Genomic DNA, 57,116 nt, shown 5'->3' on the forward strand with positions numbered 1-57,116 from the left:
CGTGCCCATGTCAATCGACTGGCTCTGCAAGCACCACACCGACCTCGGCAAGGAGCAGCTCTATGCCATTTTGCAGCTACGCACTGAAGTACTCGTGGTGGAGCAGCGCCACGCCTACCAGGAAGTCGATGGTCAGGACCTGACTGGCGATACCTTGCACCTCATGGCCTGGCAGGAAGACAAGCTGGTGGCCTACCTGCGCCTGCTGGATCCGCAGTCACAAGGTGGGGATGTGGTGATCGGACGAGTGGTGACATCACCGCAGGCGCGAGGTTTGCAGCTCGACGAAAGCTTGCTGCTCAAGGGGCTGGAAGCGGCGGAGCATTGTTGGCCGGGGGTGCCGGTTTATCTGTCGGCTCCGGCGCATTTACAGGCGTTTTATGCCCGCCATGGGTTTGCGGTGGTGGGCGAGGAGTCTTTGGAGGACGGCATCGCGTCCATTGGAATGCGCAAGGGATGAGCCCACCCTGTGCGGGCTTTGCACATCAGGGGTAACCCAGCACTTCGCGGATCTGCCGCAAGTGACGGATGATCCACTGCTTGTCGATCGCTCCCCAATCATGAATGCGATAATGCCCGGCGTGGTTGCGTGCGCCTTCCTGCTGTTCGAACTCGCAGACGATGTCCAGGTCGGCCAGCGCGGCGATAGTGTCCTGGGCTGTGCGACGGGGCATGCCGGTGGCTTCCATCAGGGCGGGCACGCTGGTCGCGGTCTGGCTATCGATCAGCCAGGCCACGTACAGACGGCGGTAGAAGCTGCTCTTGGTCTTGCTCACTTCCATGCTGCATGTTCCTTAGAGGTTGCCCGGCAGCTCCCGGTAGGTCAGGTAGACGCGCAGGTCGAATTCCAGTTGGTGATAGTCCGGCTCCATGTGCTGGCAGAGCTGGTAGAACGCTTTGTTGTGATCTCGCTCGCGCAGGTGCGCCAACTCGTGCACAACAATCATGCGCAAGAACTGTGGCGCGGCCTCCTTGAACAGCGAGGCAATGCGGATTTCCTTCTTCGCCTTGAGCTTGCCACCCTGCACCCGCGACACCGCCGTGTTCAAGCCCAGGGCCCGATGCGTCAGATCGAGGCGGCTGTCGAACAATACCTTGTCCAGGTTTGGCGCACTTCGCAGGTACTGTTGGCGCAGATCCTGGGCATAGCCATACAGCGCCTTGTCGTTTTGCACGTCATGGCGGTCAGGGTAACGGCGCTGCAGGTATTCACCCAGGCGGTCGCTGTCGATCATCTGCCGCACCTGCGCCTGCAGGTGCGGGGGGTAGGCTTGCAAGTAACGTAGTACGGTCATGGCGCTGTATTCGGCGTAACGAATGCCGATTCTAGCCAATCACGGCCCTGGCCAGGAGAAAATTGCCGGGAAGCCGCTAGCGTCAGCAGCGGTCATCGGATAAGCCACCAGGAAACCCTGAACGTATTCGCAACCATTGGCCTTGAGCCAGGCGGCCTGCGCCGGGGTCTCCACCCCCTCGGCGATCACCGTGATACGGTAGTCGGCGCACAGGCCGATCACGCTGCGAACCAACGCAGCATCTACCGCCGAATCGGGCAGACGTGCCACCAGATGACGGTCAAGCTTGAGGGTGTCGATAGGCAGGTCGCGCAGCATGCGCAACGAACAGTCACCCGCACCAAAGTCATCCAGGGCCACCCTCACACCCAGGTCACGCAAGCGGTGTATCTGTTTGACGGCCGCGTCGATGTTATACATCAGCGACGTTTCCGCCACTTCCACCTCCAACTGCGTCGGGACAAGCTGGTAAAGCTGGATGACCCGTTGCAGTTCTTCGACCAGGCCAGGCATGACGAACTGCGCGCGGCTCAGGCTGATGCCGAGTACAAGGTCCGGCGGAAACCTGTCGTACCAGGCCTGCCGCTGCGCGGCCCCCTGGCGGTAGATCCAGCTGGCCAGGCGATTGATCAGCCGCGCTTCTTCCAGCAACGGGATGAACAGCCCCGGCGGTACATCGCCAACGCTGGGGTGCTGCCAGCGCAGCAAGGCCTCGAAACCACGCAGGCGGCCATCGTGGAAGGCGACCTGTGGCTGGTACACCAAGGTAAAGTCCTGCTGCTCGATGGCCATGCGCACGCTATCCTCGAGCATCAATCGCGAGCGCGCCCGTCCGTTGAGTTCCTGGTCGTAGAAGCGGTATTGCTGACGCCCCGCTTGCTTGGCTGCGTACATCGCTGCATCGGCCGAACGCAGCAGGCCTTCAACATTGGCGCCGCAGTCCGGGTAGGTGGCAATGCCGATGCTGACCCCAAGGCATACATCGAGCCCGTCGACCTCATGGCTGATGGAAACACGCTCAAGCAACCGTTCTGCGTAACGCCCGGCCTGCTCCGGGTAGGGCAAGCTGTCGAACAGTGCAGTGAACTCATCCCCGCCCATACGCGCCAGCAAGGCCTCACTGCCCAGGCAGTCCTTGAGCTGCTCGGCCACCCAGCGCAACACCCGGTCGCCCGCGTCGTGGCCGAGCGAGTCGTTGATGCGTTTGAAGCCATCCAGGTCCATGTACATCAACGCCTGCGCCTTGTCCGAGCGCTCGTTGCGCAACAGAACACCTTCAGCAGCCTGGTAAAAACCACGACGGTTGAGCAGGCCGGTGAGCGGGTCGGTAATAGCCTGGTATTCCAGCTGCTGGTGCAAGTTACGCACCACCGACATGTCCAGCACGGTCACCACCATGGCCTGTTGGTCGGCCGGCAACGGCGCACAGGACAGCGCCACCGGCACAAGCTCCCCCCCTTGGGTCCGCAGTTGGGCATCATGTACGCGGAAGATCTGCCGCCCCTGGTAGGCCTTGTAGAAGTCCGACTCGCGCCACAGGCTGGTACTGGTCAGTTGCACAACGTCGAGCAATGGAGTGCCCTGCAGTTGTTGCACCGGTGCCGCCAGCAAACGGGAAATGGCCGGATTGGCAAAACTGATGATGCCATGGGCATCAACCACCAGAATGCCTTCGGCAGCATTCTCCAGGATGGACGCATTGAATGCCCTGGCCGCCTCCAGTTCGCGACTGAGCTGCTGCAACATGCGCCGGTTGCGCTGCTGGTCGAGCAGCGCCTGGACCTTGGGCTTGAGTATTTGCGGGTCGAACGGTTTGAACATGTAGTCCACGGCGCCGCTGGCGTAGCCTTTGAGCACGGCCGCGTCGGACTGTTCGTTGGCGGTGAGGAAAATGATCGGGGTCAGTCGGGTACGCTGATTGCCGCGCATCAGCCGGGCGACTTCAAAGCCGTCCATTTCCGGCATCTGTACATCCATCAACACCAGATCGACTTCGTACTCAAGCAACGCGCTCAACGCTTCTATCCCAGAGCTCGCCGTCAATACTTGCCAATCCTGCCGGGCCAGCAAGGCCCGCATGCTGATGAGGTTCTCGGGGTAGTCGTCTACCACCAGAAGAACTGAGCTGCCATCCAGTGGCTGCTGTTGAGGGTAAGCGCCATCCATGCTGCTTCTCTGTTATGTGACCGACTTCAAAATACGGTTGGATCCATTAGTACTCTAGTCCTGAGGCTGCAACACGCAATGCAATCAGAACGCTATCAGTGGTTAAACTGTACGGTAGCCGACTAACGGTAGGTCTGCGGAAATTATGTACAGGTTTCCATCGCCCATAAAAAAACCCGCATCGCTGCGGGTTTTTCAGGGTTACCTGTCGATCAGTTGACCTTGGCGGCCAGCTCACCTTTCAGGTAGCGCTGGTACATACCGTCCAAAGAGATCGGCTTGATCTTCGAAGCATTGCCCGCGGTGCCGAAGGCTTCATAACGTGCGATGCACACGTCGCGCATGGCCTTGATGGTTTCACCGAAGAACTTGCGTGGGTCGAACTCGCTCGGGTTCTGCGCCATCAGACGGCGCATGGCACCGGTAGAGGCCAGACGCAGGTCGGTATCGATGTTGACCTTGCGCACGCCGTGCTTGATGCCCTCAACGATTTCTTCGACCGGTACACCGTAGGTTTCTTTGATGTCGCCGCCGTACTGGTTGATGATCGCCAGCCACTCTTGCGGTACCGAGGACGAACCGTGCATCACCAGGTGGGTGTTGGGGATGCGCTTGTGGATTTCCTTGATGCGATCGATGGCCAGCACGTCACCGGTTGGTGGCTTGGTGAACTTGTAGGCACCGTGGCTGGTACCGATGGCGATCGCCAGGGCGTCGACCTGGGTCTTCTTGACGAAGTCGGCAGCTTCTTCCGGGTCGGTCAGCATCTGGCTGTGATCCAGCACGCCTTCGGCGCCGATCCCGTCTTCTTCACCGGCCATGCCGGTTTCCAGCGAACCCAGGCAGCCCAGCTCGCCTTCAACCGAAACGCCGCAGGCGTGAGCCATGGCAACGGTCTGCTGGGTAACGCGGACGTTGTACTCGTAGTCGGTCGGGGTCTTGCCGTCTTCACCCAGCGAGCCGTCCATCATCACCGAGCTGAAGCCCAGCTGGATCGAGCGCTGGCAGACATCAGGGCTGGTACCGTGGTCCTGGTGCATGCACACCGGGATGTGCGGGAACTCTTCGATGGCAGCCAGGATCAGGTGGCGCAGGAATGGCGCACCCGCGTATTTGCGGGCACCGGCCGAAGCCTGAACGATCACCGGGGAGTCGGTCTTGTCGGCCGCTTCCATGATGGCGCGCATCTGCTCGAGGTTGTTGACGTTGAAAGCTGGTACGCCGTAGCCGAACTCGGCGGCGTGGTCCAGCATCTGGCGCATGCTAATGAGTGCCATTGTGTATCTCTCTCCCGACAAGCGTCGTTTGTTTCGTGCAAGCCTGCCGCAGGGGCGGTTGCTGTTCAAGTAGTGTGGGCCACCCTCGCGGCCCGGCCAGTCACGGTGCCTTGCAGCCCCGCCCAATCAGATCGTTGGTTGCCACCCAGTACACCAGGCCTTCTTCGCCCTTGGTGTGGAAGGCCAGCATGCCATCGCTGTACAGCGCACCCGAGGCACCCGGTTCAGCCTTGAGCCGGTACACCTGGTCGCCGCCGCCAAGGCGCACGTCAACCTGGTCACGTTGCGCATCGGCGAAGCGCCAAAGCACCTCAGCCTGGGTGTCGCAGACCCAACGGGTCCAGTTGTCTGCCGGGGCCGGTTGCGCCGGCTGCAGCAGTGAGCATCCTGCCAGTGTCGCCAGGGCCGTCACGGCCAAAAGCGCTTTCATTCAGTCTCCTCGATTTGGGGCTGCTGTGCAGCCCTTCCTCAAGACCACAAATCAGCGTTCAGGTTGCCTATTACCCGATCAAGGGCAACCCGGCGCCTTGCGCTGGTGGTCTTCGTCGTACTTTTCCAGGCCTTCCGGGCCCACGCGCTTGCCGATGACCGGCACAGTCTCGGCCTGCCAGTCGGACTGATAGCAACCGCCCTTGTGCGACTGCGCCGGGTCGGCATCCGAGGCCGGGCTGCCCGCGCAAGCGCTCAGCAGACCGGCCAGCATCATCACAGGCAATTGTTTGACCACCAGGCCACTCCCTTTGCCAAGCGCCGACGTCATCAGGCCTTGGCCCGCTCTTCCAGGATTGCCACAGCTGGCAGGACCTTGCCCTCGACGAACTCGAGGAAGGCGCCACCACCGGTAGAAATGTAGGAGATTTCCTTGCTGACGCCATATTTGTCGATGGCTGCCAGGGTGTCACCGCCACCGGCGATGGAGAATGCGGCGCTGTCGGCGATGGCCTTGGCCAGTACCTTGGTGCCGTTGCCGAACTGATCGAATTCGAATACGCCCACCGGGCCGTTCCACAGAATGGTTTTCGACGATTTCAGCAGCTCGGCGAAATTGGCCGCGGTTTGCGGGCCGATGTCCAGGATCATGTCGTCGGCAGCAACGTCGGCGATGGCCTTGACGGTGGCTTCGGCGGTCTCGGCAAACTCCTTGGCAACCACCACATCAACTGGCAGCGGCACGCTGACCTTGGCGGCAATGGCCTTGGCGGTGTCGACCAGGTCAGGCTCGTACAGCGACTTGCCCACCGGGTGGCCAGCAGCGGCCAGGAAGGTGTTGGCAATACCGCCACCGACGATCAGCTGGTCGCAAACACTGCTCAGGCTGTTCAGCACGTCCAGTTTGGTGGAAACCTTGGAGCCGGCAACGATGGCCGCCATTGGTTTGGCGGGGGCCTTCAGGGCCTTGCCCAGGGCGTCCAGTTCGGCAGCCAGCAGCGGGCCTGCAGCAGCGACTTTGGCAAACTTGGCTACACCGTGAGTGGAACCCTCGGCGCGGTGGGCGGTGCCGAAGGCGTCCATGACGAACACGTCACACAGGGCAGCGTACTTCTGCGCCAGCTCGTCGGCGTTCTTTTTCTCGCCCTTGTTGAAGCGCACGTTCTCGAACAGCACCAGTTCACCGGCCTGTACCGCGACACCGTCCAGATAGTCGGCAACCAGCGGCACGTCACGGCCCAAGGCCTTGCTCAGGTAATCGGCGACCGGCTTGAGGCTGTTCTCGGCAGAGAATTCGCCTTCGGTCGGGCGGCCCAGGTGCGAGCAGACCATTACCGCTGCGCCCTTCTCCAGGGCCAGCTTGATGGTCGGCAGCGCTGCCAGGATACGCGCATCGCTGGCTACCACACCGTCCTTCACAGGCACGTTGAGGTCTTCGCGGATCAGTACGCGTTTACCTTGCAGGTCGAGGTCGGTCATCTTCAACACGGTCATGAATGCAGTCCTTCAGGGCTGTTTGTTGCGGGTTGGGTGAACGACGTGCAGAAAGTGTTCGGCAACGTCGAGCATACGGTTGGCAAAACCCCATTCGTTGTCGAACCAGGCCAGCAGGTTTACCAGGCGGGGGCCGGAAACACGCGTCTGGCTGGCATCGACGATCGCCGAATGTGGGTCATGGTTGAAATCACAGCTGGCGTGCGGCAGCTCGGTGTAAGCCAGCAAGCCTTTAAGCGGACCTTCCAGCGCAGCCTCGCGCAGCACTCGGTTGACTTCGGCCGCACTGGTGTCGCGGGCAGTCTGCAGGGTGATGTCCAGGCACGAGACGTTGACGGTCGGTACACGTACCGCTTTGGCCTGGATTCGCCCGGCAAGTTCCGGAAGCAGGCGCTCGATGCCACGCGCCAGGCCAGTGGACACAGGAATCACCGACTGGAAGGCCGAACGCGTGCGGCGCAGGTCTTCGTGGTGATAGGCATCGATCACCGGCTGGTCGTTCATCGCCGAGTGGATGGTGGTGATCTGCACATATTCGATGCCGAACGCCTGGTCCAGCACACGCAGCAGCGGCACGCCGCAGTTGGTGGTGCACGAGGCGTTGGACACCAGGCGCTCGTTGCCGGTAAGGCAGGCCTGGTTGATGCCGTAGACCACCGTGGCGTCAACGTCGGCCTCGCTGGCCATGGGCTGCGAGAACAGCACCCTTGGCGCACCGGCGTCGAGGAAACGCTGGCCATCGGCACGGGTGTTATAGGCACCGGAGCACTCCAGCACCAGGTCGATGCCCAGCGCAGCCCAGTCGATGCCTTCGGGGGTGGCACTGCGCATTACCTTCACGCAATCGCCATTGATGTGCAGACAGTCGCCGTCGACCTTGACCTCGCCGGGAAAACGCCCGTGGGTGGAGTCGAAGCGTGTCAGGTATTCCAGGCTGGCCTGATCGGCCAGATCGTTCAGCGCGACGATCTCGAAACCGGCCTTTGCCCCCCGCTCGAACAGCGCGCGCAGGACACAGCGGCCGATACGGCCATAACCGTTGAGTGCAACTTTGTAGGGACGCGGGTGGGGCATTGGTTGGCTCGCTAACGCATGATGGCTTTGGGGCCGCGTTGCGGCCCATCGCGACGCAAGGCCGCTCCCACAGGGACCGCGCCATCCGGAGGACAGCACCGTTTCTGTGGGAGCGGCCTTGCGTCGCGATGGAGGGCAAAGCCCTCCCCTTGCACGACCTGGAGGGCGTCACTGCCCTCCATTTGTTACATCAGTCTTCCAGCAGCTCTTCGGCAGTACCGAGGATGTTCTCCAGGGTGAAGCCGAACGCTTCGAACAATGCCGAAGCCGGCGCCGACTCACCGTAGGTGGTCATGCCGATGATACGACCTTCCAGGCCGACGTACTTGTACCAGAAGTCAGCGTGGGCAGCTTCGATGGCGATGCGCGCACCGACTTCCAGCGGCAGCACGGACTGCTTGTAGGCAGCGTCCTGGGCATCGAACACGCTGGTGCACGGCATGGAAACCACGCGCACCTTGCGGCCTTGCTCGGTCAGCTTGTCGAAGGCCTGAACAGCCAGGCCCACTTCGGAACCGGTGGCGATCAGAATCAGTTCAGGCTCGCCGGCGCAGTCCTTGAGCACATAGCCACCGCGGCTGATGTCGGCGATCTGCTGGGCATTGCGGTCCTGGTGCTGCAGGTTCTGGCGCGAGAAGATCAGCGCCGATGGGCCGTCCTTGCGCTCCAGGGCGTTTTTCCAGGACACGGCGGATTCCACCGCGTCGGCCGGGCGCCAGGTGTCCAGGTTCGGGGTGCTGCGCAGGCTGGTCAGCTGCTCGATCGGCTGGTGCGTCGGGCCGTCTTCGCCCAGACCGATGGAGTCGTGGGTGTACACGTGGATCACGCGCTGCTTCATCAGGGCCGACATGCGCACGGCGTTGCGGGCGTATTCCATGAACATCAGGAAGGTCGCGCCGTAAGGCACCAGGCCACCGTGCAGGGCAACGCCGTTCATGATGGCGGTCATGCCGAACTCGCGCACGCCGTAGAACACGTAGTTGCCGCTGGCGTCATTGGCTTCGACGCCCTTGCAACCTTTCCACAGGGTCAGGTTGGAGCCGGCCAGGTCAGCCGAACCGCCGAGGAACTCGGGCAGCAGCGGGCCGAAGGCGTTCAGGGCGTTCTGGCTGGCCTTGCGGCTGGCGATGGTTTCGCCTTTGGCAGCCACTTCGTTGATGTAGGCCTGGGCCTTTTCGCTGAAGTCGGCCGGCAGCTCGCCGCTGGCACGGCGCTTGAACTCGGCAGCCAGCTCCGGGTAGGCCTTGGCGTAGGCGTCGAAGCGCTGGTTCCACTCGGCTTCAACCTTGGCACCGGCGGCCTTGGCATCCCACTCGGCGTAGATGTCGGCCGGGATTTCGAACGGGCCGTGGTTCCAGTTCAGGGCCTGGCGGGTCAGGGCGATTTCGTCGTTGCCCAGCGGGGCGCCGTGGCAGTCTTCCTTGCCCTGCTTGTTCGGCGAACCGAAACCGATGGTGGTCTTGCAGCAGATCAGGGTCGGGCGATCGCTCTTGCGGGCGGTCTCGATGGCCATCTTGATTTCTTCGGCATCGTGGCCGTCGACGTTGCGGATCACCTGCCAGTTGTAGGCCTCGAAGCGCGCGGGGGTGTTGTCGGTGAACCAGCCGTGCACTTCGCCATCGATGGAGATGCCGTTGTCGTCATAGAAGGCGATCAGCTTGTTCAGGCCCAGGGTGCCGGCCAGCGAGGCGACTTCATGGGAGATACCTTCCATCATGCAGCCGTCGCCGAGGAACACGTAGGTGTTGTGGTCGACGATGGTGTGGCCGTCACGGTTGAACTGGGCAGCCAGTACTTTTTCTGCCAGGGCGAAGCCCACGGCGTTGGCGATACCCTGGCCGAGCGGGCCGGTAGTGGTTTCAACGCCTGGGGTGTAGCCGTACTCCGGGTGGCCCGGGGTGCGGCTGTGCAGCTGGCGGAAGCCTTTGATGTCATCGATGGTGACGTCGTAGCCGGTCAGGTGCAGCAGCGAGTAGATCAGCATCGAACCGTGGCCGTTGGACAGCACGAAGCGGTCACGGTCGGCGAACTTCGGGTTGCTCGGGTTGTGCTTCAGGTAGTCGCGCCAAAGCACTTCGGCGATATCCGCCATGCCCATGGGGGCACCTGGGTGGCCGCTGTTGGCCTTTTGCACGGCATCCATGCTGAGGGCACGAATGGCGTTGGCACGTTCACGACGGCTGGGCATCGCTGATCTCCTAGGGGGCTTGAATAGGTGGTGTCACGAAAAAGGCGGCCATTTTCGCCCACTGGGGGCGCTTGGGGCAAACATTTAAGCGCCAAGCGCCAGCTTTAAGCCGCAACTGAAGAAGCAGAGCGCGACTCGGGGCGCCCCAAAGCGTGTCACTGAGGCTTTCGGCTTACAGCTCATCGCCAATATCAAAACTTTTTGATATTGGCCTTGCTAGGGCATCGATGCCTGTCTAGACTGCCGCCCCATGAACCTCCGTGCGCAATCGATCCCCGAGCAACGCGAAACATTGGCCGCCCTGTGCAAAGCCAGTGGCGATGCGTTGCGCCTGAACGTATTGCGCGCACTGGCCAACGACTCGTTCGGCGTGCTGGAGCTGGCGCAGATCTTCGACATCGGCCAGTCGGGCATGAGCCATCATCTCAAGGTGCTGGCTCAGGCCGACCTCGTGGCAACCCGCCGCGAAGGCAACGCCATCTTCTACCGCCGTGCCCTGCCCGATGGCCTGCGCCTGGGGGGGCGGCTGCACGCGGCGCTACTCGAAGAAGTCGACGACCTGGCCCTGCCGCCCGATGTGCAGGCGCGCATAGCCCATGTACAGCAGCGCCGGGCGGCCACCAGTCAGGACTTCTTCCTGCGCGTGGAAGAGAAGTTCCGTGCCCAGCAGGACCTGATCGCCGGCCTTCCGCAGTACCGCGACAGCCTGCTGGCGCTACTCGACAAACTGCATTTCGACCCGGCCGCCAGCGCGCTGGAAGTCGGGCCCGGCGACGGTGGCTTCCTGCCCGACCTGGCCCGGCGCTTCGCCCAGGTCACCGCCCTGGACAACAGCCCTACCATGCTCGAGCTTGCGCGCCAGGTGTGCCAGCGCGAAGGGCTCGACAACGTGAACCTGCAGTTGGCCGATGCACTGGGTGCAACGGATCTGGCCGCCGACTGCGTTGTGCTGAACATGGTGCTGCACCATTTCAGCGACCCGGCCTTGGCCTTGCGCCAGCTGGCCAAACGGGTGAAGGCAGGCGGCAGCCTGCTGGTCACCGAACTGTGCAGCCATGACCAGGGGTGGGCGCGCGAAGCCTGCGGCGACCTCTGGCTGGGCTTCGAACAGGACGACCTGGCGCGCTGGGCCAACGCTGCCGGGCTGGCCCATGCGGACAGCCTGTACGTGGGCTTGCGTAACGGTTTCCAGATCCAGGTCCGCCATTTTCAGCGGACGGCTGGCGACATACACCATCGGTAAATTTCAGGAACCTTCGAGATGAGCGAATACTCCCTTTTCACCTCCGAGTCCGTGTCCGAAGGGCATCCGGACAAGATCGCCGACCAGATTTCGGACGCTGTCCTTGATGCCATCATCGCCCAGGACAAATACGCCCGCGTAGCCTGCGAAACCCTGGTCAAGACCGGTGTCGCCATCATCGCCGGCGAAGTCACCACGTCGGCCTGGGTCGACCTGGAAGACCTGGTGCGCAAAGTCATCATCGACATCGGCTACAACAGCTCCGACGTCGGCTTCGACGGCGCCACCTGCGCCGTGATGAACATCATCGGCAAACAGTCGGTAGACATCGCCCAGGGCGTGGACCGCTCCAAGCCGGAAGACCAGGGCGCCGGTGACCAGGGCCTGATGTTCGGCTACGCCAGCAACGAAACCGAAGTCCTGATGCCTGCACCGATCTGCTTCTCGCACCGTCTGGTAGAACGCCAGGCCGAGGCGCGCAAGTCCGGCCTGCTGCCATGGCTGCGCCCGGACGCCAAGTCGCAGGTCACCTGCCGCTACGAGAACGGCAAAGTGGTCGGTATCGACGCCGTGGTGCTGTCGACCCAGCACAACCCGGAGGTTTCGCAGAAAGACCTGCAAGAAGCCGTGATGGAGCTGATCGTCAAGCACACCCTGCCGGCCGAACTGCTGCACAAGGGCACCCAGTACCACATCAACCCGACCGGCAACTTCATCATCGGTGGCCCGGTGGGTGACTGTGGCCTGACCGGCCGCAAGATCATCGTCGACTCCTACGGCGGCATGGCCCGCCACGGTGGTGGCGCGTTCTCCGGCAAGGACCCGTCCAAGGTCGACCGCTCTGCCGCCTACGCCGGCCGCTACGTGGCCAAGAACATCGTCGCCGCCGGCCTGGCCGAGCGTTGCGAGATCCAGGTGTCGTACGCCATCGGCGTGGCCCAGCCGACCTCCATCTCGATCAACACCTTCGGCACCGGCAAGGTCTCCGACGACAAGATCATCCAGCTGGTGCGTGAGTGCTTCGACCTGCGTCCATACGCCATCACCACCATGCTCGACCTGCTGCACCCGATGTATCAGGAAACCGCTGCCTACGGCCACTTCGGCCGCACCCCGCAGCAGAAGACTGTCGGCGACGACACCTTCACCACCTTCACCTGGGAGCGCACCGACCGCGCCCAGTCGCTGCGTGACGCTGCCGGCCTGTAAGCCTCCTACAGCGCCAGACGAAAGCCCCTGCCGAGCGATCGGCAGGGGCTTTTTTATATTGCGCGCAGCAATCTGACCCCAAATGCTGGATTAAATCCTGAATGGGGTCGAGCGCTGCTTTTCAACGCTGAGCGAGAAATACGACAAGCGACAGGCACATGCAAGTATCAAAGATCAGGGAGACGTGTTGGCGAGACGAGCCTTATAAGTGTGCGTAGCGGCACCTGATAAAAATGCTAGTTGTGGTGAATTTTTTCGGTGCGTAGAGTAAAAAAGCTTCTGCAGTTCTTCTACTTCTGGAGGTTGCCATGAACAAACACGAGCTGATTTTGCCTAATGAATGGCTGGTACATGCTGTCGAAATTAACCTTTTAGCTTACGACTCCTCCCGGGAGGGCCATCAAGATCTTCTGTTCCTTTTCGCAACCGACAAAGATGGCACAGCACATGAATTCACCGTGACGGCGCCAGCGATGCGGTACGTGGCAATGGAGGCATACAATGCTCTTAAAACCGGCTCGGTAGATGAAGTCGTGTTACGCATTACGGATATCGATAACCATCTGTACGCGCTATATATTTGATAGTTAAAGTTTTGCAGATCGCGCCCTAGAATGTGGCGTAACAGAACCAGCCAAATGTACCCTGCGGACGAAAGACGATGGTCATCGTGGTCCTTGGCTAATATTGAGTTTGCGGCCTTAAACTTAACGGAGAAAACCACGATGACCAAGCCCACTATCGCATTGAATGAGTGGGTTTTATAAAGCGGCAGACGCTGGCCTTTCTCACGCATTGACGTGGTCGTCGAAAACAACTTCCACCACTTCACCTGTATCACTCAGTCACGCCCAAATAAAAAATGGGCGTATGTTTTGAAAATTGGGTGGCTGCCAGGAGTTCGCCACAGCAGTCCCAGCGCCTGTGAGATCGAGCGCCACCTCAATCCTCAAGACAGCCCCTCGGACATATCACCTGACAACCTCGCACTTCACCCACCGCACTACCTGCCTACGCTGAGGACTCACCCCGCCAAGCAAGGATGCTGGCCATGCCGCTGATGCTGTTACTAACTCTGATGCTGTTGCTAAACGCCCCCCAGGCCTGGGCCACCTCATGCCCCGACTGGACCCCGCAACAGGCCAAGGCCGAAGTTGCGCAACTGCGCGCCACGCTTGCCCGATGGGACGAGCACTACCATCGCCAGGGTGTTGCCCTGGTCGCCGATGAACTGTACGACCAAAGCCGCGAGCGCCTGAACCACCTGCAGCAGTGCTTCGCGGTTGGCACCAGCCCCTCCCCCCTGGCCAGCGCTCGCGGCCCGGTCCCCCACCCCGTGCCGCATACCGGCGTTGACAAGCTGGCAGACCGCCAGGCCGTGGCGCGATGGATGGCCGGCAAGAGCGGCGTGTGGGTACAGCCCAAGGTCGACGGCGTAGCCGTTTCCCTCACCTACCAACAGGGCCGATTGGTGCAGCTGACCAGCCGGGGGGACGGTGTACACGGCCATGACTGGAGCCGACACATCCCACAGCTCGGCGCTGTCACCCGGCAGTTGCCCGAGGCGGTGGACCTGCACTTGCAAGGTGAGCTGTATCTGCGCCTGGACGAACATGTGCAAGCCAAGGCAGGCAGCGCCAACGCCCGGGGTACCGTGGCAGGGCTGCTCGCACGCAAGCAACTGACCGGCGCACAAGGCAACGCTATCGGCCTGTTCGTGTGGGGCTGGCCGCACGGCCCCGAGCAACAGGCCGAACGCCTCGCCCAGCTGGCACGGCTGGGGTTTCCGGACAGCCAGCTTTACAGCATCGCCATCGACACGCTGGAGGATGCAGCACACTGGCGCGAGCACTGGTATCGCTCTGCTCTGCCCTTCGCCACCGACGGTGTAATCCTGCGCCAGGGCAGCCGACCACCTGCCGAGCGCTGGCAGGCCAAGGCGCCCTACTGGATCGCGGCCTGGAAGTATCCCTATGCACAAGCCTTGGCCGAAGTACGCGACGTGCGCTTTCGGGTTGGCCGCACCGGCAGGGTCACGCCCGTGTTGCACTTGCTGCCGGTAACCCTGGACGACCGACGGATTACCCAGGTAAGCCTGGGTTCGCTGGCGCGCTGGCACACCCTCGACATCCGCCCCGGCGACCAGGTGGCCATCAGCCTGGCCGGGCTGACCATTCCACGCCTGGAGCAAGTGGTGCATCGCACGGTCGAACGCCAGGCGGTCGCCGCGCCTGCGCCCGACCGCTATCATGCCCACAGCTGCTGGCAAGCCAGCGAGGGCTGTGATGAGCAGTTCATTGCCCGCCTCACCTGGCTTGGCGGTAAACAGGGCCTGGCCTTGCCCCGCACCGGGCCCGGCACATGGCGTCGGCTGGTCGAAGCTGGCTTGGTAACGTCCATGACCGATTGGCTGCAGCTCGATGCCGAGCGCCTGCAGCAGGCCCCCGGCATCAGCAGACTCACCGCGGCACACCTGCTGGGCAGTTTCGACGAAGCCCGCTCACGCCCCTTCGATCAATGGCTGCGCGCCCTTGGCGTGCCCATTGGCAAGCATTTGCCACTGGCTGGCGACTGGCAGGCGCTGGCTTCACGCAGCGCCGGGCAATGGCAAACCGTGCCCGGCATCGGCGCAAAACGCTCGCGCCAACTTGTGGAATTTTTCGCAGCCTCCGAGGTGCAAGCCATTGCCGCACAGTTGGCCGAAGCCGGCATAGAAGGTTTCCGGACCCCACCCCAGCGCATTGAGCAATGATTTTTTACCAAATAGTGCGTAGGAAAAACCCGAGACTCCGGCAGAAAACCTCATCAAGGGTTTCTAAATGGGCAAAACCAAGGCAGGATTTCCCCCAACTTTTGCTGCCCCGCCCCGTTAGGGAGGCTTTTCATGAAACGTATTTCGACTCTTTTCCTGCTCGCAACACTGGGCCTGGCCGCGGGTACTACTCAGGCTGCCCAGCCGGATGCCGGCCTGACCGGTTGTGCCGCCAAGCGCAGCGCCATCGAAAACCAGCTGAAAATTGCCCGTGACCACGGTAACAGCGACCAGGTTGCAGGGCTGGAGGAAGCCCTGCGCGGTGTGGACAACTGCACCGACGCCAGCCTGCGCAAGGAACGTGAGCAGAAGGTGCTCGATGCGCGTCACGAAGTGGCGCAGCGGGAAAAGGACTTGAAGAAGGCAGAGAAGAAAGGCGACGCCGAGAAGATCAACAAGCGCAAGGACAAGCTGGCCGAGTCGCGTAAAGAGCTGCAGGAAGCGGTCGACGATCTCGACCGCTAAGGCATCTGGCCGGCAAGCCTGGTCTTTGTGGGAGCGGCCTTGTGTCGCGATAGGGCCGCGCGACGGCTCCAGCTATGCATGCATTTTTGCTGAAATCCCGGGGCCGCTGAGCGGCCCTATCGCGACACAAGGCCGCTCCCACAGGAATTTGTACAAGCCCCGAAGGTTTGCGCAAGCACAGCCATTCAATGATTACGAAATTCGCTATGACAGGCCTTGCACGCAGCCTCGACCTTGTCCATCGGTGCCTTCAGTTGCGCAGCATCCAGTGGCTGATTGCGGGTGGCATCAACCAGTTCGCCGGTGACGCCTTCAAGCTGCCGAGCCAGGTCATGAAACCGCGCCTGGCGCTCCCACACGTCGGCGCGGGCGGCGCTGTCACCACCATCGCGCGCCTGTGGAAAATGCTGCCACGGCTGATGCGACAGGCTGTCCAGCTTCAGCGCACCGTCGGCAAACTTTACCCCGTCGAACGGCAACCGGCCACGCAGCATGCCCCCCAGGTCTTCGCTGGTCTTGAGCATGTCCTTGAAGATCACCTTGCGTTTACCCAGCGGCGAGTTCGGGTCAACCCGGTCACACCCCGTCAAAGCCCCTACCAGGGCAAGTGCAGCCAGCAGAACAACGGTCAATCGCTTCAACATCACGCTCACTTCGGCCTACGCAAATGGGCGGCCAGTATCGCTGCCACTGGGCCAAACACCAATAGCCACATAAAAGACAGGGGCGAACCTTCATGTTCGCTCATGACAGGAATGCACACATGAAATCTGCCCTGCGCCACTTGGCCTGGACTCTGCCGGTGCTGGCTTTGCTGGCCGGCTGCAACGGCGGCGAGAGCGCCAAGCCCGAGCCCCACGCTGTCGCCACCTATGCCCCGGCCACTTGGAAAGACTTGCCGGCGGTCAGCGATGAAGACCTGCTGGCCGGCTTTTATGCATGGCGCAACGGCTGCGAAAAACTCAAGCGCGACCCGGTGTGGGCCGCCACCTGCGAAGCGGCCGGCAGCGCCACAGCCAGCGCCGCCCAAGTGCGTACCTTCCTTGAACAGAACCTGCAGGTGTACGGCCTGCGCTCTGCAGAGAACAATGCCAACGGCCTGATTACCGGCTACTACGAGCCGGTCTACCCTGGCAGCCTGAGCCAATCGGCAACCAACCATGTGGCGGTCTACGGCATCCCTGATGACATGATCGTGGTCGACCTGGCCAGCGTGTACCCCGAACTGAAGGGCAAACGCCTGCGCGGCCGTCTGGAGGGTCGGGTGCTCAAGCCCTATGACACGGCCGAGGTCATCAACCGTAACGGCGTCCAGGCACCGGTGCTGGCCTGGCTGACCGACCCGATGGACCTGCAGTTCCTGCAGATCCAGGGTTCTGGCCGGGTGCAACTGGAAGACGGCCGTCAACTGCGCCTGGGCTACGCCGACCAGAACGGCCACCCCTATCGGCCGATCGGCCGCTGGCTGGTGGAGCAGGGTCAGCTGAAAAAAGAAGACGTGAGCATGGGCGCCATTCATGCCTGGGCCCAGGCCAACCCGCAGCGCGTACCAGAGCTGCTGGCCAGCAACCCCAGCTACGTATTCTTCAGCACCCGCCCGGACAGCAACGAAGGCCCGCGCGGCTCGCTGAACGTACCGCTTACCGCCGGCTACAGCGTGGCCATCGACCGCAAGGTGATTCCCCTGGGCAGCTTGTTGTGGCTGTCTACCACACGCCCGGACGGCTCGCCGGTGGTACGACCGGTTGGCGCGCAAGACACCGGCGGGGCGATTACCGGCGAAGTGCGTGCCGACCTGTTCTGGGGCACTGGGCCGGAAGCCGGCGAACTGGCCGGGAACATGAAGCAGCAAGGGCAGATCTGGATGCTGTGGCCCAAGGGCCAGCCACTGCCTGAAGTGCCCAAGGTACCTTGACCGTTGCTGCCTTCTTCGCGGGAGCTGCCCGCGAAGAAGGCCACTCGGTTTCAGATGGAAACCACGAAGAACGACACGATCAGTGCCAAACCGGCAAGCCACACCAGCGACCGCAAGGCAGCCCAGTCGGCCAGGTAGCAGATGATGTAAAGCAAGCGGCTGGTGATATACATCACCCCCAGTACATCCTGGGTCACCTGCTCGGCATTGCCGACGATATCCGCCACAAGCACCGCCGCAGCAAATGCCGGAAACGCTTCGTAGCCATTCTGCTGCGCAGCATGGGCACGCCGTGGCAGGCCCGACAAGGTATCGAGGAAGGCTCGCGGATCGTGATTGTCCTTGAGGCCGAAGCGGCCGCTGCTCGCCTTGGCGATCAAGGCACAAAGCGGGTTCAACAGCAGGGCAATCAGGATGCACCACAGGGCAACAGTCATGGACAGGACTCCTTGTTCAGTCTTCAGGTCAAAGCTTCATTACCAGCATGCCGGCCAATACCAGCCCGCAAGCTAGGAGTCTCGGCCCGCCAAAAGGTTCTTTGAGGTAGCGCATACCCAGCAGCACCACCAGGATCACGCTCAATTCCCGCAGTGCCGCCGCTTCGGCCACAGACCCCAGGTGCATGGCCCACAGCACCAGGGCATAGCTGAACAATACGCAGAACCCTACCGCCAACCCAAGGCGCCATTGGGTTCGCCAGAACAGTACGAATGGCGCCCGCCGCGCTACGCTCGCCAACAACGGGAATTGCCAGGCGCTGAGCAGGGTCAGCCAGACCAGGTAATCCCACGGTTTGCCCCACAGGCGCACGGCCTGGCCGTCGAACCAGGTGTAGCAACCAATGCACAGGCCAATCAAGGCAACCACCGGCAGCATCGACCATGGTAGCCGGTCACCGCCGCCGCCCTGCCACAACAGACAGGCCATGCCACAGGGGATCAACAGGATACCGATGATCTGCTGCTGGCTCAGCGATTCCCCGGCAAAGGCCAGGGTCAGCCCCAGCACCACCAACGGCGACAGCCCGCGCATCAGAGGATAGACCAGCCCCAGGTCGCCCACGCGGTAGGCCTGGATCAGCAAATAACGGTACAACTGCTCAGCCAGTGCCGAAGCAACCAACCAAGGCCAGATTTCAGCAGGCGGAACATCCACGAAGGGCACCGCCAGCACCGCGAAGGCCAGCGCTACCGTGTCCATGCTGGCGATGACCAGCAAGCGCTCGCCGCTGAATTTGATCAATGTATTCCAGGTCGCATGCAGCAGGGCGGCCACCAGCACCAGAGAGGTTGCCAACACGCCTTCGTATCCTTGTGAGGGTTTTCGGAGGTTGAATATATAGCGTTCCCAAGCGTCGCTGTGCGCCTCTTGTGTGGGAACGTTTCCAAGGAATTCGGTCAAACCCTGTGCCCCGAACCCCGTGCCAGGTCATCAAAGAACTGCCCGAGTCACTCGGGTAACGACTTGGAAGCCACTGTTACAGGATTCGGGATGCTTGAATTAGTTGCCGCGTTTATCTGCCTCACCACACTTCTGACCTATGTGAACTACCGCTTCATCGGCCTGCCACCCGCCATCGGTGTGATGGTTACGGCGCTGCTGTTTTCCCTGATGTTGCAGGGCCTGAGCCTTATCGGCTTCCCTGGCCTGGAAGAACGCGTCGAAGGGCTGATGAACCAGATCGACTTCAACGACCTGCTCATGCACTGGATGCTGGCGTTCCTGCTGTTTGCCGGCGCCCTGCACGTCAACCTCAGCGACCTGCGCAGCTACCGCTGGCCGATCGGCCTGCTGGCCACCTTGGGCGTGCTGATCGCCACCGTGGTCATCGGCTACCTCGCGCATTGGGTGTTTGCCCTGTTCGGCTGGCAGGTCCCCCTGATCTACTGCCTGCTGTTCGGTGCACTGATCTCACCAACCGACCCGATTGCCGTGCTTGGCGCGCTGCGTACTGCCAATGCGCCCAAACCGCTTAAAACCACCATCGTCGGCGAGTCACTGTTCAACGACGGCACGGCAGTCGTGGTATTCACCGTGTTGCTGGGCATCATTCAGCTGGGTGAAACACCGAGCATGACCGACACGGCGATCCTGTTCGCCCGCGAGGCCATTGGCGGCGTGGTGTTCGGTGGCCTGATCGGCTACGCCACCTACCGGATGATCAAGAGTGTCGAGCAGTACCAGGTGGAAGTCATGCTGACCCTGGCGTTGGTCATCGGTGGTTCGGCGATGTGCTACGAACTGCATGTGTCGGCACCGATCGCCATGGTGGTGGCTGGCCTGATCATCGGCAACCTGGGGCGCAACCTGGCGATGAATGACATGACCCGCCGTTACATGGACGGTTTCTGGGAACTGATCGACGACATGCTCAATGCGCTGCTGTTCGCATTGATCGGCCTGGAGCTGTTGCTGCTGCCGTTCAACTGGATGCACCTGGCGGCCGGTGGCGTGCTGGCGCTGGCAGTGCTGCTGTCGCGCCTGCTGACGGTGGCCCCGGCGATCGTGCTGCTGCGGCGCTGGCGCCCGGTGCCCAAAGGCACGGTGCGGGTGCTGACCTGGGGTGGCCTGCGCGGTGGCGTGTCGGTGGCACTTGCACTGTCGCTACCGCTGGGCGAGGAACGGGACCTGCTGCTGTCGATCACCTACATCGTGGTGTTGTCGTCGATTCTGGTGCAGGGGTTGAGCATTGGGCGCGTGGTGCGCAAGGTCAGCGCCCAGCCTTGAGAATGCCGGGGCCGCTTTGCGGCCCATTCGCGGGTAAACCCGCTCCTACAGGTTTGCGTACCCCTGGAGGAGCGGGTTCACCCGCGAAGAGGCCGGCACAGGCAACCAGAATCTATTCGACTGCCGAATCCGGGAACTGGTCCTGCACATACTTGATCTCGGTGCGCCCATGGGCTGCCGGCAAGCCATCCTCACCCAGGTTGACGAACACCATCTTGTCGACAGTCAGAATGCTCTTGCGGGTGATCTTGTTACGCACTTCGCACTTGAGGGTGATCGAGGTGCGGCCGAACGCGGTAGCGGTGATGCCCAGCTCGATGATGTCACCCTGACGCGAAGCACTGACGAAGTTGATTTCCGACATGTACTTGGTCACCACACGCTGGTTGCCCAGCTGGACGATGGCGTAGATCGCCGCCTCTTCATCGATCCAGCGCAACAGGCTGCCACCGAACAGGGTGCCATTGGGGTTGAGGTCTTCGGGTTTAACCCACTTGCGGGTGTGAAAGTTCATCTGTACTCCTGACCTGCTTGGCTAACGTGTAGCAATGATGGCAGAGCGGCTGCCTTCGCTCCATTGAACATCGACTATCGTCGCGATTAATCGACGGAAAACCTTGGGCAAGCCGGCGGGGGCAGCTATAATCTGCGCCGTTTTACATGGTTGCCCACAGCGGTGCCATGCCCGCCACCTGTCCGAGGGGCGCTGCAGCAGGCTAGGCCTGTCAGGCTCGGATGGGGCGTTGCTCGCTCCCGCGAGCGCTTAACGCACAACGGCGCCCATTCGCACATTACGAATGGAGGCTCTCATGAGCGCTGCAAACATGCCTGCTGGTTTTACCGATTACAAAGTCGCCGACATCTCCCTGGCCGCCTGGGGCCGTCGCGAAACCATCATTGCCGAATCGGAAATGCCTGCGCTGATGGGCCTGCGTCGCAAGTACCTGGCCGAGCAACCGCTCAAGGGTGCGAAGATCCTGGGCTGCATCCACATGACCATCCAGACCGCCGTGCTGATCGAAACCCTGGTTGCCCTGGGTGCCGAAGTGCGCTGGTCGTCCTGCAACATTTTCTCGACTCAAGACCAGGCCGCCGCTTCGATCGCCGCCGCCGGTATCCCGGTATTCGCCTGGAAAGGTGAAACCGAAGAAGAGTACGAGTGGTGCCTGGAGCAGACCATCCTGAAAGATGGCCAGCCATGGGACGCCAACATGATCCTCGACGACGGTGGTGACCTGACCGAACTGCTGCACAAGAAGTACCCGCAGGTACTGGACCGTGTGCACGGCGTGACCGAAGAGACCACCACCGGCGTACACCGCCTGCTGGACATGCTGGCCAAGGGCGAGCTGAAAGTCCCAGCGATCAACGTCAACGACTCGGTCACCAAGAGCAAGAACGACAACAAGTACGGCTGCCGTCACAGCCTGAACGATGCCATCAAGCGTGGTACCGACCACCTGCTGTCGGGCAAGCAGGCCCTGGTGATCGGCTACGGTGACGTGGGCAAGGGCTCGGCCCAGTCCCTGCGTCAGGAAGGCATGATCGTCAAGGTCTCCGAAGTTGACCCAATCTGCGCCATGCAGGCCTGCATGGACGGCTTCGAGCTGGTCTCGCCGTTCATCGACGGTATCAACGACGGCACCGAAGCCAGCATCGACAAGGCTCTGCTGGGCAAGATCGACCTGATCGTGACCACCACCGGTAACGTCAACGTCTGCGACGCCAACATGCTCAAGGCCCTGAAAAAGCGTGCCGTAGTCTGCAACATCGGCCACTTCGACAACGAGATCGACACCGCCTTCATGCGCAAGAACTGGGCCTGGGAAGAGGTCAAGCCGCAGGTTCACAAGATCCACCGTACCGGCGCTGGCAGCTTCGACCCGCAGAACGACGACTACCTGATCCTGCTGGCCGAAGGCCGCCTGGTCAACCTGGGCAACGCCACTGGCCACCCAAGCCGCATCATGGACGGCTCGTTCGCCAACCAGGTTCTGGCACAGATCTTCTTGTTCGAGCAGAAGTTCGCTGACCTGTCGGCCGAAAAGAAAGCCGAGCGCCTGACCGTGGAAGTGCTGCCGAAGAAACTCGACGAAGAAGTGGCCCTGGAAATGGTCCGCGGCTTCGGCGGCGTGGTCACCCAGCTGACCAAGCAGCAAGCCGACTACATCGGCGTGACCGTCGAAGGCCCGTTCAAGCCGCACGCCTACCGCTACTAAGCGGCAAGCTTGAAGCTGCAAGTGGCAAGCAAAGGCATACCGTGCCGTTGCCACTTGCAGCTCCAGAAACACAGATCTTGAACGACGCCCAAGCCAGACCGGCCATCACCGATCTGGCTTTTACTTGCAGCTTGCCGCTAGACGCTTGTTGCCAGAGGAACGCCTGATGTCACAAGAACGCCGCTACAGTTTCGAGTTCTTCCCGACCAAGACCGACGCCGGTCACGAAAAGCTGATGGGCGTCGCCCGCCAGCTGGCCACCTATAACCCGGACTTCTTCTCCTGCACCTACGGTGCCGGTGGCTCGACCCGCGACCGCACGCTCAATACCGTGCTGCAGCTGGAAAGCGAAGTGAAGATACCTGCCGCGCCGCACCTGTCGTGCGTGGGCGACACCAAGGCCGAATTGCGCGCCCTGCTGGCCGAGTACAAGGCCGCCGGCATCAAACGCATCGTCGCACTGCGCGGCGACCTGCCGTCGGGCATGGGCATGGCCAGTGGTGAACTGCGCTATGCCAGCGACCTGGTGGAGTTCATCCGCCAGGAAACCGCTGATCACTTCCACCTGGAAGTGGCTGCCTACCCGGAAATGCACCCGCAGGCGCGCAACTTCGAGGCGGACCTGGCCAACTTTGTGCACAAGGTCAAGGCCGGTGCCGACAGCGCCATCACCCAGTACTTTTTCAACGCCGACAGCTACTTCTACTTCGTCGAGCGTGCACAGAAGCTGGGCGTGGACATTCCGGTGGTACCGGGCATCATGCCGATCACCAACTACAGCAAGCTGGCCCGGTTCTCCGATGCCTGTGGTGCCGAGATCCCGCGCTGGATCCGCAAGCAGCTGGAAGCCTATGCCGACGACACCGCCAGCATCCAGGCGTTCGGCGAAGAAGTGATTACCCGCATGTGCGAACAGCTGTTGCAAGGCGGCGCGCCGGGCCTGCACTTCTATACCTTGAACCAGGCTGAACCGAGCCTGGCGATCTGGAACAACCTGAAACTGCCGCGCTGAAATCTTTTGGCAAAGTCTGTTTAAGAAATGATTAAGGCTTTGGTCATAGACTAAAGCCTTATTCAATTTCGGGTTAAACAGGTCTCGCCTGCCATGCAGCACCCCCAACCTTCGCGCCCACAGCTTGTTTACCTGGCTTTTGGCTCGGCAACCTACCATCAGGAAGCCTGCTTCAGCATCGTCAGCGCCCTCGCCCAGTTGGGCAGCGCAGCCGGCGAGGCCATGGACATCCAGGTTTACACCGACAATGCGCAGCCCTACGCCAAGCTGCCCGTCACCGTCCACCTGCTGGACGAGGCCACGCGCCAGGCATGGAATGCCCCGCACGGTTATCACTTTCGCAGCAAGCATGTGCTGTTGCGCCAGGTACTGCAGCAACACCCGCTGGCAGTACTGATCGATACAGACACCTTCTTCCGCACTTCACCGTTGCACCTGTTCGCCCGTGTGGCGCCCAACCGCCTGCTGTGCAACGCCATCGGCACACGCTACGGCGCTGACCAGAAGTGCCTGTTGTACAAAAACCTGCTGACCCTTCTCGAGTCCCGGGGACTGGCCGACTGCCAGATGCCGCTCGTCAATTCCGGCGTTATCGGCCTCACTGCCGAGGACTGCGGCACCCTGGACCGCTCCATCGCCATGATGGACGAATTCTACCCCTTGGCTCGCGAGGCCTATACCCTTGAGGAGTTCTGCCTGGCAGTGGCGGCCTACCGCAACCTGGAGCTGGCCGAGTGTACCGATGTCATCCATCACTACTGGAGCCGGAAGGCGCAGTTCCGCGCCAAGATCCAGGCCTGGCTGCGCAAGCACGACCACGACCCACTCAGCCCCTCGGCCCTGGCCGACGTTGCGCGGGTAAACGACCAACTGCCGCGACCACCCACCCTGCACCGTCTGGGTTACAAAGCGCTGAGCCTGACCCTGCCCAGCCACGAGCGCCAGTTCGCCCGCGAATTGCTCTATGGCTGCTACCCCTACCCCAATGAGTTCGACCGCGCCTGCGCGTCCGCCTGGTGGGACAAGGCCCTGGAAAACCTCAATGACCGCTACGGCTACATGGAGCCCGAGCGGCTGCGTCAGTGCCTGCGCCATCCGGGGCTACGGCTATCGCTGGGCGAGCGGCGCAAGGATATCGAGGCGCATCTGCTGCGAACCACTCAAGCCTGATGTGCCCGCAAAATTCATTGTCTTGCGCGGCTTTGTGGGAGCGGGCGTGCCCGCGAAGAGAGTAACCCGATCGTTGGCACCGGCTTCGCCGGTGTTCGCGGGCACGCCCGCTCCCACATCGATCGTGCATGCCTTTACCGTACACCGGCCGAGCGCGTAATCTCCGGCCATGCCACATATCGCCCGTCTGTTCTGGATCCTCCTGCTCGTTTGCCTGAGCCCGTTGGCTCTGGGCGAACGCTTGCGCCTGGTAACCGACGACTGGGCACCTTATGTGTTTCAGCACAACGGCCAACCGCGCGGCATCGACTACGAAGTCGCCAGCCAGGTCTTCGCACGCCTCGGCGTCGAAGTGGAGTGGCAATTCCTGCCTTGGAAGCGCTGCTTGGCGATGGCTGAGCAGGGCCTGGCCGATGGCATTCTCGACATCTTCCAGACGGACGCGCGCCAACCCTACATGGTGTATGGCTCCGAACCTATGTCGGAAGTCGAATTCGTCCTGTTCCAAAGCCGCTCGCGCCGCCATGCCGTCACCCACCTGGACGACCTCGCCGGCCTCACCGTCGGCACATCGCCCGGCTACACCTACGGTAAAGCGTTCACCGAGGCCCCGCACTTCAAGCGCGAAGCCGCACCCACCCACGAAGCCAACTTCGGCAAGCTGGTGCTGGGCCGTATCGACCTGGCGATCACCGACCGCCGGGCCGGGCATTACCTGCTCCGCCAGCTCGGCCTGCAACAGCAAGTCGAAGAACTGCCGCTGGTAGTCAGCCGCCAGGCGCAGTATTTGGGCCTGGTGCGCAAGCCTGGGCGCGAGGCACTGGCCGTGGCCTTTGCCGAAGAGCTGCAGCGGTTCAAGCAGGAACCGGCCTATGCAGCGATCAGCAACCGCTATACAAGCGACACTGGAAACATTCTCAACGCCGTTGAGCAGCAGGAAAGCAGCACAGCGCGATAGCTCTGTTATACTCGGGCCTTCCCGCCCGGCTCACGCCCGGACGCTCGGCCTCGCAACAGGCATCCCGATCGGCACCGACGCCCCTTCGCGTCCAGCCTCCGTTTCCCGGATGTGCAGTGAAAGCCCAGCTGGACCGGACGCGATCGCATTTCACCGATGCCCGTCGCGCCAGGCAGAACATCCCAACGGGCCCAGCCCACACGAGAACAGGATCGCCCATGTCCTTTGCTTCCCTCGGTCTCTCCGAGGCTCTTGTCCGCGCTATCGAGGCTGCGGGCTACACCCAGCCGACCCCCGTGCAACAGCGGGCCATTCCCGCCGTGTTGCAAGGCCGCGACCTGATGGTTGCCGCACAGACAGGTACGGGTAAAACCGGCGGCTTCGCCCTGCCGATTCTCGAGCGCCTGTTCCCGGCCGGCCATCCCGACAAATCGCAGCGCCATGGCCCGCGCCAGCCTCGCGTACTGGTCCTGACACCGACCCGCGAACTGGCAGCCCAGGTGCATGACAGTTTCAAAGTCTATGCCCGTGACCTGCCACTGGTCAGCGCCTGCATCTTCGGCGGCGTTGGCATGAACCCGCAGATCCAGGCCATTGCCAAAGGCGTTGATGTGCTGGTCGCCTGTCCAGGCCGCCTGCTCGACCTGGCCGGGCAAGGCAAGGTCGACCTGGCCCACGTGGAAATCCTGGTACTTGATGAAGCCGATCGCATGCTCGACATGGGCTTCATCCACGATGTCAAGAAGGTGCTCGCCCGCCTGCCGGCCAAGCGGCAGAACCTGCTGTTCTCGGCCACCTTCTCCAAGGACATCACCGACCTCGCCGACAAGCTCCTGCACAACCCGGAGCGTATCGAGGTCACCCCGCCGAACACCACCGTCGAGCGTATCGAGCAGCGGGTGTACCGGCTGCCTGCCAGCCACAAGCGTGCCCTGCTGGCGCACCTGATCACCTTGGGCGCCTGGGAACAGGTGTTGGTGTTCACCCGAACCAAGCACGGTGCCAACCGCCTGGCCGAGTACCTGGAAAAGCAAGGCCTGACCGCCGCCGCGATCCACGGCAACAAGAGCCAGAACGCCCGCACCAAGGCTTTGGCCGATTTCAAGGCCAACAGCGTGCGCGTACTGGTCGCCACCGACATCGCTGCCCGCGGCCTGGACATCGACCAGTTGCCCCACGTTGTCAACTTCGAGCTGCCGAATGTCGAGGAAGACTACGTCCACCGCATTGGCCGTACCGGCCGTGCCGGTCGTTCGGGCGAAGCTATTTCCCTGGTCGCACCAGATGAAGAAAAGCTGCTCAAGAGCATCGAGCGGGTGACCAAGCAGCGCATCGCGGATGGCGACCTGATGGGCTTCGACGCCAGCCAGGTCGAAGCCGAGAAGCCTGAAACACGCGAGCGCCCGCAAAACAACGGCCGCGGTGGCCGCAACCAGCAAGCCCGCGGCGAAGGTGCCAAAGACAGCAACGGCGGCCGCAAGGACAAAGGCAAGGACAAAGGCAAAGCCAGGCAGCCAGCTGCGGCCAAGCCGGACGACAAGGAAAAGAGCGGCGACAAGCAGCAGCAGCCGCGCAAGCCGCGTGACAAGAAGCCACGCCCACAGCAGGCCAGCAATAACGGCGTGCCGAAACCGCCAGCAGACCGCGACCCGGAAGAGTTCCTGGACGACGAAGTCGATAACTTCGGTAACCGCGCCGACTATGTCAGTCCGTACCAGGGCAAGAACCAGGGCCGCAACCGCCGCCCAGGCGCTGCCGGCCAAGGTCAGGGGCAAGGCAATGGTCAACGCAGCAACGCTGGCGGCCAAGGCCAAGCCCGCAATGGCGGCCAGCCACGCAGTGGTGGCAGTGCCGGCGGAGAGAAACGCCCGCCCCGTGCCAACAACGGTGGCGGTGCCCGTCGTGATGGCGGCGGTGGCCGTGGTCGCCCCGCGCGTGACGATGCTGCCCGGCAAGAGCCGGCCGTGCGCAACCCGCGTCAGCCGGAAAAACAGCCAGTGATCATTCGCAAGGAGTCCAAACTGGACCGTTTCCCGACGCCTGAGCAACTGGATGACCTGCCAAGCCGCCCACGCGGTGAGCGCCCAGCGCTGCTGACCCGCAAGGGCTGATAGAAGTACCGAGGGGGCTGCTTCGCAGCCCTATCACGACACAAGGCCGCTCCTGCAGAGAATTTCTTGATCTCTGCAGGAGCGGCCTTGTGTCGTGATAGGGCCGCAAAGCGGCCCCCTCGGTTTTCAGCTGGCAGAAATTACTTCTGCTTCACACCTTCGACACTGATATCCAGGTCCAGGGTCTGCGAAGTAGCACCTGGGCCTTTGATGCCGAAGTCGTTCAGGTTCAGCGTGGTGGTGGCGTTGAAGCCAGCGCGCTCGCCACCCCATGGGTCCTTGCCTTCACCGTTGAAGGTAGCCTTGAACGTCACCGGTTTGGTGACACCGTGCATGGTCAGGTCGCCGGTCACGTCAGCCGTCTTGTCGCCAGTCGACTTGACGCTGGTGGAGACGAATTTGGCGTCCGGGTACTTCTTCACGTCGAGGAAGTCGGCGCTGGCGATGTGCTTGTCACGCTCGGCGTGGTTCGACCACAGGCTGGCAGTTTTCAAGTCGACGCTAATCTTGCTGGCTTCAGGCTTGGCACTGTCCCAGCTGAAGTTGCCGTCGAAATCCTTGAAAGTACCGTGGATAAAGCTGTAGCCCAGGTGGCTGATTTTCCAGTCAACGAACGCGTGCTGGCCTTCCTTGTCGATCTTGTACTCGGCAGCCATGGCCTGGCCAGCAGAGAGCAGAGCGGTACCGAGCGCCAGAGCGGCAAAAGTCTTTTTCAACATCCTGTTCCTTCCTGTGTAATTGAGGTTGAGAGTCAAGCTTTGCGGCCCAGCATGCGAGTCAGGGTCGCGTCACGGTCGATGAAATGATGCTTGAGCGCGGCAAGGGCATGCAGCACGGCAAAAATCACCAGCCCCCAAGCCAGCCACAAATGAACCACACCCGCCACATCTGCCTGGTCAGGCAGGTCGCTGATCAGTGCCGGCACTTCGAACAGGCCGAACACCGGAATGCCGACGCCGTCGGCGGTGGAAATCAGGTAACCGGCAGCCATCACCGCAAACAGACCAAGGTACAGGGCCAGGTGGCCCAGCTTGGCCGCCAGGCGTGTGATTGCGCCGTGGTTGGTGGGTGCCGGTGGTGGCGGGCTGATGAAACGCCAGACTACCCGCAGCAGCATCACCGCCAGCAGCACCAGGCCGATGCTCTTGTGCAGGTCCGGGCCAGCTTTGCGCCAAGGGCTGTAGTAGTCGAGGCCGACCATCCACAAGCCCAGGCCGAACAGGCCGAAAACTGCCAGCGCCACGCCCCAGTGCAGGATGATGCTGACCACGCCGTAGCGAGAAGGTGAATTGCGCAGTTGCATGTTGCGTGTTTCCCCGTGAAAGCTATGCACAGACTAACGCGTAACGTATCGAAGAAAAGCGGAAAAAATTGCTTTGGATTATCGAGGAATCCGATATTTATTCTGTTAGCTGACCATTAAGAAAACATTAACGATAGTCGGAGAGTTGGGGTTGCAGTGCCGGCCCTCAGGCTGCGAACAGGCCGACACTGTCGATCGATCAGCCCGCCTTGGCCTGGGTATTGGTTACAGCCTTCTTCGCAGGCTCCGACTTGGCTGTCGCCTTCTTCGTCTCGGCAGGCTTGTGGGCTGGCTTGTGCGCGGGCGCATGCTTGGCAGGAGCGGCTTTGGTTGCCGCAGGCTTGGCGGCCGCTTCCTTGGCTACAGGCGCAGGCGCGGCAGGAGCCGGAGCCGCCTGTGGAGCGGGCGCAGGTGCAGGCGCCACTTCCTCAGCCTTGGCTATTGGCTCAGCCTTCATCTCTGGCGTTTGCGCCCCACCAAACAGGCGCTTGAAGAAGCCTGGCTTGTCCTGCTTGGCCTCTTCGGCCTGCTTAGGCTCAGCTTTGGCCGGCGCCTTGTCAGCTTTGTCGCCCTTGTCGGACGAACCGCCGAACATATTGGAGAAGAATCCGCCCTTGCTCTCCTTGGCGGCCACCGCACCTGCCGCCGCCGCAACCGGCAGCGCCTTGGCCGGGTCGAACGACTTGCCGGCCAACAGGTCCTGTGCCTGGCTGGCCGCACGCTGGCCACTGCGCAGGGCGCCTTCCAGAGTGCCCGGATACAGGGCATCCGTGTGCTCACCGGCAAAGGTAATGCGCTGCACCGGACGTTCCCACAGGCGCCAGTATTTGCTGATCTGCCCCGGACCGTAGGCCAGGTAGGCACCACCCGTGCCAGCGTCCGCGCTGTATCGCTTGACCTCGTAACCGGTGAAAGCACCACGGGCCTGTGGGTAGAACGCATGCAGACGGATCAACACCTGGTCGACCATCTGCTTTTCACCAAACGCCTGCAGCAGGCGAGCGTTATCGCCGGACAGGTTGATCACCACATTGGCACCACCCTTGAGCGCCGGTTCGACCCACAGCATGCCGAGGCCGGCGTTACTGAAGATTTCGCCCGACATGCGTGCGCGGCTTTCCCATACGGGTTTCTTGAACTTGAGCATGATCTGGTCGCGCCAACCATAGTTGGTGCCCTTGAGCGCCGCCAGGTGTTGGCTGTCCAGGCCAGGGGTCATCTGAATCTTGGCCAGCGCGCGCAGGGGCACAGCCATGACCAGATAATCCGCCTTGTAGCCGACGCTGCCGACTTTTACCGTGACACCATCCTTGTCCTGGACAATGGCGGTAACCGGCGAGCTGGTCTTGATGGTTTTCAACTGCTTGACGAAAGCCTGGGCCAGCACCGGGCTGCCACCGGGCAGGCGCGCGGCGCGCAGGTCGCGGTCGCTGACGCCGCGGTACACGCGGTTCTGCTGGGCGAAGTACAGCAGCGACAGGCGCGACGGTTCATCGTAGCGGGTGCGGATCTGCTGATTGATCAACTGACGGGCGGTGGCCGGCAGTTGCAGTTTGTCCAGCCAGGTGGAGACGTTGATCTGGTCAAGGGCGAACAGCGTGCTGGTTGCCTGCGGGTTCAGCGGGTCATCGATCGAACGGGCCAGGTCATCAAGGGTTTTCTCGTAACGCTTGAGCGCCTCAGCAGTGGCCGGTTGCTTGGTGGCCAGGTCGCTGGCGCTGAAGTATTCGCCGTCAATCAAGTAACCCGGGGTACGCACGAACTCGGGCGCCGGCAGTGTTTCAAGCTTGAAACGGTCGAGGTACTGGTTGAGCACCGGCTGTGCCTTGGCGTTGCCGATCCACTCGCTGGTGGCCAGGCCCGAACGCCCGCCCATGCCCGCCTTGGCCTCCAGCAGGGTCACCTGCCAGCCTTTGTTCTGCAGCTCGTAGGCTGCCGTCAGGCCTGCCAGGCCACCCCCCACGACAATCGCCGTGGGCGTCTTGTCTTTTGCCAGCGCAGCGCCGCTGGACACACCAATCAATACCAACGCGCACAGGCGCACCCAAGCAGCAGCCATGTCGGCGAACTCCGAGTCAGAGGTTACAGAAACGGGGAGAGGCAGGAATGCCCCGGGAAGATGCGTTAAGAATACGTCAGGTCCGGTCACCCTGCCAGCGCAGTGACATCAAGTCCTTTTGGCAACTGACATTTTTGCCAGTAGCCACGTCACAGGGTGGTAGGCGAAGCTGGCGAAGATGGCCAAAAGCCCGCCAGGGGGGGCTGCGCATGATCTTCGAGGAGCGTTTCAACCAAGTGGAGCGGCAGCTTCTGTTACACAGGCAGACACTTCGCACAGCCTCAGGCCTGAGCTTCCACGCCAGCAGCACGTCCTGGATCGGCTTTCACGAAGCCTTCAAGGGCGAGGACGGTACCGAGCTGGTCATTGGTGAACACAGCGAAATTTCGATTGCGTTCGCTCAAGAGGTCGAGTCCCTGCGGCTGGAATACTACGTAGTCAGCGACTTTCTGAGCGAAGACCTGCACATGTTGTTCGATGCCGAGAACATCGACTATGACCTGGTTGCGCCATCCCCTCGCATTTTTTACTGGCTCACCCTCGAAGGTAGCGGCTTCCGGGACGCTCGCCCGGGCCCGATCGCTACACACCCCTACTACCAGGTGATTGACGGCCCCTTTCGGCGCCTGACCATCTCCACCTCGCACGCCGGCACCGTGCATATCCGCAAGCTGGAATGGACCGGCACCCACCGCCATTGAACGGCAGCGGTTGTCCTGCCCTGCGGCATTGCTTAGGCTTACGCGGTCGAACCACGCCGCAAAGCCAGGAGAAGTGCCCATGGGCCTCAATGATCAGTGGATGCAACGCGACCTCAAGGTCCTGTGGCACCCCTGTACCCAGATGAAAGACCACGAGCAGCTGCCGCTGATCCCGATCAAGCGCGGCGAAGGCGTGTGGCTGGAAGACTTCGAGGGCAAACGCTATCTGGATGCGGTGAGCAGTTGGTGGGTCAACGTCTTCGGCCATGCCAACCCGCGCATCAACCAGCGCATCAAGGACCAGGTCGACCAGCTCGAGCACGTGATCCTGGCCGGTTTCAGTCATCAGCCAGTGATCGAGCTGTCCGAGCGCCTGGTCGCCATGACCCCGGCCGGTCTCGACCGGGTGTTCTATGCCGACAATGGCTCGTCGTGCATCGAGGTGGCGCTGAAGATGAGCTTCCACTACTGGCAGAACATCGGCAAACCGGACAAGAAGCGCTTCGTCACCCTGACCAACAGCTATCACGGCGAAACCATTGCCGCCATGTCGGTGGGTGATGTGCCGCTGTTCACCGAAACCTACAAGGCGCTGCTGCTCGACACCCTCAAGGTGCCAAGCCCTGACTGCTACCTGCGCCCCGAGGGCATGAGCTGGGAAGAGCACTCGCGCAACATGTTCCAGGCCATGGAGCAGACCCTGGCCGAACACCACGCCTCGATCAGCGCCGTGATCGTCGAGCCGCTGATACAGGGTGCCGGTGGCATGCGCATGTACCACCCGGTGTACCTCAAGTTGTTGCGCGAGGCCTGCGACCGCTACGACGTGCATCTGATCCATGACGAGATCGCCGTGGGCTTCGGCCGCACCGGCACGATGTTCGCCTGCGAGCAAGCCGGCATCCGCCCGGATTTCCTGTGCCTGTCCAAGGCCCTGACCGGCGGCTACCTGCCGCTGGCCGCCTGCCTGACCACCGACAAGGTGTACCAGGCGTTCTACGACGACTACCCGACACTGCGCGCGTTCCTGCACTCGCACAGCTACACCGGCAACCCGCTGGCGTGCGCTGCAGCGCTGGCGACCCTGGATATCTTCGAGCAGGACAACGTGATCGAGGCCAACAAGGCCCTGGCCACGCGCATGGCCACAGCCACTGCACATTTGGCCGATCATGCTCATGTTGCCGAAATACGCCAGACTGGCATGGCCCTGGCCATCGAAATGGTTCAAGACAAGGCAGGCAAGGTTGCCTACCCCTGGCAGGAGCGCCGTGGCCTGAAGGTGTTCGAGCACGCCCTGACCCGCGGCGCCCTGCTGCGACCGCTGGGCAGCGTGGTGTATTTCCTGCCGCCTTACGTGATCACCCCCGAGCAGATCGACTTCCTTGCCGAAGTGGCCAGCGAAGGCATCGATATCGCCACCCGCGACAGCATCAGTGTCGCAGTGCCGGCCAACTTCCACCCCGACTTCCGCGACCCGGGCTAGGCCCGGCAATTCGCCACACCACTTTTCCTGTGGGAGCGGGCGAGCCCGCGAACAAGGGCGAAGCCCTTGCCAGGCACCGCGGCGCCTGATTCGCGGGCACGCCCGCTCCCACAGGGGATCTGCGTCTCTCTATTTACCGAGCAAACCCATGAGACTGTCCCGCTTCTTCATCGACGCCCCCCTGAGCCTTGGCGAGCACGACCTGCCCGAGGCCCAGGCCCATTACATTGGCCGCGTGCTGCGCATGGCCCCCGGCGACGCCGTGCAGCTGTTCGATGGCAGCGGCCAGGAATACCGTGGTCAGTTGCTCGAGGTGGGCAAGAAAACTGTCCGCGTCAGCCTTGACCAGGCCTTTGCCGGCCAGGCCGATTCACCGCTGCATGTGCACCTGGGCCAGGGCCTTTCCCGTGGCGAGCGCATGGACTGGGCAATCCAGAAGGCCACCGAGCTTGGTGCCAACGAAATCACCCCGATCGTCAGCGAACGCTGCGAAGTGCGCCTGAAAGACGAACGCGCCGACAAGCGCCTGGCCCACTGGCGCCAAGTGGCGATCAGCGCCTGTGAACAATGCGGGCGTTCTACCTTGCCCGTCATCCACCCACCTGTGACCCTGGCCGAATGGTTGAGCAGCACCGAGGCTGACCTGAAACTGGTCCTGCACCCGGTGGCCGAGCCGCTCACCAGCCATGCAAAGCCCGCAACCCTGGCCTTTGTGATCGGCCCCGAAGGCGGCCTTAGCGAGGCCGAAGTCGAGCAGGCCAAAGCCGCCGGCTTCCACGCAGCACGCCTTGGCCCGCGCGTGCTGCGCACCGAGACCGCGCCGGTGGTGGCGCTGTCGGTGGCACAGCAGTTGTGGGGCGATTTTTAACTAGCGCACGTAGAACGACACCGCCACGAAGTGCATCAGGCTGCCAGCGATCACGAACAGGTGCCAGATGCCATGCCAATGGCGGAAACGGCTGTCGAAGGCGAAGAAAATGATGCCGACGGTGTAGAACACGCCGCCGGCAGCCAGCCAGGCGAAGCCTGCAGTGCCCAGCGAGTTCAGCAGTGGTTTGACTGCCACCAGCACGATCCAGCCCATCACTGCGTAGATGATGATCGACAGGATACGCGCCTCGGAGCGCGGCTTGATCTCTTGCAACATGCCGATGATCGCCAGCCCCCAGACCACACCGAACAGGCTCCATCCCCAAGGGCCGCGCAGGCTGACCAGGCAAAACGGCGTGTAGCTACCGGCAATCAGCAGATAGATCGACAGGTGGTCGAGCTTGCGCATGATCACTTTCGCCCGCCCACGGGTGCTGTGGTACAGGGTGGAGATGCTGTACAGCAACAGCAGCGTGCCGCCGTAGATGGAGAAGCTGACGATCTTCCACGGGTCGCCTTGCAGGCCCGCGACCACGATCAGCCAGATGGCACCAATAGCAGCGAGGACGGCACCGACCAGGTGGGTCCAGGCGTTGAAGCGTTCACCGTAATACATGCAAACACAGACCTCCTGAGGTGGGCTGGGTTCCTGTTGTGATGTTGATGACCCCTTCGCGGGTAAACCCGCTCCTACAACTGAGCGCGCAGCCATTGTAGGAGCGGGTTTACCCGCGAAGAGGCCCTGCGCCTCACATCCTAACCAAGGTCAGGTTGCAGATCCGCGTCACGCACCAGCCTTTCCAAGGCGACCAGGTCCGGTACCCGCGCCACCTGCTCACCCACCTGCACCGCCGCCAGCTCCAACCTGCCCAGCGCCACATCCACGTAGTTCAGCTGGCTGTCGAGCTTGCACGAGCGCGGAATGTCCTGCAGCAACAGCGCCAGGTACCGCAAACCGGTATCGCCCAAAGCATTGAGCACCACCACGCGAGCCCGCTCCCCGCACGGCGTCTCACCACCGCACGCGGCCTCGAAACCGATCAACGGCAGGCGTTGCTGACGCCAGTCAATCCACCCCAGGTGCCAGGCGGGGTCGCCATGCTGGCACACCAGGTTACGCTGCCCGCTCAACTCGGCCACCGCCACGTTGGGCAACACCAGCGTGCGGTCCCCCAACGGTAGCAACAACCCGGTCAGGCTGCTGCGCTGGCCGGAAATCAGTTCAAGCATGGGCCTGGCTCCAATGGGCGATGCTCTGCAACAGCAGCGACTCCTGGTACGGCTTGCCCAGGTATTCGTTGACGCCGATGGCCATGGCGCGGTCCCGGTGCTTCTGCCCGGTACGCGAGGTGATCATGATGATCGGCAAGTCTTTCAACCGTGCGTCACGGCGGATGCGTGTGGCCACCTCGAAGCCGTCCATGCGCGGCATTTCGATGTCCAGCAACAACACGTCGGGCCGGTGCTCTTCCAGCAGGGCCATGGCATCGACGCCATCCTTGGCCGTGAGCACGCTCATGCCGTGGCGCTCCAGCAGGCGGCTGGTGACCTTGCGTACGGTTACCGAATCGTCCACCACCATCACCAGCAAGGCACGGCGCGGTGCCGGGCCAAGCAACTGGCGTTGGCTACCGCCTCCGGGCAGGCGGGCCAGCCGTCGCTGCTGGCCGCGCAGCTGGCCCAGCAGGTCAAGAATCAGTACCACCCGGCCATCGCCCAGCAGTGTCGCCCCCGATAACCCGGCAACCGCGGCAAACTGCGGCCCCAGGCTTTTCACCACGATCTCACGGCTGGGCGACAGGTTGTCGGCCTGGATGGCAAACGACTGCTCCTTGGAATGCACCAGCAGCACCGGCAACGGCACACTTTGCCCCAGCAGCGCCGGGCGCGGCAGGCCTTGCAGCAACTCGCCCAGGTAGCGCAGCTCGTATTCGTGGCCGGCATAGACATAGCGCGGCGAGTCCAGCTGGTAGCACGCCGCAAGCTCGGCAGGTGGCACGCGGACGATGCCCTCGATGGTATTGAGCGGAATAGCGTATTGCTCTTCGCCCAGGTGCACCATCAGCGCACGGTTGATCGACACGGTGAACGGCAGGCGGATCAGGAAACGCGCCCCCTTGCCCGGCGCCGACTCGATACTCATCGAGCCACCCAGTTGCTTGACCTCCTCGTGCACCACATCCATGCCCAGCCCGCGCCCGGAAATCTGGGTAATCTTTTCGGCGGTGGAAAAGCCTGGCCGCAGGATAAACTGCAGGATTTCGTGGTCACTCAACTGCGCCTGCGGGTCCAATAGGCCGCGCTTGATGGCCTTGCGCCGCACCGCTTCCAGTGGCACGCCAGCACCATCATCCGTCATTTCGATGACGATATCGGCGCCCTCATGCAGCAAATTCAGGTGAATGGTACCCTGCTCCGGCTTGCCGGCGGCCAGGCGCATTGCGCGGCTTTCCAGGCCGTGGTCAACGGCGTTGCGCAGCATATGCTCCAGCGGCGCCACCATACGTTCCAGCACGCTGCGGTCCAGTTCGCCCTCGGCATTGCCAACCACCAGTTCCACCTGCTTGCCCAGCTCGCTGGCCACCTGCCGCACCACGCGCTGCAAGCGCGGCACCAGGCGCTCGAACGGCACCATCAGGGTGGCAGTCAGGCCCTCCTGCAACTGGCTGTTCACCCGCGCCTGCTGTTGCAGCAGGCTGTAGGCCTCCTGAGCACGCTGAGCCAGGGTTTCCTTCAGGTCCAGCAGGTCCGAGGCAGACTCGAAGAGGGCCCGTGACAGCTGCTGCAGCTGGGAGTGGCGGTCCATTTCCAGCGGGTCGAAGTCGTCATAGGCATCGCCTTCGAACTGCTGCCGGCTGGAGATTCGCCCCTGGGTCTCGACATCCAGACGCAGCAACTGATCACGCATGCGCTCGAGTGTGGTTTCCATCTCGTTGAGGGCGAACTGCGCGTCGTTGACCTGCTGCTCGATGCGCCCCCGGATGATCGAGTGCTCGCCGGCCAGGTTACCCAGGTCGTCGAGCAGCTCGGCGTCGACCTTGACCATATCACCCGGTGCCCGCTCTGGTGCTGCTGCCGGAACTTCGGCGGTTGCAGCTTCTGGCGGCCCCTGGCCTGCGGCAGTGTCTGTCAGTGCGGCGCTGCTGAAGTTGCGAATGTAGTCGATCAGCGCCGTGGCGGCATGCAGCGGCTGCCCCAGGCGCACAGCGTCAAGCATATGCGCCAGCCGGTCGTGGCAGTTCTGCAGCAGTGCGAACAGTGGCGCGCTTGGCGGCAATCTACCCGCAGCCAACAGCTCGTAGAGGAACTCCAGTTCGTGGGCCAGGTCGCCGATCGGGGTGATTTCGACCATGCGCGCCACGCCTTTGAGGGTGTGCAGGTCGCGCATCAGGTTGTCCACCTCGACGCTGCTGCGCGGGTCGGCCTGCCAGCGCGCCAGCGCCGCCGCGGCGCTCTCGACGATGTCCGAGCTTTCTTCCAGGAACACTTCCAGCAGCTCTTCGCCGGGGCTTTCCGGCTCCTCGGCAAGCGGCTCTGCCACCTGCGGCTGCAACGGCGGGTGCGGCAGCCCCAAGGTATCGGCCAGGTCCATGTCCGGGTGCAGCGGTGTGACCGTGTCGATGCCCACCAGGCCGGTGGCATCCGGCGCCAGGGCCTGGTCCAGCAGGTTGCGCAGGCTGTCGACCAGCTCCGGGCGCGGTGGAATATCCTGCCCGGCCGCCACTTCGTCCAGCATGTCCAGCAAGGCCTCATGGGCCCGCTGGGCCTGGCTGAAGAAGCGGGAATCGGCAGGCAGGCTGCCCTCCTCCACCGCGCCATACAGGTCCAGCAACGCCTCGCACACCTCATCCATCTGCCACAGGTCGGCCAGGTGCGCAGCGTGCCCCAGGGTGGTCATCTGGTCGAGCAGGTGATCCAGTGCGTCACGCTGGGCGGGCTGTTGCTGCCAGCGCGACAACAACGTCTCTGCATCGAGCAGAATGTCCATGGCCTGCGCCAGGAAGCTGGCGACCAACTGCGGATCACGCTTGCTGCGGCCGGCAGGGTGCGAGTCTTCATGCAGACTGGCCAGGCGGCCGTCCACGGCCTGGCCCACCTGCTCGATCAGTTCCGCGGCGCCGGGAATGGCGGCCAGCGGTGTGCTATCGAGTTGCGCCAAGCCCAGATGGAACAACGACCGCGCAGCTTCCAGCCACTCCATCTCGGCCATTTGCAGTGGCAGTTGATGACCCTTGTATTCACGGGCCAGGCGGTCGAAGGCGGTGGCCAGTTCGGCGACCGGCATCACCCCGGCCATGGCGGCACTGCCTTTGAGCGTGTGCAAGGCACGCTGCAAGTCATCGCTGACCGGCGTGTCGTGGCCACCGGCGCTTTGCAGATAAACCTCAAGGCTGGCCAGATGGCCCTGCGCCTCGGTACGAAAAATGCCCAGCAACTGCGGATCGAGGCCATCGACACCGGCAGCCGCCGGGGCATCGTTTTCGGCCAGGCTGTGCAGGTGCCCGGCCAATTGCTCGATTTCAGTCAGTTGCGGCAACTGGCCGGCGGCAAAGTCGGCCAGCAAGTCAGGCAGGTGAACGAACACCTGCTGCAGCGCTACAACCCCTTCCGGGGTGAGCACGCTGCGGCCCTCGAGCACCCGGTTCAGCAGGTGCTCGGCGCCCCAGGCCAGTTCAGCCACCGCCTCAGCATGCACCATGCGGCCACTGCCTTTGAGTGTATGCAGCGCGCGACGCACTTCGCCCAGCGCCTCGCGCTGCTGGTTGTCGGCACGCCAGCGCAGCCAGTGGCGCTCGATTTCCGGCAGCAGCTCGCCCGCTTCATCAAGGAACACCTCGCGAAGCTCGTCATCGATGCCGTCGCCACTGCCGTCCAAGTCTGCGCTGGCCCCAACTACCGCGCACTGCACACCCAGCGCCGCCAAGCTGGCCCGCGCCATCTCGATAAAGGGTTGGCCATCGGCCAGCGGGTCGGCCGCCCGCCATTGCAGGTAGCATTCGGCAGCGCTCAGCGCCTCAGCCAAGTGCGTCAGCTCATCAACCGGCGGCTCTTCCTCCAGGTGCTGCAACCAACGCTGCACATAGCTTGCGCAGCCGACAAACAGCTCGGCCACGGCGGGCAGCATCAACATGGCCAGTGCCCCGCGGATCTGCTGCAACAGCCCCGGCAAGGGTTGCAAGCGTTGCCGGGGCCAGTCGGACTCCAGGTAATCGCCGATCAGATCCTTGGCCTGCTGCAACACGTTCAGCGCTTCATGCAGCACCAGCTGGCGTATCTCCGCCAGGTCCGAGCCTGGCAGGCTGCCTTGGCCGCTTTCCTCCAAAGGGCCGACCATGCCGTTCAGGGAGGCCTCCACGTACAGCAGGGCCCCCGCCACGTCCATCAACACCGCGTCGTCCACCGCCCGCTCGCCCTGAGCCAATGCCTGCAACGCCAACACCTGGTCGATGATCACCCGCCGCGGTTGCTGAAAGCCCAGTACCGCCAGGGTGTCAGCCACGTGGCGCAACGGTGCCAGCAGCGCATCGAGCTGCTCGCTGTGCTGACGGTCGCCGCGGCCGTACTGGTCCAGGCGCTCCTTGATGCGCATCAAGTCGTCGCACAGTGCAGTCACCACCGAACGCAGCGCATCGCGCCCTGACCCGGCCTGCAACTGGTCACGCCAGTTGCCCAGCGACAGGTCGAGGTTGGCAAGGTCATCGTCACCCGCAAAGCGTTGGGCGGCACCGGTCATCAGGCTGGCCTGGGCCAGCGGTTCCTCCCCACGGCAGGCACGCAGCTGGTTGAGCAACGGCAGCATGACCAGTGGCAGGTCGTGGCGGGCACCGCGCAACCGCTCCAGGTACGAGGGCAACTGCTCCAGGCCGCGGAACAATGCGCCCAGGCAATCACCCCGGGGGCTGACCTGGCCGTCGGCCAATGCCTTGGCGAACAGCTCCAGCTCCTCGGCCAGGCGCGTGGCGCCGCGCAGTTCGAGCATGCGCAGGCAGCCGTGCACCTGGTGCAGGTTATCGACCACAAAAGCCATCATCGACAGGTCACCCGTCTCGCCGGCAAAGCGCTCCAGCGCCTGCCGTGCCTGGCCCAGGCAATCGAGGATGGCGGCCTTGGTCCAGGCCAGCGCCACTGTTTCGTGACGCTCGGGGCTTACTGCAGAAGCCATGGTCACTATTCCTTAACGCGGCTCGGTCGGTGGTGGCAGGGTGAAACCGGACACCGAACGGCGCATCTCGCTGGCCATGCGGGCCAAGTGGCGGATGCTGTCGGCGGTGGCACCGGAGCCGGCAGAGGTTTGCGCGGTAATCTGCTGGATCACCGCCATGGTGTGGGAGATCTGCCCGGCCGACGAGGTCTGCAACTGGGCAGCGTCGGAGATGCTGTGGATAAGGTCGGCGAGGTTCTGCGATACCCCTTCGATCTCGGCCAGCGCCACCCCGGCATCCTGGGCCAGGCGTGCACCACGCACCACTTCGGCAGTGGTCTGCTCCATGGAGATCACCGCTTCGTTGGTATCGGCCTGGATGGTACGCACCAGCGCCTCGATCTGGCGGGTGGCAGACGATGAGCGCTCAGCCAGGCGCTGCACCTCGTCGGCAACCACGGCAAATCCGCGGCCGGCCTCACCGGCCAGCGAGGCCTGGATAGCGGCGTTCAGGGCAAGAATGTTGGTCTGGTCGGCAATGTCGTCGATCAGGCTGACGATATCGCCGATTTCCTGTGAGGACTCGCCCAGGCGCTTGATCCGCTTGGCGGTGTCCTGGATCTGCTCGCGAATGTTGTCCATGCCGTTGATGGTGTTGTGCACCACCTCGTTGCCCTTGTTGGCGATGGCCACCGAACGCTCGGCCACCTTGGCCGATTCGTAAGCATGCGCCGAAACCCGATCGATCGACTCGACCATGTCACCCACCGCCTCGGACGCCTCGCTGATCTGTGCAGCCTGGTGCTCGGAGGCCTTGGCCAGCTGCCGCGCAGTGTTCTGCGTGTCCTGCACGGCGGCAGCGACCTGCATTGCACTGTGGTTGATGGTGGCGACCAGGTCGCGCAACTGGTCCACGGAATAGTTGATCGAGTCGGCAATGGCGCCGGTAAAGTCTTCAGTCACCGATACGGTCACCGTCAGGTCGCCATCTGCCAGCTCTTCGATTTCGTCGAGCAGGCGCATGATGGCCTGCTGGTTGCGTTCGTTCTTTTCTGCGGTCTCGCGCAGTTGGCGGTTGGTGGTGCGCACCATGACCAGGCCGATGAGGATGATCGAGGCCAGCGCCAGCAGCCCCAGGGCATAGCCGCCAACGGTGTCGAGGGTGCGCCCGCCAGCCAGGTTCTCGAAACCGTTCGCCAGGTGCGACGCTTCGTCGAGCAGGGTTTGCGAAAGGCTGAAGATGTTGCCCGCAGCCTCCCGCACACGGAACAGTTCGGGCGAGGTTTCGAGGATTTCATCCACCGAACCGGCAACGAACTGGAACAACTCGGCGATTTCGGCCAGCCGCGCACGCGCGTCGGCGTCCTCGACGCGGGTTATCTGGATTGTCGCATTGCCATTGAGCATGCCCTCCAGCACCTGGCCAAAGCGCCCGGCGTCACGGCCGAAGGCATCGGCCGCCTGGGCGGCGCTGTCGTCACCGGCCAGCACGGTGTTGACCGAGCCAAGGATACGTTCGGCCAGCAACAGCTGGCGCTGGGCCACCGCAACCTGATTGGCCGGGGCACCGCTCTGCAGCAGGATCTCGACCACTTTTTCGTATTCCACCTGCAACTGCGGCACGGTCTCGGCCAGGGTCGCTGCCACCTGGTGCAGCGACAGCACGGTCTGCTCGCTGGCCAGGATGATGTCGGTGTTCTTGCGCAGGTTTTCCCAGTCGCGGCGTACCGATTCCATCTCGTCACGCACCGAAGGTGGCGCAGGCGGCAGGCCAGTGGACTTGTCACCCTGGCGCAGGTAGCCCCAGCGTCGTTCGAAATCATTGCGTGCATCCGACAGCAGCTTGAAAGCCAGGGCCTTGCCGGTGGCCGCCTCGGTGGCGTTCTTGGCGATACGCTGCGACAGCACGCGCAGCTCGCCGGCATGGCCGATGTACTGCTTGTCGTAGTTGGATTGGGTATTCAGGTAAGCAAAGTTGGCGAACAGCAAGATGATCGAAAGGATCAGGATCAGGAACAGCACGGTGATCTGCGCGATGCTGCGGGTACGTGGGCTCACGGTGGTGGCAGTGACGGGGGTGGCAGGCTTGTTCACGTTCGCAGGTCCTATAACGCCACATCGAGAAAGCCTGGCGCCTGGGCCAAGGCAAAGGGGCTGAAGATCGCCCAGTTACGTTCACGCGGAAAATACCCCTGCACAAAGCGCGCAGCGGCAAGGATCAGAGGCTGCGGCGGCGACAGCTGCAGGCTGTCGAGGGCAAAGTGCTGAAGGCCCAGCACCTCGTCGACCAGCAAGCCGACGAACAGGTCGTCGTGATCCAGCACCAGCACTCGCCGCTGCTTGCCCGGTGCGGCGTGGCCCAGGCCGAAGAAGCAGCTCAGGTCCATCACCGGCAACAGCCGGCCACGCAGGTTGGCCACCCCGCACACCCACGGCTGCACGCCGGGGACGCGGCTACTGCGCGGTTCGCGCAGCACCTCGGCCACTTCGCCCATGGGCGCGACGAACCACTGCCCGGCAATGCGAAAGCCAATGCCGCTCCACTGCTGCACGCGGTTGTCCTGCGGCGGCTGGTCGGCAACCAGCAGGCGACAGCGCCGGTCGATGTCCAGCAACAACTCAAAGGCGGTCAGCGACGCGCCTTGCGGGCGGGTGGTCAAGCCCCCAGCACTTCTTTGAGCTTGGCGATCAGCGCCTCCTCTTCCACCGGTTTGGTCAGGAAGTCACGGGCACCCTGGCGCGTGGCCCAGATACGGTCGGTTTCCTGGTCCTTGGTGGTTACCACGATCACTGGAATAGCGCTGGTGTCCGGGTCCTTGCTGAGCTGGCGGGTGGCCTGGAAACCGTTCATGCCAGGCATGACGATGTCCATCAGCACCGCGTCAGGCTTGTCCTGCCGGGCCAGGGCCACGCCGTCGGCACCGTTGCTGGCCTTGAGCACCTGGTAGCCGTGCTTTTCCAGCCATTCGGTCAATCTGTACATCTCTGTCGGCGAGTCGTCGACAATCAGAACTCGGGCCATGCTGTTTCCCCATCAGGAAAGTAGGACCGCGCCATGGCGGGGCTCGGTCAGGGTGCGTGTTGTTGAGGTGTGGCGAACCCGGGCACATGGGCGCGGATCGCGTCGAGCAGTTCTTCCTTGCTGAACGGTTTGGTCAGGAACTGATCGGAACCGACCACCCGGCCGCGGGCCTTGTCGAACAGCCCATCGCGGGACGACAGCAGGATAACCGGGGTGTCCTTGAAGGCACTGTTGTGCTTGATAACCGCGCAGGTCTGGTAGCCGTCCAGGCGTGGCATCAGCACATCGACGAAAATGATGCTGGGCTGATGGTCGACGATCTTGGCCAGGGCATCGAAGCCATCGCTGGCGGTGATTACCTCGCAGCCCGCTTCACCGAGCAACATCTGCGCGGTGCGGCGGATCGTGCGGGAATCGTCGATCACCATCACCTTCAGGGGTTGTTCCATAGACGCCTACCAATAGGATTGAAGCCGCAAGTTGCAAGCGGCAAGCTGCAAGAAAGCAGCTCGGCGCATGGATGCTCTTTTCTTGAGGCTTGTAGCTCAAGGCTTGCAGCTGCATTTTTAGCACACTCCGGGTGGCCATTCCATCTGCCGCGCCCCTTGACCGGCGGCGCTCCCGGCGCCACCCTGAGCCACTTTTCTTTCGATCCACCGCGGCCACCTGCCGCCAAGAGGACCCCCCATGAGCGTTCGCCTCGGCATTGTAATGGACCCCATCGCGTCCATCTCCTACAAGAAGGACAGCTCGCTGGCCATGCTGCTGGCCGCCCAGGCACGCGGCTGGAGCTTGTTCTACATGGAACAGCAAGACCTGTACCAGGGCGAAGGCAAGGCCCGCGCCCGCATGCGCCCGCTGACGGTGTTTGCCGACCCTGCACGCTGGTTCGAACTGGGCGAGGAGCAGGACAGCCCGCTGGCCGAGCTGGACGTGATCCTGATGCGCAAGGACCCGCCCTTCGACATGGAGTTCGTCTATAGCACTTACCTGCTGGAACAAGCCGAGAACGACGGCGTACTGGTGGTAAACCGCCCGCAAAGCCTGCGCGACTGCAACGAGAAGATGTTCGCCACGCTGTTCCCGCAATGCACCACCCCGACCCTGGTCAGCCGCCGCCCGGACATCCTTCGCGAATTCACCGCCAAGCATGCCGACGTGATCCTCAAGCCACTGGATGGCATGGGCGGTACGTCGATCTTCCGTCACCGGGCGGGCGACCCCAACCTGTCGGTGATCCTGGAAACCCTGACCGCACTGGGCACCCAGCAGATCATGGCCCAAGCCTACCTGCCGGCAATCAAGGACGGTGACAAGCGCATCCTGATGATCGATGGCGAGCCAGTGGACTATTGCCTGGCACGCATTCCGGCCAGCGGCGAAACCCGTGGCAACCTGGCCGCGGGCGGGCGTGGCGAAGCCCGCCCACTGACCGAGCGCGACCGCTGGATCGCCGCCCAGGTCGGCCCGACGCTGCGCGAGAAGGGCCTGCTGTTCGTTGGCCTGGACGTGATCGGCGACTACCTCACCGAAATCAACGTCACCAGCCCCACCTGTATCCGCGAAATCGATGCCGCCTACAACACCGATATCGGTGGCAAGCTGATGGATGCCATTGATCGCAAGCTAAAGGCACGCTGACAGCCAACGCGAAGTAAAGCCGTAGAGTGGGGTATGATGCCGGTCCTATTCGACTGAGCTGCTGCCCCGCCCTGCGGTTGCTGGATACCTGATGACGCTGCCCGCTGACGTCCCTGCCGACCTGCTGCCTCCCCGTGTTCGCCCTGCGGACCGGCTTGGCTTCACCCTGTTCCTGGCTGCGCTGGTGCACCTGGCGCTGATCCTTGGCGTCGGCTTCACCGTGGTCAAGCCTGCCGAAATCCGCCACACCATGGACATCACCCTGGCCACCTTCAAGAGCGAGAAACCGCCCGAGAAGGCTGACTTCCAGGCCCAGGACAACCAGCAAGGCAGCGGCACCCTGGACAAGAAAGCGGTGCCCAAGACCACCGAGCTGGCGCCGTTCCAGGACAGCAAGATCAACAAAATCACCCCACCGCCTGCGGCCAGGCCCGAGGTGGTACCCCCCCCTACCCCGAAAAAGTCGGCGGTGGTGACTACTGCGCCCAAGCCGCACAAGGTCGAACCCAAACCCAAGGAAAGCAAAGCACAGCCCAAGCCAGCCACACCGACGCCGGACTTCGACAGCTCGCAGTTGTCCAGCCAGATCGCCAGCCTGGAAGCGGAGCTGTCCAACGAACAGCAGATGTACGCCAAGCGCCCGCGCATCCATCGCCTGAACGCCGCGTCGACCATGCGCGACAAGGGCGCCTGGTACAAGGAAGAGTGGCGCAAGAAGGTCGAGCGCGTGGGTAACCTGAACTACCCCGATGAAGCACGCCGACAGCAGATCTACGGCAATTTGCGCATGATGGTGTCGATCAACCGCGATGGCTCGCTGTACGAGGTGCTGGTGCTGGAATCGTCCGGGCAGCCCGTGCTGGATCAGGCGGCGCAGCGCATCGTGCGGCTGGCCGCGCCGTTTGCACCGTTTACCGGTGATCTGGCCGAGTTCGACCGGCTGGAGATCATCCGCACCTGGCGCTTTGCCCGTGGGGACCGTTTGTCCAGTAATTGAGTTCAGCCTTGGTGTAGGGCTTTCGGTGCGTGCTAGCGCGGATATCGAGCGCCGCGCGGGCGGCGCTCGATCTCAAAAGCGCCAAAAACCTCAAGCCAAGCGCCAACCTGACGACACAAATCCGCACCTTGTCAGTCTCGCCACCTGGCGCCACACTATCCCCCATGAAAACCCTCGCACCCAGCTACCTCAAGCACCAGTTCCTGATCGCCATGCCGCACATGGCCGATCCGAACTTCGCCCAGACCCTCACGTATATCGTCGAGCACAATGAGCATGGCGCCATGGGCCTGGTGGTCAACCGACCACAGGAACTGAGCCTGGCCGACATCCTCGAGCAGCTGCGCCCGGACGAAACGCCGCCGGCCAGCACCTTGCAGGTGCCGATCTACCAGGGTGGCCCGGTACAAACCGACCGCGGCTTCGTGCTGCACAGCAGCGAGTGCAGTTTCCAGGCCAGCGTAGCGCTGGAAGGGCTGTCGCTGACCACGTCACAAGACATATTGCTGGCGATCGCCGCCGGTGTGGGGCCGAAACAGAGCCTGATCACCTTGGGCTATGCCGGTTGGGAAGCGGGCCAACTGGAAGCGGAACTGGCCGACAACGCCTGGCTGAACTGCCCGTTCGACCCGGAAATCGTCTTCGGCATGGCCAGCGACCTGCGCCTTGAGGCTGCGGCCGCCAGCCTGGGGATCAACCTGCACCTGCTGACCAGCCAGGCGGGCCACGCCTGATGGCTGAACTACGCCTGCTGCTGGGCTTCGACTATGGCAGCAAACAGATCGGCGTGGCCGTCGGCCAGGTGATTACCGGCCAGGCCCGCGAACTGTGCACCCTGAAGGCGCAGAACGGCGTACCGGACTGGGCCCAGGTGGAAAAGCTGATTGCCGAATGGAAGCCAGATGCCATTGTCGTCGGCCTGCCGCTGAACATGGACGGTACGCCCAGCGAGATGAGCGCCCGCGCCGAAAAGTTCGCCCGCCGCCTGAACGGCCGCTTCAACCTGCCCGTGCACACGCACGACGAGCGCCTGACCACCTTCGAGGCCAAAGGCGAGCGCATGGCCCGTGGCGGCCAGCGTGGCAGCTACCGCGACAATCCGGTCGATGCCATTGCCGCTGCCTTGCTGCTGCAAGGCTGGCTGGAGGCCAATACCTGATCATCTTTGCCGCCGGGTCCACCCGGCGCACCCTTCCAAGGAGCCCGCAATGAGCCTACCCAATCCCGCCGAGCTGATCCGGCAGATGGCTGTCGACCTTCGTGCCCACCTGGCGCGCCGGGCAATCACCGAGCCCCGTTATATCGGTATCCGCACCGGCGGCGTCTGGGTTGCCCAGGCCCTGCAGGATGCCATGGGCGACACCAGCCCAATGGGCACCCTGGACGTGTCGTTCTACCGCGACGACTTCAGCCAGAACGGCCTGCACCCACAAGTGCGCCCGTCCGAGTTGCCGTTCGAAGTCGAAGGCCAGCACCTGGTGCTGGTGGATGACGTGCTGATGAGCGGTCGTACCATCCGCGCGGCGCTCAACGAACTGTTCGATTACGGCCGCCCGGCCAGCGTCACCCTGGTCTGCCTGCTGGACCTGGATGCCGGCGAACTGCCGATTCGCCCGAACGTGCTCGGCGCCACCCTGTCGCTGGGCGCCCATGAACGGGTAAAATTGACCGGACCCGCACCGCTCGCCCTCGAGCGCCAGGACCTCGCCTCCGCTTCCGCCCTTTAAGAGTCCCCCGCGATGACGCCAATCGACGCCAAGCGCCCGCTGCAGCTCAATGATCAGGGCCAGCTGCGCCACTTCCTCTCGCTTGACGGTTTGCCTCGCGAACTGCTCACCGAGATCCTCGACACCGCCGACTCCTTCCTGGAAGTCGGTGCCCGGGCTGTGAAAAAAGTCCCGTTGCTGCGCGGCAAGACTGTGTGCAACGTGTTCTTCGAGAACTCGACCCGTACCCGTACCACCTTCGAACTGGCAGCCCAGCGCCTGTCGGCCGACGTGATCAGCCTGAACGTGTCGACCTCCTCGACCAGCAAGGGCGAAACCCTGTTCGACACCCTGCGCAACCTCGAAGCCATGGCCGCCGACATGTTCGTCGTACGCCACTCCGACTCCGGCGCCGCGCACTTCATCGCCGAGCACGTGTGCCCGGAAGTGGCCGTGATCAACGGCGGTGACGGCCGCCACGCGCACCCGACCCAGGGCATGCTCGACATGCTCACCATCCGCCGTCACAAAGGCAGCTTCGAAAACCTGTCCGTGGCGATCGTCGGCGACATCCTGCACTCGCGTGTGGCCCGTTCCGACATGCTCGCGCTCAAAGCGCTGGGTTGCCCGGACATCCGTGTGATCGGGCCGAAAACCCTGATCCCGATCGGTATCGAGCAGTACGGCGTAAAGGTCTACACCGACCTCGCCGAAGGCCTGAAAGACGTCGACGTGGTGATCATGCTGCGCCTGCAGCGTGAGCGCATGGCCGGTGGCCTGCTGCCCAGTGAAGGCGAGTTCTACCGCCTGTTCGGCCTGACGACCGCGCGCCTGGCCGGGGCCAAGCCTGACGCCATCGTCATGCACCCGGGCCCGATCAACCGTGGCGTAGAAATCGAGTCGGCGGTAGCCGATGGCAAGCACTCGGTGATCCTCAACCAGGTCACCTACGGTATCGCCGTGCGCATGGCCGTGCTGTCCATGGCCATGAGCGGGCAGAACGCGCAACGTCAATTGGACCAGGAGAACGCCCAGTGACCATCAGTATTCTTGGCGCCCGGGTGATCGACCCCAACAGCGGCCTGGATCAGGTCACCGACCTGCACCTGGACGGCGGCCGCATTGTCGCCATCGGCGCCGCACCGGCCGGCTTCAACGCCAGCCGCACGATCCAGGCTGATGGCCTGGTCGCTGCGCCCGGCCTGGTCGACCTGGGCGTGTCCCTGCGCGAGCCGGGTTACAGCCGCAAAGGCAACATCGCCAGTGAAACCCGCGCTGCCGTTGCCGGCGGTGTCACCAGCCTGTGCTGCCCGCCACAGACCAAGCCGGTGCTGGACACCTCGGCGGTAGCCGAACTTATTCTTGACCGCGCCCGTGAAGCCGCCAACAGCAAGGTCTACCCGGTCGGCGCCCTGACCAAGGGCCTGGAGGGCGAGCAACTGGCCGAACTGGTGGCCCTGCGTGACACCGGTTGCGTAGCGTTTGGCAACGGCCTGAAGGAAATCCCCAACAACCGTACCCTGGCCCGCGCCCTGGAGTATGCCGCCACCTTCGACCTGACGGTGGTGTTCCACTCCCAGGACCGCGACCTGGCCCAGGGCGGCCTGGCCCACGAAGGTGCCATGGCCAGCTTCCTCGGCCTGCCGGGCATCCCGGAAAGCGCCGAAACCGTGGCCCTGGCGCGCAACCTGCTGCTGGTGGAACAGAGCGGTGTGCGTGCGCACTTCAGCCAGATCACCAGCGCCCGTGGCGCGCGGCTGATCGCCCAGGCCCAGGCTTTGGGCCTGCCTGTGACCGCCGATGTAGCGCTGTACCAGCTGATCCTCACGGACGAGTCGCTGCGCGAGTTCTCCAGCCTGTATCACGTGCAGCCGCCGCTGCGCACCGCTGCCGACCGTGACGGATTGCGTGAGGCGGTGAAGTCGGGGGTGATCCAGGCCATCTCCAGCCACCACCAGCCGCACGAGCGCGACGCCAAGCTGGCCCCGTTCGGCGCCACCGAGCCGGGTATCAGCAGCGTCGAGTTGCTGCTGCCACTGGCCATGACCCTGGTGCAAGACGGCCTGCTCGATCTGCCGACCTTGCTGGCCCGCCTGAGCAGCGGCCCGGCTGCCGCCCTGCGCCTGCCGGCTGGGGAGCTGAAAGTGGGTGGCGCGGCCGACCTGGTGCTGTTCGACCCGCAATCGTCCACCGTTGCTGGCGAACAATGGTTCTCACGTGGCGAGAACTGCCCGTTCATCGGCCACTGCCTGCCAGGTGCGGTGCGTTATACCTTGGTCGATGGCCACGTCTGCCACGAGGCCTGAGTAACATGCTTCGCGGGCACGCCCGCTCCCACAGGATCACCACAATTCCAAGGCATGTGGTAACCCTGTGGGAGCGGGCATGCCCGCGAATGCCTTCACATAGTCCCCCCGCCAAGCGCGACCATTCATCCCCCCCGGTTGAAATCCTTCCCCCCACCCCCATATGAGTCTGCATCAGGCACTTTCGCCCCGCTGCGTGGAGACTCTCCCCTTGACCACAATCGTTTCTGTCCGCCGTAACGGCAAAGTCGTCATGGGCGGCGACGGCCAGGTATCCCTTGGCAACACCGTGATGAAAGGCAACGCCAAGAAGGTGCGCCGCCTGTACCACGGCCAGGTCATCGCGGGCTTCGCCGGCGCCACTGCCGACGCCTTCACCCTGTTCGAGCGCTTTGAAGGTCAGCTGGAAAAACACCAGGGCCACCTGGTACGCGCCGCCGTCGAGCTGGCCAAGGAATGGCGTACCGACCGCTCCCTGAGCCGCCTGGAAGCCATGCTGGCCGTGGCCAACAAGGATGCATCCCTGATCATCACCGGCAACGGTGACGTGGTCGAACCCGAAGATGGCCTGATCGCCATGGGTTCCGGCGGCGCCTATGCCCAGGCCGCAGCCCGTGCCCTGCTGAACAAGACCGACCTCTCGGCCCGCGAAATCGCCGAGACCGCCCTGAACATCGCCGGCGACATCTGCGTGTTCACCAACCACAACCTGACCATCGAGGAGCAGGACCTGGCCGACTGATTCAGCTGTTCTGGCGCCCCTTCCCGGTGAAGGGGCTTTTCCACGCTGACTCACCTGCCCAAGGACCGTATTGATCATGTCCATGACCCCCCGCGAGATCGTCCACGAACTCAACCGCCACATCATCGGCCAGGACGACGCCAAGCGCGCCGTGGCCATTGCCCTGCGCAACCGCTGGCGACGCATGCAGCTCCCTGCCGAGCTGCGTGCCGAAGTCACCCCCAAGAACATCCTGATGATCGGCCCTACCGGCGTCGGCAAGACCGAAATCGCCCGCCGGCTGGCCAAACTGGCCAACGCGCCGTTCCTCAAGGTCGAAGCCACCAAGTTCACCGAAGTGGGCTACGTGGGCCGCGACGTCGAATCGATCATCCGTGACCTGGCCGATGCCGCGCTGAAGATGCTGCGCGAGCAGGAAATCATCCGCGTGCGCCACCGCGCTGAAGACGCCGCCGAAGACCGCATCCTCGACGCCCTGCTGCCCCAGGCACGCGTCACCAGCTTCAGCGAAGAAGCCGCGCAGACCAGCAGCGACTCCAACACCCGCCAGCTGTTCCGCAAGCGCCTGCGCGAAGGCCAGCTGGACGACAAGGAAATCGAGATTGAAGTGGCCGATGCCGTCGGTGTCGAAATTGCTGCGCCGCCCGGCATGGAAGAAATGACCAACCAGCTGCAGAGCCTGTTTGCCAACATGGGCAAGGGCAAGCGCAAAGCGCGCAAGCTGAAGGTGAAAGAAGCGCTGAAGATGGTTCGCGATGAAGAAGCGAGCCGCCTGGTCAACGAGGAAGAACTCAAGGCCAAGGCCCTGGAAGCGGTCGAACAGCACGGCATCGTGTTCATCGACGAAATCGACAAGGTCGCCAAGCGCGGCAACGTTGGCGGCGCCGATGTGTCCCGTGAAGGCGTGCAGCGCGACCTGCTGCCGCTGATCGAAGGCTGCACCGTCAACACCAAGCTGGGCATGGTCAAGACCGATCACATTCTGTTCATTGCCTCGGGTGCATTCCACCTGAGCAAGCCGAGCGACCTGGTGCCCGAGCTGCAAGGCCGCCTGCCGATTCGTGTCGAGCTGAAGGCACTGACCCCGGAAGACTTCGAGCGTATCCTGCAGGAGCCGCACGCGTCGCTGACCGAGCAGTACCAGGCATTGCTGAAGACCGAAGGCCTGAACATCGAGTTCCTCGCCGACGGCATCAAGCGCCTGGCCGAGATTGCCTACCAGGTCAACGAGAAGACCGAAAACATCGGTGCCCGCCGCCTGCACACCCTGCTCGAGCGCTTGCTCGAAGAAGTGTCGTTCAGTGCGGGCGACCTGGCCAGCACCCATGACGAAGCGCCGATCCAGATTGACGCGGCGTATGTGAACAGCCACCTGGGTGAGCTGGCACAGAACGAAGACCTGTCGCGTTACATCCTGTAAGACCGGTTTCGACAGTTTCGCGGGCAAGCCCGCTCCTGCACATGTCACCCCATCCCTTGGGCCTGTGGTGATCCGTGCAGGGGCGGGCTTGCCCGCGAAGAGGCCCTTGAATCCCTCCCCCATAAGCTGGAAGCTGTGCTTCATCAGCTCCCGAGAGATTCTGCCCATGGCCCGCCTGCCTACCGCCATCAACCTGCACAAAGCCTCCAAAACCCTCAGCCTCACCTACGCGCCCGGCGAGGTCTACCACCTGCCCGCCGAGTTCCTGCGCGTGCACTCTCCCTCCGCCGAGGTCCAGGGCCACGGCAACCCCATCCTGCAGTTCGGCAAGATCAACGTCGGCCTCAGTGGCCTGGAACCTGCCGGCCAATATGCACTGAAACTGACCTTCGACGACGGCCATGACAGCGGCTTGTTCACTTGGGAATACCTTGAGCAACTGTGCCTGCGCCAGGAACAACTGTGGGCGGAATACCTCGACGAGTTGCACAAGGCCGGCAAATCCCGCGACCCAGCCGAATCTGTGGTCAAGCTCATGCTCTAGCGCAAGGCCTGAGGGGTTTAGAGCGCATTTTCTAAATTCATCTGTTTGAATGACTTGCAGACAGCCCAGTGAAGGGCTGTCTTGCGCATTACACGAAAGTCGGGTAACCAATGGGTGTGGCAAGTTCCCTGCATCACTTTGCAGGTCGTCAGCACCCACGCAGCACCGCTGTTCCTTATCACTGGTCACCCGAGTAGCAGTACCGGGCTCAGGGCTGTGCACCCACCACAGCAACCGGTACTCGTCTCAGGACAACGGAGCGTCGTAGATGAGTAACAAGAACAACGATGAGCTGCAGCGGCAGGCCTCGGAAAACACCCTGGGGCTGAACCCGGTCATCGGCATCCGCCGCAAGGACCTGTTGAGCTCGGCACGCACCGTGCTGCGCCAGGCCGTGCGCCAACCGCTGCACAGCGCCAAGCATGTGGCTCACTTTGGCCTGGAGCTGAAGAACGTGTTGCTGGGCAAATCCAGCCTGGCCCCGGACAACGACGACCGTCGCTTCAATGACCCGGCCTGGAGCAACAACCCGCTGTACCGCCGCTACCTGCAAACCTACCTGGCCTGGCGCAAGGAGCTGCAGGACTGGGTGAGCAGCAGCGACCTGTCCCCCCAGGACATCAGCCGCGGCCAGTTCGTCATCAACCTGATGACCGAGGCCATGGCGCCGACCAATACCCTGTCCAACCCGGCTGCGGTCAAACGCTTCTTCGAAACCGGCGGCAAGAGCCTGCTCGATGGCCTGTCCAACCTGGCCAAGGACATGGTCAATAACGGCGGCATGCCCAGCCAGGTGAACATGGATGCCTTCGAAGTGGGCAAGAACCTGGGCACCAGTGAAGGCGCGGTGGTGTACCGCAACGATGTGCTGGAACTGATCCAGTACAGCCCCATCACCGAACAGGTGCATGCCCGCCCGCTGCTGGTGGTGCCGCCGCAGATCAACAAGTTCTACGTGTTCGACCTCAGCCCGGAAAAGAGCCTGGCGCGCTTCTGCCTGCGCTCGCAGCAGCAGACCTTCATCATCAGCTGGCGCAACCCGACCAAGGCCCAGCGCGAGTGGGGCCTGTCCACCTACATCGATGCGCTGAAAGAAGCCGTCGACGCGGTGCTGGCGATTACCGGCAGCAAGGACTTGAACATGCTCGGCGCCTGCTCCGGCGGCATCACCTGTACCGCACTGGTGGGCCACTATGCCGCCATTGGCGAGAACAAGGTCAACGCCCTGACCCTGCTGGTCAGCGTGCTGGACACCACCATGGACAACCAGGTTGCATTGTTTGTCGACGAGCAGACCTTGGAGGCCGCCAAGCGCCACTCTTATCAGGCGGGCGTGCTGGAAGGCAGCGAAATGGCCAAGGTGTTCGCCTGGATGCGCCCCAACGACCTGATCTGGAATTACTGGGTTAACAACTACCTGCTGGGCAATGAGCCCCCCGTGTTCGACATCCTGTTCTGGAACAACGACACCACGCGCCTGCCGGCCGCCTTCCACGGCGACCTGATCGAAATGTTCAAAAGCAACCCGCTGACCCGCCCCGATGCCCTGGAAGTGTGCGGCACCGCGATCGACCTGAAACAGGTCAAATGCGACATCTACAGCCTCGCCGGCACCAACGACCACATCACCCCATGGCCGTCATGCTACCGCTCGGCACATCTGTTCGGTGGCAAGATCGAATTCGTACTGTCCAACAGCGGGCATATCCAGAGCATCCTCAACCCGCCGGGCAACCCGAAGGCACGTTTCATGACCGGTGCCGACCGCCCGGGGGACCCGGTGGCCTGGCAGGAAAACGCCACCAAGCATGCAGACTCCTGGTGGTTGCACTGGCAAAGTTGGCTGGGCGAGCGTGCCGGTGCGCTGAAAAAGGCACCGACCCGCCTGGGCAACCGTGCCTACGCGGCCGGCGAAGCCTCCCCAGGCACCTACGTTCACGAGCGTTGAGTTACAGCGCCGTGGCGGCCTGCGGGGCGCCACGGTGTTTACTTCACCCAAGAGTCACGTGCATGCCGCAACCCTACATTTTCAGGACCGTCGAGCTGGACCACCAGTCCATCCGCACCGCTGTTCGCCCCGGCAAACCGCACCTGACGCCGTTGCTGATCTTCAACGGCATCGGCGCCAACCTCGAGCTGGTGTTCCCGTTCATCGATGCACTTGACCCGGACCTGGAAGTCATCGCCTTCGATGTGCCTGGGGTCGGCGGCTCGTCCACACCACGCCACCCGTATCGCTTCCCTGGGCTGGCCAAGCTGACCGCACGCATGCTCGACTACCTCGACTACGGCCAGGTCAACGTCATCGGCGTGTCCTGGGGCGGCGCCCTGGCCCAGCAGTTTGCTCACGATTACCCCGAGCGCTGCAAGAAACTGGTGCTGGCCGCCACCGCTGCCGGTGCGGTAATGGTGCCAGGCAAGCCCAAGGTGCTGTGGATGATGGCCAGCCCCCGGCGTTACGTGCAGCCGTCGCATGTCATCCGCATTGCACCGATGATCTATGGCGGCGGCTTCCGACGTGACCCCGACCTGGCCATGCACCATGCTGCCAAAGTGCGCTCCGGCGGCAAGCTGGGCTACTACTGGCAGCTGTTCGCCGGGCTGGGCTGGACCAGCATCCACTGGCTGCACAAGATCCAGCAGCCCACCCTGGTACTGGCCGGTGACGACGACCCGCTGATCCCGCTGATCAACATGCGCCTGCTGGCCTGGCGGATTCCCAATGCCCAGCTACACATTATCGACGACGGCCATCTGTTCCTGATCACCCGTGCCGAAGCCGTCGCCCCGATCATCATGAAGTTCCTGCAGCAAGAACGTCAGCGTGCGGTCATGCATCCCCGTCCGGCCTCGGGGGGGTGAAACAGCTGCGGCTGACAGGGGAAATGGATCAGACGAGGGAGTGTTGCCATGAAAGACAAACCGGCCAAAGGATCGACAACGCTCCCCGCCACCCGCATGAACGTGCAGAACGCCATCCTCGGCCTGCGCGGCCGCGACCTGCTTTCCACGCTGCGCAACGTCGGCCGCCACGGTCTGCGCCACCCGCTGCATACCGCGCATCATCTGCTGGCGCTTGGCGGGCAGTTGGGGCGGGTGATGCTGGGGGACACGCCCTACCAGCCGAACCCGCGTGACGCACGCTTCAGTGACCCGACCTGGAGCCAGAACCCGTTCTACCGCCGCGGCCTGCAGGCCTACCTGGCCTGGCAGAAGCAGACACGCCAGTGGATCGATGAAAGCCACTTGAACGACGATGATCGAGCCCGCGCCCACTTCCTGTTCAACCTGATCAACGATGCGCTGGCGCCCAGCAACTCACTGCTCAATCCGCTGGCGGTCAAAGAGCTGTTCAACACCGGCGGCCAGAGCCTGGTGCGCGGCGTGGCCCACCTGCTCGACGACCTGCGTCACAACGATGGGCTGCCGCGTCAGGTGGACGAGCGCGCCTTCGAAGTAGGCGCCAACCTGGCGGCGACCCCTGGCGCAGTGGTATTTCGCAACGAGCTGCTGGAGCTGATCCAGTACTCGCCGATGAGCGAAAAGCAGCACGCACGCCCACTGCTGGTCGTGCCGCCTCAGATCAACAAGTTCTACATCTTCGACCTCAGCGCTACCAACAGCTTTGTCCAGTACATGCTCAAAAGCGGCTTGCAGGTGTTCATGGTCAGCTGGCGCAACCCCGACCCACGCCACCGTGAATGGGGCCTTTCCAGCTACGTGCAAGCCCTGGAGGAAGCGCTCAATGCCTGCCGCAGTATCAGCGGCAACCGCGACCCCAACCTGATGGGCGCCTGTGCCGGTGGCCTGACCATGGCTGCACTGCAAGGCCACCTGCAAGCCAAGCAGCAATTGCGCCGGGTACGCAGTGCCACCTACCTGGTCAGCTTGCTGGACAGCAAGTTCGAAAGCCCGGCCAGCCTGTTCGCCGATGAGCAGACCATCGAGGCGGCCAAGCGCCGCTCTTATCAGCGCGGCGTGCTGGACGGTGGCGAAGTGGCGCGGATCTTCGCCTGGATGCGGCCCAACGACCTGATCTGGAACTACTGGGTCAACAACTACCTGCTCGGCAAGACGCCGCCGGCGTTCGACATCCTGTACTGGAATGCCGACAGCACGCGCCTGCCCGCCGCGCTGCATGGCGACCTGCTGGAGTTTTTCAAGCTCAACCCCTTGACCTACGCGTCCGGGCTGGAGGTGTGCGGTACACCGATTGACCTGCAGCAGGTCAATATCGACAGCTTTACCGTGGCCGGCAGCAACGACCACATCACGCCATGGGACGCGGTGTACCGCTCGGCCTTGCTGCTGGGTGGCGAGCGGCGCTTCGTGCTGGCCAACAGCGGGCATATCCAGAGCATCATCAACCCGCCAGGCAACCCCAAGGCCTACTACCTGGCCAACCCCAAGCTG

52 protein-coding genes and 1 riboswitch (1 of these 53 only partly in view) are annotated in these 57,116 nt (G+C 63.0%); of the genes, 29 read left to right on the top strand and 23 right to left on the bottom strand.

Translation table 11 applies throughout. From position 1 onward, the window contains the following. Positions 1–7: 7 nt before the first annotated feature. The gene (locus KW568_RS26535; protein ID WP_003249398.1) at positions 8–460 is read left to right on the top strand and encodes a GNAT family N-acetyltransferase; all 453 of its coding nucleotides are present in this window, start codon (positions 8–10) and stop codon (positions 458–460) included. A 25-nt stretch (positions 461–485) separates the two neighbouring features. Here the strand turns inward: KW568_RS26535 and KW568_RS26540 are convergent, their stop codons facing one another. From KW568_RS26540 to tkt, 9 genes are all read right to left on the bottom strand, one after another. Then, entirely contained in the window at positions 486–782 is a 297-nt protein-coding gene (locus KW568_RS26540) for a helix-turn-helix domain-containing protein (RefSeq protein WP_003249396.1), read from the bottom strand. Between the two features lie 12 nt (positions 783–794). Next, on the bottom strand, positions 795–1,295 hold the full coding sequence (locus KW568_RS26545; protein ID WP_004576612.1) for a M48 family metallopeptidase: 501 nt from the start codon (positions 1,293–1,295) through the stop codon (positions 795–797). Positions 1,296–1,334: 39 nt separating this feature from the next. After that, on the bottom strand, positions 1,335–3,461 hold the full coding sequence (locus tag KW568_RS26550) for a bifunctional diguanylate cyclase/phosphodiesterase (protein ID WP_004576613.1): 2,127 nt from the start codon (positions 3,459–3,461) through the stop codon (positions 1,335–1,337). A 212-nt stretch (positions 3,462–3,673) separates the two neighbouring features. Continuing rightward, on the bottom strand, positions 3,674–4,738 hold the full coding sequence (gene fba / locus KW568_RS26555; RefSeq protein WP_003249389.1) for a class II fructose-bisphosphate aldolase: 1,065 nt from the start codon (positions 4,736–4,738) through the stop codon (positions 3,674–3,676). Between the two features lie 100 nt (positions 4,739–4,838). Then, the gene (locus tag KW568_RS26560) at positions 4,839–5,168 is read right to left on the bottom strand and encodes an MliC family protein (protein WP_004576614.1); all 330 of its coding nucleotides are present in this window, start codon (positions 5,166–5,168) and stop codon (positions 4,839–4,841) included. A gap of 78 nt (positions 5,169–5,246) precedes the next feature. After that, positions 5,247–5,498, bottom strand: a complete 252-nt coding sequence (locus KW568_RS26565; RefSeq protein WP_003249384.1) for a hypothetical protein — start codon at positions 5,496–5,498, stop codon at positions 5,247–5,249. After that, positions 5,498–6,661, bottom strand: coding sequence for a phosphoglycerate kinase (locus tag KW568_RS26570; RefSeq protein ID WP_003249382.1), 1,164 nt, complete (start codon positions 6,659–6,661; stop codon positions 5,498–5,500). The genes KW568_RS26565 and KW568_RS26570 overlap by 1 nt, the downstream gene beginning before the upstream one ends. A 12-nt stretch (positions 6,662–6,673) precedes the next feature. Further along, positions 6,674–7,735, bottom strand: a complete 1,062-nt coding sequence (gene epd, locus KW568_RS26575; protein ID WP_004576615.1) for an erythrose-4-phosphate dehydrogenase — start codon at positions 7,733–7,735, stop codon at positions 6,674–6,676. Positions 7,736–7,925: 190 nt separating this feature from the next. Then, positions 7,926–9,923 (bottom strand): transketolase, encoded by a 1,998-nt coding sequence (gene tkt, locus KW568_RS26580; RefSeq protein WP_004576616.1) that lies wholly within the window; start codon positions 9,921–9,923, stop codon positions 7,926–7,928. Positions 9,924–10,173: 250 nt separating this feature from the next. Between tkt and KW568_RS26585 the strand changes: the two genes are divergently transcribed. The 5 genes from KW568_RS26585 to KW568_RS26605 all read left to right on the top strand — a co-directional run bounded on the left by KW568_RS26585 (position 10,174) and on the right by KW568_RS26605 (position 15,652). Further along, a complete protein-coding gene (locus KW568_RS26585) occupies positions 10,174–11,166 on the top strand; it encodes a metalloregulator ArsR/SmtB family transcription factor (protein WP_004576617.1) in 993 nt (330 codons plus the stop codon). An 18-nt stretch (positions 11,167–11,184) separates the two neighbouring features. Beyond that, a complete protein-coding gene (metK, locus tag KW568_RS26590; protein ID WP_003249375.1) occupies positions 11,185–12,375 on the top strand; it encodes a methionine adenosyltransferase in 1,191 nt (396 codons plus the stop codon). A gap of 308 nt (positions 12,376–12,683) precedes the next feature. Continuing rightward, positions 12,684–12,959 (top strand): hypothetical protein, encoded by a 276-nt coding sequence (locus KW568_RS26595; RefSeq protein WP_004576618.1) that lies wholly within the window; start codon positions 12,684–12,686, stop codon positions 12,957–12,959. A 467-nt stretch (positions 12,960–13,426) separates the two neighbouring features. After that, positions 13,427–15,127, top strand: a complete 1,701-nt coding sequence (ligB, locus tag KW568_RS26600; protein WP_004576619.1) for an NAD-dependent DNA ligase LigB — start codon at positions 13,427–13,429, stop codon at positions 15,125–15,127. A 132-nt stretch (positions 15,128–15,259) separates the two neighbouring features. Continuing rightward, positions 15,260–15,652 carry a DUF1090 domain-containing protein gene (locus KW568_RS26605; protein ID WP_004576620.1) on the top strand — a complete coding sequence of 131 codons (393 nt, stop codon included), beginning with the start codon at positions 15,260–15,262 and terminating at the stop codon, positions 15,650–15,652. A gap of 185 nt (positions 15,653–15,837) precedes the next feature. Here the strand turns inward: KW568_RS26605 and KW568_RS26610 are convergent, their stop codons facing one another. Then, complete coding sequence (locus tag KW568_RS26610) at positions 15,838–16,296, bottom strand: cytochrome c (RefSeq protein WP_003249371.1); 459 nt, start codon at positions 16,294–16,296, stop codon at positions 15,838–15,840. A 119-nt stretch (positions 16,297–16,415) separates the two neighbouring features. Between KW568_RS26610 and KW568_RS26615 the strand changes: the two genes are divergently transcribed. Beyond that, entirely contained in the window at positions 16,416–17,567 is a 1,152-nt protein-coding gene (locus KW568_RS26615; protein ID WP_004576621.1) for a murein transglycosylase A, read from the top strand. Between the two features lie 50 nt (positions 17,568–17,617). Here the strand turns inward: KW568_RS26615 and KW568_RS26620 are convergent, their stop codons facing one another. Together KW568_RS26620 and KW568_RS26625 are read right to left on the bottom strand one after the other, a co-directional pair. Continuing rightward, positions 17,618–18,004: an MAPEG family protein gene (locus KW568_RS26620; RefSeq protein ID WP_003249368.1), complete on the bottom strand. Its 387-nt coding sequence runs from the start codon at positions 18,002–18,004 to the stop codon at positions 17,618–17,620. A 28-nt stretch (positions 18,005–18,032) separates the two neighbouring features. Then, on the bottom strand, positions 18,033–18,866 hold the full coding sequence (locus KW568_RS26625; RefSeq protein WP_003249366.1) for an EamA family transporter: 834 nt from the start codon (positions 18,864–18,866) through the stop codon (positions 18,033–18,035). A gap of 192 nt (positions 18,867–19,058) precedes the next feature. Here KW568_RS26625 and KW568_RS26630 point away from each other — a divergent pair, with 192 nt between their 5' ends. Next, a complete protein-coding gene (locus KW568_RS26630; protein ID WP_012053901.1) occupies positions 19,059–20,294 on the top strand; it encodes a sodium:proton antiporter in 1,236 nt (411 codons plus the stop codon). A gap of 112 nt (positions 20,295–20,406) precedes the next feature. Here KW568_RS26630 and KW568_RS26635 read toward each other — a convergent pair whose 3' ends face one another. Next, a complete protein-coding gene (locus KW568_RS26635; RefSeq protein ID WP_003249362.1) occupies positions 20,407–20,808 on the bottom strand; it encodes an acyl-CoA thioesterase in 402 nt (133 codons plus the stop codon). Between the two features lie 178 nt (positions 20,809–20,986). Beyond that, positions 20,987–21,083: riboswitch (S-adenosyl-L-homocysteine riboswitch) on the top strand. Between the two features lie 20 nt (positions 21,084–21,103). Between KW568_RS26635 and ahcY the strand changes: the two genes are divergently transcribed. The 5 genes from ahcY to KW568_RS26660 all read left to right on the top strand — a co-directional run bounded on the left by ahcY (position 21,104) and on the right by KW568_RS26660 (position 27,764). After that, complete coding sequence (ahcY, locus tag KW568_RS26640) at positions 21,104–22,513, top strand: adenosylhomocysteinase (RefSeq protein ID WP_003249358.1); 1,410 nt, start codon at positions 21,104–21,106, stop codon at positions 22,511–22,513. Between the two features lie 166 nt (positions 22,514–22,679). Next, the gene (metF, locus tag KW568_RS26645; protein WP_003249357.1) at positions 22,680–23,525 is read left to right on the top strand and encodes a methylenetetrahydrofolate reductase [NAD(P)H]; all 846 of its coding nucleotides are present in this window, start codon (positions 22,680–22,682) and stop codon (positions 23,523–23,525) included. A gap of 93 nt (positions 23,526–23,618) precedes the next feature. Beyond that, positions 23,619–24,695 (top strand): hypothetical protein, encoded by a 1,077-nt coding sequence (locus KW568_RS26650; RefSeq protein ID WP_004576716.1) that lies wholly within the window; start codon positions 23,619–23,621, stop codon positions 24,693–24,695. Positions 24,696–24,864: 169 nt separating this feature from the next. Beyond that, a complete protein-coding gene (locus KW568_RS26655) occupies positions 24,865–25,653 on the top strand; it encodes an ABC transporter substrate-binding protein (RefSeq protein ID WP_004576717.1) in 789 nt (262 codons plus the stop codon). Between the two features lie 218 nt (positions 25,654–25,871). Next, positions 25,872–27,764, top strand: a complete 1,893-nt coding sequence (locus tag KW568_RS26660; RefSeq protein WP_004576718.1) for a DEAD/DEAH box helicase — start codon at positions 25,872–25,874, stop codon at positions 27,762–27,764. A gap of 140 nt (positions 27,765–27,904) precedes the next feature. On the opposite strand, the gene KW568_RS26665 is transcribed toward KW568_RS26660, so the two are convergent. From KW568_RS26665 to KW568_RS26675, 3 genes are all read right to left on the bottom strand, one after another. Continuing rightward, positions 27,905–28,483 (bottom strand): YceI family protein, encoded by a 579-nt coding sequence (locus KW568_RS26665; protein ID WP_003249350.1) that lies wholly within the window; start codon positions 28,481–28,483, stop codon positions 27,905–27,907. 32 nt (positions 28,484–28,515) lie between these two features. Next, the gene (locus KW568_RS26670; protein ID WP_003249347.1) at positions 28,516–29,067 is read right to left on the bottom strand and encodes a cytochrome b; all 552 of its coding nucleotides are present in this window, start codon (positions 29,065–29,067) and stop codon (positions 28,516–28,518) included. Positions 29,068–29,266: 199 nt separating this feature from the next. After that, positions 29,267–31,126: a flavin monoamine oxidase family protein gene (locus KW568_RS26675; protein WP_004576719.1), complete on the bottom strand. Its 1,860-nt coding sequence runs from the start codon at positions 31,124–31,126 to the stop codon at positions 29,267–29,269. A gap of 209 nt (positions 31,127–31,335) precedes the next feature. Here KW568_RS26675 and KW568_RS26680 point away from each other — a divergent pair, with 209 nt between their 5' ends. The 3 genes from KW568_RS26680 (at position 31,336) to KW568_RS26690 (ending at position 34,181) form a co-directional block, all read left to right on the top strand. After that, positions 31,336–31,827 (top strand): hypothetical protein, encoded by a 492-nt coding sequence (locus tag KW568_RS26680; protein ID WP_003249344.1) that lies wholly within the window; start codon positions 31,336–31,338, stop codon positions 31,825–31,827. 79 nt (positions 31,828–31,906) lie between these two features. Next, positions 31,907–33,313, top strand: a complete 1,407-nt coding sequence (locus KW568_RS26685; RefSeq protein WP_004576720.1) for an adenosylmethionine--8-amino-7-oxononanoate transaminase — start codon at positions 31,907–31,909, stop codon at positions 33,311–33,313. Between the two features lie 148 nt (positions 33,314–33,461). Further along, the gene (locus KW568_RS26690; RefSeq protein WP_004576721.1) at positions 33,462–34,181 is read left to right on the top strand and encodes a 16S rRNA (uracil(1498)-N(3))-methyltransferase; all 720 of its coding nucleotides are present in this window, start codon (positions 33,462–33,464) and stop codon (positions 34,179–34,181) included. Here KW568_RS26690 and trhA read toward each other — a convergent pair whose 3' ends face one another. From trhA to KW568_RS26725, 7 genes are all read right to left on the bottom strand, one after another. Further along, entirely contained in the window at positions 34,182–34,799 is a 618-nt protein-coding gene (gene trhA, locus KW568_RS26695; protein ID WP_003249338.1) for a PAQR family membrane homeostasis protein TrhA, read from the bottom strand. A gap of 140 nt (positions 34,800–34,939) precedes the next feature. Next, the gene (locus KW568_RS26700) at positions 34,940–35,413 is read right to left on the bottom strand and encodes a chemotaxis protein CheW (protein WP_003249336.1); all 474 of its coding nucleotides are present in this window, start codon (positions 35,411–35,413) and stop codon (positions 34,940–34,942) included. Next, entirely contained in the window at positions 35,406–40,346 is a 4,941-nt protein-coding gene (locus tag KW568_RS26705) for an Hpt domain-containing protein (protein WP_004576722.1), read from the bottom strand. The genes KW568_RS26700 and KW568_RS26705 overlap by 8 nt, the downstream gene beginning before the upstream one ends. Positions 40,347–40,358: 12 nt before the next feature. Next, positions 40,359–42,383 carry a methyl-accepting chemotaxis protein gene (locus KW568_RS26710; RefSeq protein ID WP_223817433.1) on the bottom strand — a complete coding sequence of 675 codons (2,025 nt, stop codon included), beginning with the start codon at positions 42,381–42,383 and terminating at the stop codon, positions 40,359–40,361. 47 nt (positions 42,384–42,430) lie between these two features. Next, on the bottom strand, positions 42,431–42,985 hold the full coding sequence (locus tag KW568_RS26715; RefSeq protein ID WP_003249330.1) for a chemotaxis protein CheW: 555 nt from the start codon (positions 42,983–42,985) through the stop codon (positions 42,431–42,433). After that, positions 42,982–43,347 carry a twitching motility response regulator PilH gene (pilH, locus tag KW568_RS26720; RefSeq protein ID WP_003249327.1) on the bottom strand — a complete coding sequence of 122 codons (366 nt, stop codon included), beginning with the start codon at positions 43,345–43,347 and terminating at the stop codon, positions 42,982–42,984. The genes KW568_RS26715 and pilH overlap by 4 nt, the downstream gene beginning before the upstream one ends. 47 nt (positions 43,348–43,394) lie before the next feature. Continuing rightward, positions 43,395–43,796, bottom strand: a complete 402-nt coding sequence (locus KW568_RS26725; RefSeq protein ID WP_003249324.1) for a PleD family two-component system response regulator — start codon at positions 43,794–43,796, stop codon at positions 43,395–43,397. Between the two features lie 238 nt (positions 43,797–44,034). On the opposite strand from KW568_RS26725, the gene gshB reads away from it, so the two are divergent. The 13 genes from gshB to phaC (KW568_RS26790) all read left to right on the top strand — a co-directional run. Beyond that, positions 44,035–44,988 carry a glutathione synthase gene (gene gshB, locus KW568_RS26730; RefSeq protein WP_003249322.1) on the top strand — a complete coding sequence of 318 codons (954 nt, stop codon included), beginning with the start codon at positions 44,035–44,037 and terminating at the stop codon, positions 44,986–44,988. Positions 44,989–45,079: 91 nt separating this feature from the next. Further along, entirely contained in the window at positions 45,080–45,985 is a 906-nt protein-coding gene (locus KW568_RS26735; protein WP_003249319.1) for an energy transducer TonB, read from the top strand. 164 nt (positions 45,986–46,149) lie between these two features. Next, positions 46,150–46,719 carry a YqgE/AlgH family protein gene (locus KW568_RS26740; protein WP_003249318.1) on the top strand — a complete coding sequence of 190 codons (570 nt, stop codon included), beginning with the start codon at positions 46,150–46,152 and terminating at the stop codon, positions 46,717–46,719. Beyond that, entirely contained in the window at positions 46,719–47,144 is a 426-nt protein-coding gene (gene ruvX, locus KW568_RS26745) for a Holliday junction resolvase RuvX (RefSeq protein ID WP_003249316.1), read from the top strand. The genes KW568_RS26740 and ruvX overlap by 1 nt, the downstream gene beginning before the upstream one ends. A gap of 49 nt (positions 47,145–47,193) precedes the next feature. Beyond that, complete coding sequence (gene pyrR, locus KW568_RS26750) at positions 47,194–47,712, top strand: bifunctional pyr operon transcriptional regulator/uracil phosphoribosyltransferase PyrR (protein WP_003249313.1); 519 nt, start codon at positions 47,194–47,196, stop codon at positions 47,710–47,712. Positions 47,713–47,724: 12 nt separating this feature from the next. Next, positions 47,725–48,729 (top strand): aspartate carbamoyltransferase catalytic subunit, encoded by a 1,005-nt coding sequence (locus KW568_RS26755; protein WP_003249311.1) that lies wholly within the window; start codon positions 47,725–47,727, stop codon positions 48,727–48,729. Further along, positions 48,726–49,997 carry a dihydroorotase gene (locus tag KW568_RS26760; protein ID WP_004576723.1) on the top strand — a complete coding sequence of 424 codons (1,272 nt, stop codon included), beginning with the start codon at positions 48,726–48,728 and terminating at the stop codon, positions 49,995–49,997. The genes KW568_RS26755 and KW568_RS26760 overlap by 4 nt, the downstream gene beginning before the upstream one ends. Positions 49,998–50,208: 211 nt before the next feature. Then, positions 50,209–50,739, top strand: coding sequence for an ATP-dependent protease subunit HslV (gene hslV, locus KW568_RS26765; protein ID WP_003249309.1), 531 nt, complete (start codon positions 50,209–50,211; stop codon positions 50,737–50,739). A 76-nt stretch (positions 50,740–50,815) separates the two neighbouring features. After that, positions 50,816–52,159, top strand: coding sequence for an ATP-dependent protease ATPase subunit HslU (gene hslU / locus KW568_RS26770; RefSeq protein ID WP_003249308.1), 1,344 nt, complete (start codon positions 50,816–50,818; stop codon positions 52,157–52,159). A 166-nt stretch (positions 52,160–52,325) separates the two neighbouring features. Continuing rightward, the gene (locus KW568_RS26775) at positions 52,326–52,703 is read left to right on the top strand and encodes a gamma-butyrobetaine hydroxylase-like domain-containing protein (RefSeq protein ID WP_003249306.1); all 378 of its coding nucleotides are present in this window, start codon (positions 52,326–52,328) and stop codon (positions 52,701–52,703) included. A 268-nt stretch (positions 52,704–52,971) separates the two neighbouring features. Further along, positions 52,972–54,651 carry a class II poly(R)-hydroxyalkanoic acid synthase gene (phaC, locus tag KW568_RS26780; protein ID WP_259537229.1) on the top strand — a complete coding sequence of 560 codons (1,680 nt, stop codon included), beginning with the start codon at positions 52,972–52,974 and terminating at the stop codon, positions 54,649–54,651. A gap of 62 nt (positions 54,652–54,713) precedes the next feature. After that, positions 54,714–55,565: a poly(3-hydroxyalkanoate) depolymerase gene (gene phaZ / locus KW568_RS26785; protein WP_004576725.1), complete on the top strand. Its 852-nt coding sequence runs from the start codon at positions 54,714–54,716 to the stop codon at positions 55,563–55,565. Positions 55,566–55,613: 48 nt separating this feature from the next. Next, a protein-coding gene (gene phaC, locus KW568_RS26790; RefSeq protein WP_004576726.1) for a class II poly(R)-hydroxyalkanoic acid synthase crosses the window boundary here: on the top strand, positions 55,614–57,116 show its 5' portion. It continues 180 nt past the right edge of the window; the window shows 1,503 of its 1,683 coding nt (coding positions 1–1,503); the start codon lies at positions 55,614–55,616; its stop codon lies off the right edge, out of view.

This window comes from Pseudomonas sp. HD6515, assembly GCF_024971855.1.
Lineage (GTDB): Bacteria > Pseudomonadota > Gammaproteobacteria > Pseudomonadales > Pseudomonadaceae > Aquipseudomonas > Aquipseudomonas alloputida.

Bases quoted from the DNA above. Each gene is read 5' to 3' on its own strand.
- KW568_RS26705 (WP_004576722.1), bottom strand. From the start codon at position 40,346: ATGGCTTCTGCAGTAAGCCCCGAGCGTCACGAAACAGTGGCGCTGGCC.
- KW568_RS26735 (WP_003249319.1), top strand. From the start codon at position 45,080: ATGACGCTGCCCGCTGACGTCCCTGCCGACCTGCTGCCTCCCCGTGTT.
- KW568_RS26550 (WP_004576613.1), bottom strand. From the start codon at position 3,461: ATGGATGGCGCTTACCCTCAACAGCAGCCACTGGATGGCAGCTCAGTT.
- epd (WP_004576615.1), bottom strand. From the start codon at position 7,735: ATGCCCCACCCGCGTCCCTACAAAGTTGCACTCAACGGTTATGGCCGT.
- KW568_RS26740 (WP_003249318.1), top strand. From the start codon at position 46,150: ATGAAAACCCTCGCACCCAGCTACCTCAAGCACCAGTTCCTGATCGCC.
- KW568_RS26670 (WP_003249347.1), bottom strand. From the start codon at position 29,067: ATGCAACTGCGCAATTCACCTTCTCGCTACGGCGTGGTCAGCATCATC.
- phaC (WP_259537229.1), top strand. From the start codon at position 52,972: ATGAGTAACAAGAACAACGATGAGCTGCAGCGGCAGGCCTCGGAAAAC.
- phaZ (WP_004576725.1), top strand. From the start codon at position 54,714: ATGCCGCAACCCTACATTTTCAGGACCGTCGAGCTGGACCACCAGTCC.
- KW568_RS26660 (WP_004576718.1), top strand. From the start codon at position 25,872: ATGTCCTTTGCTTCCCTCGGTCTCTCCGAGGCTCTTGTCCGCGCTATC.
- KW568_RS26585 (WP_004576617.1), top strand. From the start codon at position 10,174: ATGAACCTCCGTGCGCAATCGATCCCCGAGCAACGCGAAACATTGGCC.
- ahcY (WP_003249358.1), top strand. From the start codon at position 21,104: ATGAGCGCTGCAAACATGCCTGCTGGTTTTACCGATTACAAAGTCGCC.
- KW568_RS26595 (WP_004576618.1), top strand. From the start codon at position 12,684: ATGAACAAACACGAGCTGATTTTGCCTAATGAATGGCTGGTACATGCT.
- KW568_RS26725 (WP_003249324.1), bottom strand. From the start codon at position 43,796: ATGGAACAACCCCTGAAGGTGATGGTGATCGACGATTCCCGCACGATC.
- ligB (WP_004576619.1), top strand. From the start codon at position 13,427: ATGCCGCTGATGCTGTTACTAACTCTGATGCTGTTGCTAAACGCCCCC.
- KW568_RS26655 (WP_004576717.1), top strand. From the start codon at position 24,865: ATGCCACATATCGCCCGTCTGTTCTGGATCCTCCTGCTCGTTTGCCTG.
- hslU (WP_003249308.1), top strand. From the start codon at position 50,816: ATGTCCATGACCCCCCGCGAGATCGTCCACGAACTCAACCGCCACATC.
- trhA (WP_003249338.1), bottom strand. From the start codon at position 34,799: ATGTATTACGGTGAACGCTTCAACGCCTGGACCCACCTGGTCGGTGCC.
- KW568_RS26570 (WP_003249382.1), bottom strand. From the start codon at position 6,661: ATGACCGTGTTGAAGATGACCGACCTCGACCTGCAAGGTAAACGCGTA.
- KW568_RS26690 (WP_004576721.1), top strand. From the start codon at position 33,462: ATGAGACTGTCCCGCTTCTTCATCGACGCCCCCCTGAGCCTTGGCGAG.
- KW568_RS26540 (WP_003249396.1), bottom strand. From the start codon at position 782: ATGGAAGTGAGCAAGACCAAGAGCAGCTTCTACCGCCGTCTGTACGTG.
- pyrR (WP_003249313.1), top strand. From the start codon at position 47,194: ATGAGCCTACCCAATCCCGCCGAGCTGATCCGGCAGATGGCTGTCGAC.
- KW568_RS26775 (WP_003249306.1), top strand. From the start codon at position 52,326: ATGGCCCGCCTGCCTACCGCCATCAACCTGCACAAAGCCTCCAAAACC.
- metF (WP_003249357.1), top strand. From the start codon at position 22,680: ATGTCACAAGAACGCCGCTACAGTTTCGAGTTCTTCCCGACCAAGACC.
- pilH (WP_003249327.1), bottom strand. From the start codon at position 43,347: ATGGCCCGAGTTCTGATTGTCGACGACTCGCCGACAGAGATGTACAGA.
- metK (WP_003249375.1), top strand. From the start codon at position 11,185: ATGAGCGAATACTCCCTTTTCACCTCCGAGTCCGTGTCCGAAGGGCAT.
- fba (WP_003249389.1), bottom strand. From the start codon at position 4,738: ATGGCACTCATTAGCATGCGCCAGATGCTGGACCACGCCGCCGAGTTC.
- KW568_RS26650 (WP_004576716.1), top strand. From the start codon at position 23,619: ATGCAGCACCCCCAACCTTCGCGCCCACAGCTTGTTTACCTGGCTTTT.
- KW568_RS26635 (WP_003249362.1), bottom strand. From the start codon at position 20,808: ATGAACTTTCACACCCGCAAGTGGGTTAAACCCGAAGACCTCAACCCC.
- KW568_RS26560 (WP_004576614.1), bottom strand. From the start codon at position 5,168: ATGAAAGCGCTTTTGGCCGTGACGGCCCTGGCGACACTGGCAGGATGC.
- KW568_RS26620 (WP_003249368.1), bottom strand. From the start codon at position 18,004: ATGACTGTTGCCCTGTGGTGCATCCTGATTGCCCTGCTGTTGAACCCG.
- KW568_RS26675 (WP_004576719.1), bottom strand. From the start codon at position 31,126: ATGGCTGCTGCTTGGGTGCGCCTGTGCGCGTTGGTATTGATTGGTGTG.
- KW568_RS26665 (WP_003249350.1), bottom strand. From the start codon at position 28,483: ATGTTGAAAAAGACTTTTGCCGCTCTGGCGCTCGGTACCGCTCTGCTC.
- KW568_RS26680 (WP_003249344.1), top strand. From the start codon at position 31,336: ATGATCTTCGAGGAGCGTTTCAACCAAGTGGAGCGGCAGCTTCTGTTA.
- KW568_RS26700 (WP_003249336.1), bottom strand. From the start codon at position 35,413: ATGCTTGAACTGATTTCCGGCCAGCGCAGCAGCCTGACCGGGTTGTTG.
- KW568_RS26685 (WP_004576720.1), top strand. From the start codon at position 31,907: ATGGGCCTCAATGATCAGTGGATGCAACGCGACCTCAAGGTCCTGTGG.
- KW568_RS26610 (WP_003249371.1), bottom strand. From the start codon at position 16,296: ATGTTGAAGCGATTGACCGTTGTTCTGCTGGCTGCACTTGCCCTGGTA.
- KW568_RS26755 (WP_003249311.1), top strand. From the start codon at position 47,725: ATGACGCCAATCGACGCCAAGCGCCCGCTGCAGCTCAATGATCAGGGC.
- ruvX (WP_003249316.1), top strand. From the start codon at position 46,719: ATGGCTGAACTACGCCTGCTGCTGGGCTTCGACTATGGCAGCAAACAG.
- tkt (WP_004576616.1), bottom strand. From the start codon at position 9,923: ATGCCCAGCCGTCGTGAACGTGCCAACGCCATTCGTGCCCTCAGCATG.
- KW568_RS26630 (WP_012053901.1), top strand. From the start codon at position 19,059: ATGCTTGAATTAGTTGCCGCGTTTATCTGCCTCACCACACTTCTGACC.
- KW568_RS26535 (WP_003249398.1), top strand. From the start codon at position 8: ATGTCAATCGACTGGCTCTGCAAGCACCACACCGACCTCGGCAAGGAG.
- KW568_RS26605 (WP_004576620.1), top strand. From the start codon at position 15,260: ATGAAACGTATTTCGACTCTTTTCCTGCTCGCAACACTGGGCCTGGCC.
- gshB (WP_003249322.1), top strand. From the start codon at position 44,035: ATGAGCGTTCGCCTCGGCATTGTAATGGACCCCATCGCGTCCATCTCC.
- KW568_RS26615 (WP_004576621.1), top strand. From the start codon at position 16,416: ATGAAATCTGCCCTGCGCCACTTGGCCTGGACTCTGCCGGTGCTGGCT.
- KW568_RS26565 (WP_003249384.1), bottom strand. From the start codon at position 5,498: ATGACGTCGGCGCTTGGCAAAGGGAGTGGCCTGGTGGTCAAACAATTG.
- KW568_RS26545 (WP_004576612.1), bottom strand. From the start codon at position 1,295: ATGACCGTACTACGTTACTTGCAAGCCTACCCCCCGCACCTGCAGGCG.